General features: G+C 68.5%; 57 protein-coding genes, 1 tRNA gene and 1 pseudogene (1 of these 59 only partly in view). 35 read left to right on the top strand and 24 right to left on the bottom strand.

Going from position 1 to position 54,969, the window contains the following annotated elements:
• Together ABZZ22_RS10455 and ABZZ22_RS10450 are read left to right on the top strand one after the other, a co-directional pair.
• A protein-coding gene (locus tag ABZZ22_RS10455; protein ID WP_354930328.1) for a M20 family metallopeptidase crosses the window boundary here: on the top strand, positions 1-1,208 show its 3' portion. It extends 112 nt beyond the left edge of the window; only the last 1,208 of its 1,320 coding nucleotides appear in the window; its start codon lies off the left edge, out of view; its stop codon occupies positions 1,206-1,208.
• Between the two features lie 107 nt (positions 1,209-1,315).
• Positions 1,316-3,151 carry a bifunctional metallophosphatase/5'-nucleotidase gene (locus ABZZ22_RS10450; protein ID WP_354930325.1) on the top strand — a complete coding sequence of 612 codons (1,836 nt, stop codon included), beginning with the start codon at positions 1,316-1,318 and terminating at the stop codon, positions 3,149-3,151.
• A 62-nt stretch (positions 3,152-3,213) separates the two neighbouring features.
• On the opposite strand, the gene ABZZ22_RS10445 is transcribed toward ABZZ22_RS10450, so the two are convergent.
• On the bottom strand, positions 3,214-3,930 hold the full coding sequence (locus tag ABZZ22_RS10445) for a TetR/AcrR family transcriptional regulator (protein WP_354930322.1): 717 nt from the start codon (positions 3,928-3,930) through the stop codon (positions 3,214-3,216).
• A 170-nt stretch (positions 3,931-4,100) separates the two neighbouring features.
• Here ABZZ22_RS10445 and ABZZ22_RS10440 point away from each other — a divergent pair, with 170 nt between their 5' ends.
• Both ABZZ22_RS10440 and ABZZ22_RS10435 read left to right on the top strand, forming a co-directional pair.
• The gene (locus ABZZ22_RS10440) at positions 4,101-4,970 is read left to right on the top strand and encodes a helix-turn-helix transcriptional regulator (protein ID WP_354930319.1); all 870 of its coding nucleotides are present in this window, start codon (positions 4,101-4,103) and stop codon (positions 4,968-4,970) included.
• Between the two features lie 31 nt (positions 4,971-5,001).
• Positions 5,002-5,074 (top strand) — tRNA-Lys (locus tag ABZZ22_RS10435).
• A 58-nt stretch (positions 5,075-5,132) separates the two neighbouring features.
• Here the strand turns inward: ABZZ22_RS10435 and ABZZ22_RS10430 are convergent.
• The 3 genes from ABZZ22_RS10430 to ABZZ22_RS10420 form a co-directional block, all read right to left on the bottom strand.
• Positions 5,133-5,600, bottom strand: a complete 468-nt coding sequence (locus ABZZ22_RS10430) for a MarR family winged helix-turn-helix transcriptional regulator (RefSeq protein WP_354930316.1) — start codon at positions 5,598-5,600, stop codon at positions 5,133-5,135.
• A 10-nt stretch (positions 5,601-5,610) separates the two neighbouring features.
• Positions 5,611-6,672 carry an alkene reductase gene (locus ABZZ22_RS10425; RefSeq protein ID WP_354930313.1) on the bottom strand — a complete coding sequence of 354 codons (1,062 nt, stop codon included), beginning with the start codon at positions 6,670-6,672 and terminating at the stop codon, positions 5,611-5,613.
• Positions 6,673-6,738: 66 nt separating this feature from the next.
• Positions 6,739-7,644, bottom strand: a complete 906-nt coding sequence (locus tag ABZZ22_RS10420) for an NADP-dependent oxidoreductase (protein ID WP_354930310.1) — start codon at positions 7,642-7,644, stop codon at positions 6,739-6,741.
• A gap of 451 nt (positions 7,645-8,095) precedes the next feature.
• On the opposite strand from ABZZ22_RS10420, the gene ABZZ22_RS10415 reads away from it, so the two are divergent.
• Positions 8,096-8,299: a cold-shock protein gene (locus tag ABZZ22_RS10415; RefSeq protein ID WP_045548871.1), complete on the top strand. Its 204-nt coding sequence runs from the start codon at positions 8,096-8,098 to the stop codon at positions 8,297-8,299.
• A 230-nt stretch (positions 8,300-8,529) separates the two neighbouring features.
• Positions 8,530-8,676, top strand: coding sequence for a hypothetical protein (locus ABZZ22_RS10410; protein ID WP_354930306.1), 147 nt, complete (start codon positions 8,530-8,532; stop codon positions 8,674-8,676).
• Between the two features lie 11 nt (positions 8,677-8,687).
• Here the strand turns inward: ABZZ22_RS10410 and ABZZ22_RS10405 are convergent, their stop codons facing one another.
• Positions 8,688-9,821, bottom strand: coding sequence for a hypothetical protein (locus ABZZ22_RS10405; protein WP_354930303.1), 1,134 nt, complete (start codon positions 9,819-9,821; stop codon positions 8,688-8,690).
• A 63-nt stretch (positions 9,822-9,884) separates the two neighbouring features.
• Here ABZZ22_RS10405 and ABZZ22_RS10400 point away from each other — a divergent pair, with 63 nt between their 5' ends.
• The 5 genes from ABZZ22_RS10400 (at position 9,885) to pstB (ending at position 14,931) form a co-directional block, all read left to right on the top strand.
• Complete coding sequence (locus ABZZ22_RS10400; RefSeq protein WP_354930300.1) at positions 9,885-10,751, top strand: NUDIX hydrolase; 867 nt, start codon at positions 9,885-9,887, stop codon at positions 10,749-10,751.
• Between the two features lie 176 nt (positions 10,752-10,927).
• The gene (gene pstS / locus ABZZ22_RS10395; RefSeq protein ID WP_354930297.1) at positions 10,928-12,025 is read left to right on the top strand and encodes a phosphate ABC transporter substrate-binding protein PstS; all 1,098 of its coding nucleotides are present in this window, start codon (positions 10,928-10,930) and stop codon (positions 12,023-12,025) included.
• A gap of 99 nt (positions 12,026-12,124) precedes the next feature.
• Positions 12,125-13,081 (top strand): phosphate ABC transporter permease subunit PstC, encoded by a 957-nt coding sequence (gene pstC, locus ABZZ22_RS10390; protein ID WP_354930294.1) that lies wholly within the window; start codon positions 12,125-12,127, stop codon positions 13,079-13,081.
• Positions 13,078-14,148 carry a phosphate ABC transporter permease PstA gene (pstA, locus tag ABZZ22_RS10385; protein ID WP_354930291.1) on the top strand — a complete coding sequence of 357 codons (1,071 nt, stop codon included), beginning with the start codon at positions 13,078-13,080 and terminating at the stop codon, positions 14,146-14,148. The genes pstC and pstA overlap by 4 nt, the downstream gene beginning before the upstream one ends.
• Before the next feature lie 9 nt (positions 14,149-14,157).
• The gene (gene pstB, locus ABZZ22_RS10380; protein ID WP_354930288.1) at positions 14,158-14,931 is read left to right on the top strand and encodes a phosphate ABC transporter ATP-binding protein PstB; all 774 of its coding nucleotides are present in this window, start codon (positions 14,158-14,160) and stop codon (positions 14,929-14,931) included.
• Positions 14,932-15,030: 99 nt separating this feature from the next.
• On the opposite strand, the gene ABZZ22_RS10375 is transcribed toward pstB, so the two are convergent.
• The 3 genes from ABZZ22_RS10375 to ABZZ22_RS10365 form a co-directional block, all read right to left on the bottom strand.
• Complete coding sequence (locus ABZZ22_RS10375) at positions 15,031-16,032, bottom strand: inorganic phosphate transporter (protein WP_354930285.1); 1,002 nt, start codon at positions 16,030-16,032, stop codon at positions 15,031-15,033.
• Between the two features lie 4 nt (positions 16,033-16,036).
• Positions 16,037-16,654, bottom strand: a complete 618-nt coding sequence (locus ABZZ22_RS10370; RefSeq protein ID WP_354930282.1) for a DUF47 family protein — start codon at positions 16,652-16,654, stop codon at positions 16,037-16,039.
• Between the two features lie 81 nt (positions 16,655-16,735).
• Positions 16,736-18,934, bottom strand: coding sequence for an RNA degradosome polyphosphate kinase (locus ABZZ22_RS10365; protein WP_354930279.1), 2,199 nt, complete (start codon positions 18,932-18,934; stop codon positions 16,736-16,738).
• Between the two features lie 171 nt (positions 18,935-19,105).
• On the opposite strand from ABZZ22_RS10365, the gene ABZZ22_RS10360 reads away from it, so the two are divergent.
• Complete coding sequence (locus ABZZ22_RS10360; protein WP_354930276.1) at positions 19,106-20,152, top strand: alpha/beta hydrolase; 1,047 nt, start codon at positions 19,106-19,108, stop codon at positions 20,150-20,152.
• 14 nt (positions 20,153-20,166) lie between these two features.
• Here ABZZ22_RS10360 and ABZZ22_RS10355 read toward each other — a convergent pair whose 3' ends face one another.
• Complete coding sequence (locus ABZZ22_RS10355; protein WP_354930273.1) at positions 20,167-22,842, bottom strand: hypothetical protein; 2,676 nt, start codon at positions 22,840-22,842, stop codon at positions 20,167-20,169.
• Positions 22,843-22,947: 105 nt separating this feature from the next.
• Positions 22,948-23,307, bottom strand: coding sequence for a DsrE family protein (locus ABZZ22_RS10350; RefSeq protein ID WP_354930270.1), 360 nt, complete (start codon positions 23,305-23,307; stop codon positions 22,948-22,950).
• Between the two features lie 60 nt (positions 23,308-23,367).
• Here ABZZ22_RS10350 and ABZZ22_RS10345 point away from each other — a divergent pair, with 60 nt between their 5' ends.
• From ABZZ22_RS10345 to ABZZ22_RS10335, 3 genes are read left to right on the top strand one after another with little or no spacing between them, the layout of a single operon-like run.
• A complete protein-coding gene (locus tag ABZZ22_RS10345) occupies positions 23,368-23,865 on the top strand; it encodes an FABP family protein (protein ID WP_354930267.1) in 498 nt (165 codons plus the stop codon).
• A gap of 24 nt (positions 23,866-23,889) precedes the next feature.
• Positions 23,890-24,321, top strand: a complete 432-nt coding sequence (locus ABZZ22_RS10340) for a Fur family transcriptional regulator (protein WP_183550471.1) — start codon at positions 23,890-23,892, stop codon at positions 24,319-24,321.
• Entirely contained in the window at positions 24,321-25,373 is a 1,053-nt protein-coding gene (locus ABZZ22_RS10335; RefSeq protein WP_354930263.1) for a folate-binding protein, read from the top strand. The genes ABZZ22_RS10340 and ABZZ22_RS10335 overlap by 1 nt, the downstream gene beginning before the upstream one ends.
• Positions 25,374-25,711: 338 nt before the next feature.
• Here ABZZ22_RS10335 and ABZZ22_RS10330 read toward each other — a convergent pair whose 3' ends face one another.
• From ABZZ22_RS10330 to ABZZ22_RS10315, 4 genes and pseudogenes are all read right to left on the bottom strand, one after another.
• Positions 25,712-26,029: an ADP-ribosylglycohydrolase family protein gene (locus ABZZ22_RS10330; RefSeq protein WP_354930261.1), complete on the bottom strand. Its 318-nt coding sequence runs from the start codon at positions 26,027-26,029 to the stop codon at positions 25,712-25,714.
• A gap of 127 nt (positions 26,030-26,156) precedes the next feature.
• Positions 26,157-26,705: pseudogene (locus ABZZ22_RS10325) on the bottom strand (ADP-ribosylglycohydrolase family protein); the annotation flags it as partial.
• Positions 26,706-26,716: 11 nt separating this feature from the next.
• Entirely contained in the window at positions 26,717-27,571 is an 855-nt protein-coding gene (gene mshD / locus ABZZ22_RS10320; RefSeq protein WP_354930258.1) for a mycothiol synthase, read from the bottom strand.
• 9 nt (positions 27,572-27,580) lie between these two features.
• Positions 27,581-28,327, bottom strand: a complete 747-nt coding sequence (locus tag ABZZ22_RS10315) for a response regulator transcription factor (protein ID WP_354930255.1) — start codon at positions 28,325-28,327, stop codon at positions 27,581-27,583.
• Positions 28,328-28,446: 119 nt separating this feature from the next.
• On the opposite strand from ABZZ22_RS10315, the gene ABZZ22_RS10310 reads away from it, so the two are divergent.
• The 6 genes from ABZZ22_RS10310 to ABZZ22_RS10285 all read left to right on the top strand — a co-directional run bounded on the left by ABZZ22_RS10310 (position 28,447) and on the right by ABZZ22_RS10285 (position 32,055).
• Entirely contained in the window at positions 28,447-28,722 is a 276-nt protein-coding gene (locus ABZZ22_RS10310) for a MoaD/ThiS family protein (protein WP_354930252.1), read from the top strand.
• A 43-nt stretch (positions 28,723-28,765) separates the two neighbouring features.
• On the top strand, positions 28,766-29,227 hold the full coding sequence (locus ABZZ22_RS10305) for a thioredoxin family protein (RefSeq protein ID WP_354930249.1): 462 nt from the start codon (positions 28,766-28,768) through the stop codon (positions 29,225-29,227).
• Between the two features lie 239 nt (positions 29,228-29,466).
• Positions 29,467-29,928 carry a DUF4395 domain-containing protein gene (locus ABZZ22_RS10300; RefSeq protein ID WP_354930246.1) on the top strand — a complete coding sequence of 154 codons (462 nt, stop codon included), beginning with the start codon at positions 29,467-29,469 and terminating at the stop codon, positions 29,926-29,928.
• Between the two features lie 36 nt (positions 29,929-29,964).
• On the top strand, positions 29,965-30,813 hold the full coding sequence (locus ABZZ22_RS10295) for a sulfurtransferase (RefSeq protein WP_354930243.1): 849 nt from the start codon (positions 29,965-29,967) through the stop codon (positions 30,811-30,813).
• Complete coding sequence (locus tag ABZZ22_RS10290; protein ID WP_354930240.1) at positions 30,813-31,112, top strand: DUF1416 domain-containing protein; 300 nt, start codon at positions 30,813-30,815, stop codon at positions 31,110-31,112. The genes ABZZ22_RS10295 and ABZZ22_RS10290 overlap by 1 nt, the downstream gene beginning before the upstream one ends.
• A 118-nt stretch (positions 31,113-31,230) precedes the next feature.
• Entirely contained in the window at positions 31,231-32,055 is an 825-nt protein-coding gene (locus tag ABZZ22_RS10285) for a 3-keto-5-aminohexanoate cleavage protein (RefSeq protein WP_354930237.1), read from the top strand.
• A 20-nt stretch (positions 32,056-32,075) separates the two neighbouring features.
• On the opposite strand, the gene ABZZ22_RS10280 is transcribed toward ABZZ22_RS10285, so the two are convergent.
• The gene (locus tag ABZZ22_RS10280) at positions 32,076-32,654 is read right to left on the bottom strand and encodes a TetR family transcriptional regulator (protein WP_354930234.1); all 579 of its coding nucleotides are present in this window, start codon (positions 32,652-32,654) and stop codon (positions 32,076-32,078) included.
• A 113-nt stretch (positions 32,655-32,767) separates the two neighbouring features.
• Here ABZZ22_RS10280 and ABZZ22_RS10275 point away from each other — a divergent pair, with 113 nt between their 5' ends.
• On the top strand, positions 32,768-33,919 hold the full coding sequence (locus tag ABZZ22_RS10275; RefSeq protein WP_354930231.1) for an FAD-dependent oxidoreductase: 1,152 nt from the start codon (positions 32,768-32,770) through the stop codon (positions 33,917-33,919).
• A gap of 81 nt (positions 33,920-34,000) precedes the next feature.
• Here ABZZ22_RS10275 and cysC read toward each other — a convergent pair whose 3' ends face one another.
• A complete protein-coding gene (gene cysC / locus ABZZ22_RS10270) occupies positions 34,001-35,200 on the bottom strand; it encodes an adenylyl-sulfate kinase (protein ID WP_354930228.1) in 1,200 nt (399 codons plus the stop codon).
• Between the two features lie 47 nt (positions 35,201-35,247).
• The gene (locus ABZZ22_RS10265) at positions 35,248-35,910 is read right to left on the bottom strand and encodes a TetR family transcriptional regulator (RefSeq protein ID WP_354930225.1); all 663 of its coding nucleotides are present in this window, start codon (positions 35,908-35,910) and stop codon (positions 35,248-35,250) included.
• Positions 35,911-35,999: 89 nt separating this feature from the next.
• On the opposite strand from ABZZ22_RS10265, the gene ABZZ22_RS10260 reads away from it, so the two are divergent.
• Positions 36,000-37,106, top strand: a complete 1,107-nt coding sequence (locus tag ABZZ22_RS10260; RefSeq protein WP_354930222.1) for a serine hydrolase domain-containing protein — start codon at positions 36,000-36,002, stop codon at positions 37,104-37,106.
• A 59-nt stretch (positions 37,107-37,165) separates the two neighbouring features.
• Here ABZZ22_RS10260 and ABZZ22_RS10255 read toward each other — a convergent pair whose 3' ends face one another.
• The 4 genes from ABZZ22_RS10255 to ABZZ22_RS10240 form a co-directional block, all read right to left on the bottom strand.
• A complete protein-coding gene (locus ABZZ22_RS10255; protein ID WP_354930219.1) occupies positions 37,166-38,416 on the bottom strand; it encodes a GTP-binding protein in 1,251 nt (416 codons plus the stop codon).
• Positions 38,416-39,330, bottom strand: coding sequence for a sulfate adenylyltransferase subunit CysD (gene cysD / locus ABZZ22_RS10250; RefSeq protein WP_278472664.1), 915 nt, complete (start codon positions 39,328-39,330; stop codon positions 38,416-38,418). Before cysD ends, ABZZ22_RS10255 begins: the two co-directional genes overlap by 1 nt.
• A 168-nt stretch (positions 39,331-39,498) precedes the next feature.
• Positions 39,499-40,350 carry a HipA N-terminal domain-containing protein gene (locus ABZZ22_RS10245; RefSeq protein WP_354930215.1) on the bottom strand — a complete coding sequence of 284 codons (852 nt, stop codon included), beginning with the start codon at positions 40,348-40,350 and terminating at the stop codon, positions 39,499-39,501.
• Entirely contained in the window at positions 40,350-40,637 is a 288-nt protein-coding gene (locus tag ABZZ22_RS10240) for a helix-turn-helix domain-containing protein (RefSeq protein WP_354930212.1), read from the bottom strand. Before ABZZ22_RS10240 ends, ABZZ22_RS10245 begins: the two co-directional genes overlap by 1 nt.
• Before the next feature lie 90 nt (positions 40,638-40,727).
• Between ABZZ22_RS10240 and ABZZ22_RS10235 the strand changes: the two genes are divergently transcribed.
• Positions 40,728-41,894: a nucleotide sugar dehydrogenase gene (locus ABZZ22_RS10235; protein ID WP_354930209.1), complete on the top strand. Its 1,167-nt coding sequence runs from the start codon at positions 40,728-40,730 to the stop codon at positions 41,892-41,894.
• Positions 41,895-42,033: 139 nt separating this feature from the next.
• Complete coding sequence (locus ABZZ22_RS10230) at positions 42,034-42,405, top strand: phosphomannose isomerase type II C-terminal cupin domain (RefSeq protein WP_354930206.1); 372 nt, start codon at positions 42,034-42,036, stop codon at positions 42,403-42,405.
• 7 nt (positions 42,406-42,412) lie between these two features.
• Here ABZZ22_RS10230 and rfbA read toward each other — a convergent pair whose 3' ends face one another.
• On the bottom strand, positions 42,413-43,297 hold the full coding sequence (gene rfbA / locus ABZZ22_RS10225) for a glucose-1-phosphate thymidylyltransferase RfbA (RefSeq protein ID WP_354930203.1): 885 nt from the start codon (positions 43,295-43,297) through the stop codon (positions 42,413-42,415).
• Positions 43,298-43,391: 94 nt separating this feature from the next.
• On the opposite strand from rfbA, the gene rfbB reads away from it, so the two are divergent.
• Together rfbB and ABZZ22_RS10215 are read left to right on the top strand one after the other, a co-directional pair.
• Positions 43,392-44,390, top strand: a complete 999-nt coding sequence (rfbB, locus tag ABZZ22_RS10220; RefSeq protein WP_278472650.1) for a dTDP-glucose 4,6-dehydratase — start codon at positions 43,392-43,394, stop codon at positions 44,388-44,390.
• Between the two features lie 56 nt (positions 44,391-44,446).
• Entirely contained in the window at positions 44,447-45,790 is a 1,344-nt protein-coding gene (locus ABZZ22_RS10215; protein ID WP_354930408.1) for a bifunctional dTDP-4-dehydrorhamnose 3,5-epimerase family protein/NAD(P)-dependent oxidoreductase, read from the top strand.
• 84 nt (positions 45,791-45,874) lie between these two features.
• Here the strand turns inward: ABZZ22_RS10215 and ABZZ22_RS10210 are convergent, their stop codons facing one another.
• Complete coding sequence (locus ABZZ22_RS10210) at positions 45,875-46,810, bottom strand: sulfite exporter TauE/SafE family protein (RefSeq protein ID WP_354930199.1); 936 nt, start codon at positions 46,808-46,810, stop codon at positions 45,875-45,877.
• Between the two features lie 28 nt (positions 46,811-46,838).
• On the opposite strand from ABZZ22_RS10210, the gene ABZZ22_RS10205 reads away from it, so the two are divergent.
• The 3 genes from ABZZ22_RS10205 (at position 46,839) to ABZZ22_RS10195 (ending at position 48,883) form a co-directional block, all read left to right on the top strand.
• Positions 46,839-47,795, top strand: a complete 957-nt coding sequence (locus ABZZ22_RS10205) for an asparaginase (RefSeq protein WP_354930196.1) — start codon at positions 46,839-46,841, stop codon at positions 47,793-47,795.
• A 151-nt stretch (positions 47,796-47,946) separates the two neighbouring features.
• A complete protein-coding gene (locus ABZZ22_RS10200; RefSeq protein WP_354930193.1) occupies positions 47,947-48,384 on the top strand; it encodes a helix-turn-helix transcriptional regulator in 438 nt (145 codons plus the stop codon).
• Positions 48,362-48,883 carry a hypothetical protein gene (locus ABZZ22_RS10195; protein WP_354930189.1) on the top strand — a complete coding sequence of 174 codons (522 nt, stop codon included), beginning with the start codon at positions 48,362-48,364 and terminating at the stop codon, positions 48,881-48,883. The genes ABZZ22_RS10200 and ABZZ22_RS10195 overlap by 23 nt, the downstream gene beginning before the upstream one ends.
• Before the next feature lie 67 nt (positions 48,884-48,950).
• Here the strand turns inward: ABZZ22_RS10195 and galE are convergent, their stop codons facing one another.
• A complete protein-coding gene (galE, locus tag ABZZ22_RS10190) occupies positions 48,951-49,928 on the bottom strand; it encodes a UDP-glucose 4-epimerase GalE (protein WP_354930186.1) in 978 nt (325 codons plus the stop codon).
• Between the two features lie 60 nt (positions 49,929-49,988).
• Here galE and ABZZ22_RS10185 point away from each other — a divergent pair, with 60 nt between their 5' ends.
• From ABZZ22_RS10185 to ABZZ22_RS10165, 5 genes are all read left to right on the top strand, one after another.
• Positions 49,989-50,657, top strand: a complete 669-nt coding sequence (locus tag ABZZ22_RS10185; RefSeq protein WP_354930183.1) for a dihydrofolate reductase family protein — start codon at positions 49,989-49,991, stop codon at positions 50,655-50,657.
• 211 nt (positions 50,658-50,868) lie between these two features.
• On the top strand, positions 50,869-51,702 hold the full coding sequence (locus ABZZ22_RS10180; protein WP_354930180.1) for a sugar ABC transporter permease: 834 nt from the start codon (positions 50,869-50,871) through the stop codon (positions 51,700-51,702).
• A gap of 79 nt (positions 51,703-51,781) precedes the next feature.
• A complete protein-coding gene (locus ABZZ22_RS10175) occupies positions 51,782-52,648 on the top strand; it encodes a carbohydrate ABC transporter permease (protein ID WP_354930177.1) in 867 nt (288 codons plus the stop codon).
• A gap of 42 nt (positions 52,649-52,690) precedes the next feature.
• Positions 52,691-54,067 (top strand): ABC transporter substrate-binding protein, encoded by a 1,377-nt coding sequence (locus ABZZ22_RS10170; RefSeq protein ID WP_354930175.1) that lies wholly within the window; start codon positions 52,691-52,693, stop codon positions 54,065-54,067.
• A 47-nt stretch (positions 54,068-54,114) separates the two neighbouring features.
• Positions 54,115-54,873 carry an enoyl-CoA hydratase-related protein gene (locus ABZZ22_RS10165; protein WP_354930172.1) on the top strand — a complete coding sequence of 253 codons (759 nt, stop codon included), beginning with the start codon at positions 54,115-54,117 and terminating at the stop codon, positions 54,871-54,873.
• Positions 54,874-54,969 lie beyond the last annotated feature (96 nt).

The raw sequence follows: 54,969 nt of genomic DNA, 5'->3' as shown, positions 1-54,969 counted from the left end.
GGGGGATCCTGGACGCGATCCGCGACAAGCTCGTGGATCTCGGCCCTGAGCTGGTCGCGGTCTCCCACGACCTCGCCGACCACCCGGAGACCGGGTTCGAGGAGCATCGGAGCGCGGCCGGTCTCGCCGAGTTCGTCGAGGCCCACGGCATCGAGGTGGCGCGCGGTGCCTATGGCCTCTCGACCGCCCTCTACGCCTCGGCCGGAGACACCTTGGACGGTCCGACGGTCGCGGTGCTCTCCGAGTACGACGCGCTCCCCGGCATCGGCCACGGCTGCGGCCACAACCTGATCGCCACGGTCGGGGTGGGCGCGTTCTTGGCCATCGCGAGCGTGATCGACCGCCTCGGGGGCCGCGTCATCTGGCTCGGCACCCCGGCCGAGGAGGGCGGCGGCGGCAAGGAGCTGATGGCGCAGAAGGGTGCCTTCGACGGCGTCGACGCCGCGATCATGGTCCACCCGTTCACCTACGACAACTCCGAGCCGGTCTTCCTTGGCCGCAGGCAGCTGCGGGTGACGTACGTCGGGGTGCCGGCGCACGCCTCGATCCAGCCGTTCATGGGGCGCAACGCCCTGGACGCGGCCAACCTGCTCTACACCGGCGTCGCGCTCAACCGGCAGCAGATGCCGCCGACCGACCGGGTGCACGCGATCATCACCGAGGGCGGTCTGCGTCCCAATGTGATCCCGGAGCACGCCTCGATCCAGTTCTACGTCCGCTCCGCCTACCCCGAGACGCTCAAGATCCTCTCCCAGCGGCTGGAGGAGATGGCGATGGGTGCGGCGCTGATGACCGGGTGCGGCGTCGAGCTCAGCTGGGACGAGTCACCGGTCTACCTGCCCATCCGCAACAACACCGGGCTCGCGGAGGCCTGGAACCGCCGCTACCAGGAGCGCAACCACACCGTCCTGGCGCCCGGTGTGGTCCCGGATCTCCTCGCCGGCTCCACCGACTTCGGCAACGTCTCCTTCCGGGTTCCCGGACTGCACGCGATGGTCAAGATCGCCGAGCCCGACGTGTCCCTGCACAGCCGGGAGTTCGCCGCTGCTGCGGTCACGCCATACGCCGACGAGGTGCTCGTCGATGCCGCCTACGGCCTCGCCGGGGTGGCTGCCGACTACCTCTCCGACGCGAAGCTGCGGGAGACGGTCCGCGAGGAGTTCGAGGAGGCCGGGGGAGCGGTCGACGTTACCGAATTTTTCGAGTAGTTAACGGTAGATGACGATTCGGCAGCGGTAACGCGGTTACCTCTTCACAATCGAAACCCGAAGGGGCATTGTTCCCTTCGTCGATCTTTGAGATGGGGAGCCCCGCAATGCCGCGTAACATCCGAAAGCTTCGCCCCGCTGTGGCGGTCGCTGCCGTCGCTCTCGCAGCGGCCGCAGTCGCCACTCCGCTCGCAACATCCGCCTCGGCCAAGCCGGGAAAGCACCTGGTCGATGTCCAGCTGCTCTCGTTCAACGACTTCCACGGCAATCTCGAGGCGCCGTCGGGTTCGAGCGGCCGGCTGGTCACCGGCCATCACATCGACCCGGCCACAGGCAAGCCCGTCGACGACACCGTCAACGTGGGTGGCGTGGAATACCTCGCCTCCCACCTGGCCGAGGCCCGCAAGGGCCATGACCGTTCCCTGACTGTCGCCGCGGGTGACCTGATCGGGGCCTCGCCGCTGCTCTCGGCCGCCTTCCACGACGAGCCGTCCATCGAGGCGCTCAACCAGCTCGGCCTGGACGTGACCGCGGTCGGCAACCACGAGTTCGACGAGGGCTACCAGGAGCTGCAGCGCATCGCCGACGGTGGCTGCATCGACGACGGAGACGGCGAGGACAACCAGAACTCCTGTGCCGCCCACGACTACGAGGGCGCCGACTTCGACATCCTCGCCTCCAACGTGATCGAGGACGCGAGCGGAGAGACGATCCTGCCGTCGTACGCGATCAAGGAGGTCGACGGCGCCAAGATCGGCTTCATCGGCATGACCCTGGAGGCCACCCCCGACATCGTCACCGCCGAGGGAGTCAAGGGCCTCACCTTCAAGGACGAGGTCGAGACCGCCAACGCGCTCGTGCCCGTGCTGAAGAAGAAGGGTGTCAAGGCGATCGTCACCCTGATCCACGAGGGCGGCAACCTGCCGAAGGAGAAGTGGACCGACCCGGCCACCGGCAAGGTCTACGACGTCAACGCCAGCTACGACTACACCTGTGCGGGCGGCGGTGAGCTGGTCGCCGGTTCGCCCATCCTGCCGATCGCGCAGAACCTCGACCCCGAGATCGACATGGTGGTCACCGGTCACACTCACAACCCCTATGTCTGCGACGTGCCCGACCCCGAGGGCAAGTCCCGCATGATCACCTCGGCCTCATCCTTCGGGCGGCTCTACACCGAGACCAACCTGAAGTACAACCTCAAGTCGCGCGACATCGTCCGCTCCTCGGTCAAGGGCTCGAACATGCTCGTCACCCGCGATGTCGCGAGGGCTCCGGAGCAGACCACGCTGATCAACACCTACAAGGAGCTGGTCGAGCCGATCGCCTCCCGGGTGCTCGGCTCGATCACCTCCGACGTCAAGCGTGACCAGAGCCCCGCCGGTGAGTCCGCGCTCGGTGACCTGATCGCCGACGCCCAGCTGGCCGACCAGTCGACGGTCCACAACGGGCAGACGCCGGTGATCGCGTTCATGAACCCGGGTGGCATCCGGGCCGACCTGACCGCGGCCAACTCGCCCTACGGTGAGCCAGTCGGCGATGTCACCTACGACGAGGCGTTCACGGTCCAGCCGTTCAACAACTACCTGGTCTCGCTGACCATGACCGGCCAGGACATCTACGACCTGCTCACCCAGCAGGTCACCGGCGCCAACGCCGACCGGCACAAGATCCTGCAAATCTCGAAGGGCTTCTCCTACGAGATCAGCCCCTCGGGCCCGGTCGACGGGTCCGTCACGCTGAACGGTGAGCCGATCGACAAGGCCGCGTCCTACCGGGTCGTGACCAACAACTTCCTGCAGGGCGGCGGCGACGCCTTCGAGGCCTTCACCAGGGGCACCGACCCCTACTACGGCGGTCTCGACATCGACGCCTTCGCCAGCTACCTGGAGGCCGGCTCGCCCTACACCCCGGGCGCGCTCGACCGCATCACCGGGACCCACTGAACGAAGTTCGCACGCAGCGGGGCGTCGACCGGCGTTGAGCCTGTCGACGCCCCGCTGCGCTGTCAGCGGCCATGGTCCAGGCGTTGGACGCCCGCGGATCGCACCTGGTCGATGACAGCAGCCGCGGAGAGCGACGCCGGAGCGATGCGGCTGTCAGGGATCCCGCAGGCGCGAAGGCAGGTCGAGGCGATGACTGCGGCGGTCGCATCATCGATCGGCACACCGCTGCCTCGAAGGCTGGTGGTGGCTTCGACCAGATGCAGGAGCATCTCGCCGAGGTGGCTCGGGTCGGCCGCTGCGGCGACGCCGGGCGCTGCGGCCCGGCTGGCAATCCGGCCGTAGGCGCCGGCGAGCTCGGCGCGAATACGTCGAAAGGCGTCGAACGCCTCGCTGCTGGTCACATCGGGGTGGGTGGCCAGCGTGCCGATGTTGTCCGGCGCCTCAGCGAGTGTGTGGATGTCGACGAGGGCCAGCAGGTAGAGGGCGGTCTCGGGGGACTCCGCCGCGGTCAGCTTCTCGATCCGCTCGACCCTGTCGACGGTGGGCCGGACGGATCGCTCCAGAAGCTCGGCAAGGATCTCGTCCTTGCCTGAGAAGTGGTAGTAGAGCGACGCCTGCCTGATTCCGACCCTCTCGGCGATCTCCCGGGTGGAGGTGGCCGAGAAGCCTTTGGCGACGAACAGCTGCGCAGCGGCATGAAGGACCTGCTCGCGTGGTGGGGCTGTCGTGCTCGATGGGACGAGGCGTGGTCGTCTGGGTTGGGTTCGTCCGATGGTCATCCGAGGCCCTGCCTTCCTGTCGACGCCGACCCCGACTCAGTTAAGCATTATATGACGGCCATGGCAATCATGATGTGCATCTGGACGCGCAGTATGCACATCGGGCACGATGGTCCCGTCCAGCCGCCGCTCCTGCCGAAGCGGCCCCGCCCGCTAAGGAGGCCCCTGCCGTGTCCCGTCCCAACCGCCGAGCCCGCGAAGCGCTCACCGAGGCGCTCCGAGATGCCCGTCGCGCCGCCGGACTGACCGGAATCGACCTCGCGGATGCTCTGGGGTCGGGCTGGTCCCAGCCGAAGGTGTCGAAGATCGAGTCGGGCCGCCAGTCGATCTCCGAGGACGAGGTCCGCGCCTGGGCGGCCGCGGTTGGCGCCGACAGGGAGATGCTGCTCGCGCTGCGTGCCCGTGCCGACCTCGAGCAGGCCGCGTTCCGAGACGCCCCGCCGACCGGCGGTGGCGCCGAGCAGCGCCAGGAGGCGTACGCGGCGACCGAGGTCGCCACGAAGGTCCTGACCAGCTTCGCGCCGCACAGCGTCCCCGAGCTGCTGCAGACCCCTGACTATGCGCGTGCCCTGCTGGCTCTGGCGGGCGGTGCTCGTGAGCGGGACGCCGAGCCCGAGGAGACCTCGGGTGTGATCGCGGCGCGGCTGCGCCGCTCGGCGATCCTCTACGAGGCCGGAAGATCGATCACCATCCTGGTCGGCGAGGCGGCCCTCCATCACCTGGTCGGCTCGCCGGACATCATGCGCGCCCAGATCGATCACATCGCCAGGCTGGCGACGACCACCAAGGCCACCATCGGGATCGTTCCCTTCGAGAGCTTCCCGGTTCTGGTGCAGCACGGCTGGGACCAGCGCGACCGGATCGTCACCCTCGAGACCAGTGCCGGCGATCTCGAGATCGCCGACCCTGTCGAGGTCACCCGCTACGAGCGCTGGGCCCAGCTGCTGCTCGAGCATGCGCTGACGGGCGCGGCCGCCGCCGAGCGGTGCTCCCGCATCGCCAGCGAGCGGATGCACCCCTCGCCGGGCGTCCCAGAATAGGAGAAGACCGTTGCTCCGGTAGACTCCCGACGGGCCGTTAGCTCAGTTGGTAGAGCAGTGGACTTTTAATCCATGGGTCGTCGGTTCGAGACCGACACGGCCTACATCGGGCTCGAGCCCCGAGCCGCACATGCGACTCGGGGCTCGGCCCTGTGATGAGGGTCAGCCGGACTCTTCTTGCGGCAGCGGGCGACTGGTGATCGAGTCGGTGATCGCGCCAGCAGTCTCGACGAACGCCGCTGCCTGATCCTCGGTCAGACTGCTCGCGGAGACTCCCTCCAGGCTCTGCCACAGGGCGGCGATGGGTTCGCGCATGGCACGGCCCTTGTCCGTGAGATGGACGACCATCACCCGCCGGTCGTGCTCGGCCGGCTCGCGGACCAGCAGGCCCGCTTCCTGCATGCGCCGCAGGGACTTGGAGACGGTGGAGTGATCGAGGCCAACGCTCTCGAGAAGCTCGGACTGAGTCTGGCCCTCGCGGTCCAGCAGCTGCATCAGGAGCAGCTCTTGGCCGGGGTGCAGGTCCATCTTGCGCAGCAGGGCGCCGGCGTAGGCGCGGTGGGCACGAGCGAGCTGGAAGATCGCGTAGCTCATCGGCCCGCCTGCGGCGGTGGTGGGAATCTCGGGCATGGTCTCCGCTTCAGCCGGTGTGGGTGGGGTAGTCGGTGTATCCGACCGCTCCGCCACCGTAGAAGGTCGCCGGGTCGGGACTGTTCAACTCTGCCCCGACGCGCAGCCGCTCGACCAGGTCGGGGTTGGCAAGCGCCAGTGCACCCACGGATACCAGGTCGGCCGTGCCGTTGTCGACGTCCTTGGCACGGGCCGAGATGTCGGCGCCGGGCCGGTTGAGGATCAAAGTGCCCGGCCACTGTGCGCGAAGCGTGTCGAGCAGCTCTTCGTCGCCCACATGCATCAGATGCAGGTAAGCCAGCCCCAGCGGGCGCAGTGCCTCGACGAGCGCCGGATACAGCTCGTGGGTATCGGACTCGGCGATGTCGTTGTACGGGTTTCCCGGCGAGATACGGATGCCGGTGCGCGCGGGGCCGATCTCGTCGGCCACCGCGCCGACAACCTCCACGGCGAACCGGATACGGGCCTCGATCGAGCCGCCGTAACGGTCTGTGCGCTGGTTGGCGTTGCCGGAGAGGAACTGGTGGATCAGGTAGCCGTTGGCGCCGTGGATCTCCACCCCGTCCGCGCCCGCGGCGACAGCCGAGGCGGCCGCGCGCCGGAAGTCCTCGACGGTCTCGGTGACCTCCTGAGTCGAGAGCGCACGGGGCTCGGGCATCTTCTGAGGGCCGGACGCGGTGAACATCACGCCGTCCGGGCGGATCGCCGAGGGGGCGACAGGCTGACGGTGGTGCGGAGTGTTGTCGGGATGGGAGATCCGGCCGACGTGCATCAGCTGGATGAACACACGGCTGCCTGCCGCGTGCACCGCGTCGGTGACCTTGCGCCATCCGGCGATCTGCGCGTCGTTGTAGATGCCGGGGGTGAGCAGGTAGCCCTGGCCGTCGGCGGAGGGCTGGGTGCCCTCGGTGATGATCAGCGCCTTGGAGGCGCGCTGTGCGTAGTACTCGGCATTCAGCTCCGTCGGCACGCCCTCCGGGGTGGAGCGGTCACGGGTCATGGGTGCCATGACCAGACGGTGTGGCAAAGCGGTGCCGCCGAGGGTGATCGGGGCCCACAGGGATTCCAGCATGAGATTCTCCTTCGGTACGCGGTGGCCCGAACGGCCACCACAACAGGTGGGGTTGGGACGGGGCGCTCAGTCGACGGCGAGGACGAGCTTGCCGCGCACGTGTCCGGCGTCGCTGGCCCGCTGGGCCTCGGCCGCCTTGGCCAACGGGTACGACGTGACGGTGGTGGTCAGCTTTCCGGCCGCGGCGTCCTGAGCCACCGCGGCGAGGCGCTCGGCGGGGTGGCCTCCGCCGCCGGGGGAGAAGGTGACGCCCAGCTGGCCCGCACTGAAGTCGGCGATGGTGACGATGCGCTCGGTGCCGCCGCGCAAGGTGATGGAGTCGGGTAGGGCGCCCTTGCCGGCCAGGTCGAAGACCGCGTCCACACCATCGGGAGCCAGGGTCCGCACCCGCTCGACCAGGCCCTCGCCATAGGTGGTCGGGGTCGCGCCGAGCGAGGTCAGGTAGTCCTGGTTCGAGGGGCCGGCGGTGGCGATCACGCGCGCACCGCGAGCCGTGGCGAGCTGCACGGCCACGGTGCCGACCGCTCCGGAGGCGCCGTGCATCAGCACGGTCTCCCCGGCGGTCACGTCCAGCTGGTCCAGGACCCGTTCGGCGGTCTCGGTGGCGACCGGCAGTGCGGCCGCGTCCTGCCAGGAGAGATCTGCGGGCTTGCGGGCCACAGCGGTGGCCAGGGCGTACTCGGCGTACGAGCCGGTGTCTGCCCAGCCGAGCACCTCGTCGCCGACCTGTACGTCGCTCACGCCCTCACCGAGCGCGTCGACCACACCCGCGAGCTCCCCGCCGGGGATGGCGGGAAACGTCGTCGGGAAGATGGCCTCGAGCGCCCCGGTGCGCTTCTTGCCGTCCAGCGCGTTCAGCCCGGCGGCCTTGACGCGCACTCGGACCTGGCCGGGGCCGGGCTGCGGGACTTCGACGTCCGCCTCGTGCAGCACATCCGGGCCACCGAACTCGTCGAGAATGATTGCTTTCATGAAGACTCCACTTCGGGTCGCGTCGCTCTGGCAAATAATGTGGTCAGCCACCTAACCATCGTAGCGGGAATCATGTGGCTAGCCAAGTATTGCGTCGACGGGCAGACCCGGCTGGGCTCTCGCTGTCCGCAGACTCCCTCGGAGGCGGTGGGCGAACGTCCCGCTGAGCGGCCGTTTCACGGCTCTGTCGCGCAAGCTTCACCGCTTCGCGCGTAAAACGATCCGCCAAGGGGGGTTCGCAGCGGCCCGCGAGTTGCTAATGTCACTCCCGCAACAGGAGCAAGTTCCAGAAGGTCTGACGCCTGCGGAGTTTGTGAGCCAACGGCGTTTCTGCTCTGTGCCCGCCCGGACCCAGGTTCGGGAACACAGGTCGGAGCGACGTGTCACCCGCCCCTGATGCGGGGCTACCGAACCTGGTGGCCTCTCGCCCCGACTAAGGAGTAACGAGCAGATGGCTCAGGGCACCGTTAAGTGGTTCAACGCCGAGAAGGGTTTCGGCTTCATCGCGCAGGAGGACGGCGGCGACGACGTCTTCGTGCACTACTCTGCGATCCAGACCAACGGCTACAAGTCGCTGGACGAGAACCAGAAGGTCGAGTTCGACGTCACGCAGGGCCCGAAGGGCCCGCAGGCGGAGAACGTTCGTCCTCTCTGATTCGCTCGCTGAATATCAAGACGATCTCGGGTTCGGCGTAAGCCGACACTGATCATCTGCACCGAGGCCCCAGCCGTCTGGCTGGGGCCTCGTGGTCTGATTGGAGCGCTCTCAGACTTCTGTGTCACGCTTGATGTGACAACTTTTGATGGTTCTTGGCGGATCAGCACGCAGATCCACCGAGACTGGGCGATGATGTGAAGACCAGGTCTTAGGGTGAGGAGGCGGGCGTGGCTGACCAGTTCGATGTGACGCTGGAAGATCCCGAGCTGCTCCTCGAGGTCGAGCTCACCACCAACCTCATCGTCGCCGCCAGCGAGTCCGAGGATCACCTCTCCCAGGAGGAGATCGACCGCATCCTCGGGATCATCCTCTAGCTGGAGTCCTTTCAGCAGGTCGCGAAGAGCAGTGGTCCGTTCGCCAGGTCGGAGAGCACGGCAGTGCCGTCCTTCGGCTGCAGCTGCATGGTGACGACCGCATCCTCGGCCGCGACCTTTCCGAGGTCGAACCGCTCGTCGAAGGTGCCGCCCTGGCCCGGGGCCGGGCCGACTGCGAGCTTGGCGCGGGTGTCGGCGTTGGTGCGCGCCTGGTCGTCGTTCTCGAAGGCCATCGCGACGCGTACGTTCCCGCTCGGCTCGGCCGCCATGGCGAAGCCCGCGATCGGGTTGATGTCGCCGGCTGCGTCGACCAGGCCGTCGGCCTGGTCCTGGTCGGCGGCCGAGGCGCCGCTGAGCCCGATCTCGCTGCAGGTGAAGTCCCCGTCGTAGACGAACGCCGAGAGCGGGTCGCCGAGCCGGCCGGCTGCCTCCGTCATCGGCTCGTTCAGATCGCCGTCGCCGAGGTTCTCGACCTGGTCGCCGAGGTAGCGCCGACCGTCCGAGGCCACGATGAGGTCTCGCTTGGGCAGGAAGGCGATGTAGGTGAGCTGCGGGGAGATCGTCGAGTCGATCCCGGAGTCGGTGAAGTTGGCGAACGGGACCAGAGTGCCGTCCCAGACGCCGCCGTCGGCAGGATCGTCCTCAGGGGCGGTGAACCCCATCGAGGTGAGCTTGTCGACGAGGTGGTCGGCGTCCATGTCCTCGAGGTGCGCGAGCATGAGCGCGCCCTCGGTCGACTGGGTGTAGAGCTCCCAGTCGAGGGTCGCCGGTGACCAGCCGAAGTGCTGCTGCAGCAGCCCCGAGGCATCGGGCAGCACCGAGGTCGAGGTGAGGTCTTTCGTATAGGCCTCGTCGATCATCTCGTGGACCTCCGCCGGTGAGGAGCTCGCATCGAGGTCGGTGCCGACGCTCTCGCGGATGCCGGCCCAGTCGGTGAACGAGACCCGGGTCGCCTCGCTGGGGGCCAGCCGCAGCGCCTCGTCGAGGTCGCCGCCACGGGTCACCCACGTCCGGGCCAGGAAGATCACCAGCGCCGCGACGAGGACGCCCACCGCGATGGTCAACAGGGGGTGGGCGCGTACGACTCGGGTCGACCGACCGGCCCACGTCCGAGGGCGATCGAGAAGCTGAGGGTTGCGGAGCATCCCGACGAACCTTAGACGAGCCGATCGCCCAACTGATACACCCAGCCGACATACCCTGTGCCCATGCCCGAGATCCCGGCCGCCGGCGTAGTGGTTTTTCGCGAGCACGACGACCTGCCCGAGGTGGCGTTGGTCCACAGACCCAAGTACGACGACTGGTCCTTCCCCAAGGGCAAGGTCGACCCCGGTGAGACGGTGCCGGTGGCCGCGATCCGCGAGGTGCGCGAGGAGACCGGTCTGAGGGTCGCACTCGGCCGCCCGCTCCGGCCGCAGCGCTATCCCGTCGAGGCGGGACAGAAGGTGGTCCACTACTGGGTCGGCCGCGCCGCTGCCGGCACCGACGACGACGTCGACGGCTACCAGATCAACGACGAGATCGACGAGGTCGAGTGGCTCTCGGTGGAGAAGGCGCGCGAGCGGCTCACCTATCCGCACGACCGGGCCACGCTGCAGGAGGCAGTGGACGTACGCCACCTCACCACGCCCCTCGTCGTCCTCCGGCACGGGTCGGCGGTCGGCCGTTCGGCCTGGCCCCGCGCAGACCGGGAGCGGCCGCTCGACGACACCGGGCGGGCCCAGGCGGTCGCCCTGGCCGGCCTGCTGATGGCCTACGACGTCGGCCGGGTGATCACCTCGCCGAGCGTCCGCTGCGTGCAGTCCGTGGCGCCGTACGCCGGGATGGCCGGCATCTCGCCCGAGCAGCTGAGACTGCTGAGCGAGGAGGGCGCGGAGGAAGGTAGCGTGTCGGCCCTGGCCGCGGAGACCCTGCGTGACCTGGCCGTCCCGACGGTGATCTGCACGCACCGACCGGTGCTGCCGTGGCTCTTCGGCGGCCTGGGCGCACGGGACCCGAAGCTGGCGAAGGGTGAGCTGATGGTCCTGCACGTGCGGGCGGGCGAAGTGTGTGCGGCGGAGGCCTTTCAGGCCTGAAAGCGGCTCGGGGCCTGCCTGTTCATCTTCTGTGCCCGCAACCGACGCCGATTTGCCATCGACTTTGTGTCCCACGTTCAGCCTGTGTTCACCTACGCCGAGTTTCCCGTCCACCTCGGCTGCTTACGGTCATCGCGACAACTCCGAATCGACTGCATCATCATCAGGAGACTTGCGTGAACACCACCTCGCTGCGCCGGGCACTTGTCCCGGGCATCACGGCCGCGGCCCTCGCTCTTTCGATCAGCGCCTGCGGCGCCGCCAACGAGCAGAACAGCGGCAGCGAAGGCGAAGGCACCCTCTCGGGCACCATCAAGGGTGGCGGTTCCTCTGCTCAGGAAAAGGCCCAGGCGGCATGGGTCGCCGGCATCCAGGACGCGAACCCCGACCTCAGCGTCGTCTACGAGCCCGTGGGATCCGGCTCGGGTCGTGAGGGCTTCGCGACCGGCGGCTACCTCTTCGGTGGCACCGACGCCGCTCTCAACGACGACGAGGGCGAGCTGACCAAGGCCAAGGAGCAGTGCGGCGGTGACCCGATCCAGGTCCCGGCGTACGTCTCGCCGATCGCCGTCGTCTTCAACGTCGAGGGCGTCGACGAGCTCAACCTCGACGCCAAGACCCTCGCCGGCATCTTCTCCGGCAAGATCACCAAGTGGAACGACCCGGCGATCGCCGCGACCAACCCGGACGCCGAGCTTCCGGACAGCGCGATCACCCCGGTCCACCGCGCCGACGACTCTGGCACCCAGGAGAACTTCACCGAGTACCTCGCGGCCGCCGGTGGCTGGGCCGAGGAGCCCGACGGTGAGTGGCCCGCCTCCATCGAGGGCGGCGAGGGCGGCGACGGCACCTCCGGTGTCGTGACCGCCATGCAGGGTGCTGGCTACATCGGCTTCGTGGACGCCTCGGCGGCGACCGAGAACGATCTCGCCACCGTCAAGGTCAAGGTCGGCGAGGACTTCGTCGAGCCGACCCCCGAGGCCGCTGCCAAGATCCTGGCTGCCTCGAAGTCGGTCGGCACCAGCGACAGCGACATGGCCGTCGAGGTCGCCCGCGACACCACCGAGGCCGGTGTCTACCCGGTCGTGCTGGTCACCTACCTGCTCGCCTGCCCGACCTACGAGAACGCCGAGGACGCGGCCAACATCAAGGGCTACCTGGAGTACATCCTCTCCGAGGAGGGCCAGGAGGCCGCCGCCGAGGAGGCCGGCTCCGCGCCGCTGGACCGCGAGACCGCGGACAAGGCTCTGGAGCTCGTCGGCGCGATCAAGTAGTGCCGACCAGTCTGACGTGATCGCCGTTCGGGCGGTGGCTGCGGCCGCCGCCCGTACGGCTGTCTTGAGAACCGAAACAAGAAAGTCGAGGAATGCCTTGTGACTGTCGCCGCTGACCCCGGCGCCGACCCTGGCGTTGACACGAAGTCGGAGCTGTCCGGCCGTGGCTCGGTGGGTGATGTCGTCTTCCGAGGCATCGCCGTCACTGCCGCCACTCTCATCCTGGTGGCGCTGGCAGCCGTCTTCATCTTCCTGGGGATCGAGGGCATCCCGGGCTTCAGTGTGGACGAGCAGCACTACACCGGCCAGGGCTCGTTCCTGGGCCTGGTCGTGCCGTTGCTGTTCGCCACCATGTACGCCGCTGTGCTGGCGTTGATCGTCGCGGTCCCCTTCAGCGTGGCGATCGCGCTCTTCATCAGCCACTACGCCCCGCGGCGGATCGCCACCCCCGTGGCGTACGTCATCGACCTGCTCGCCGCGGTCCCGTCGGTCGTCTTCGGCCTGTGGGGTGCGGTGGTGCTCGGTCCGTACCTGGTGCCGGCCCACACCTGGCTCTCCAAGAACCTGGCCTGGCTGCCGTTCTTCGACGGCCAACCCTCCGGCAACGGCCGTACGCTGTTCACCGCCTCGATCGTGCTGGCCGTGATGGTCCTGCCGATCATCACCTCGATCTGCCGCGAGGTCTTCGCGCAGACGCCGCGACTGCACGAGGAGGCGGCGCTGGCGCTGGGCGCGACCCGCTGGGAGATGATCCGCTACGCGGTCTTCCCCTACGCCCGCTCCGGGATGGTCTCCGCGGTCATGCTCGGCCTCGGCCGGGCCCTCGGTGAGACCATGGCGATCGCGATGATCGTCTCGCCGAAGGTGATCATCTCGCTGTTCATCATCGGCACCAACAACCCGCAGACCATCGCGGCATACATCGCCCAGGGCTACAAGGAGAGCACGCCCGACCGGCTCTCCGTGCTGATCGCGACCGGCCTCGTGCTGTTCGCGTTCACCTTCCTGGTCAACGCGCTCGCCCGCTGGATCGTCGCCCGAGGGAGGGCCAAGTGAGCAAGTCCAACCCTTCTGTGGCTGACGTTCCCCGCGACGAGGCCCCGCTGTCGCACGCAACGCTCCCGCGAGGCGCCCAGTGGCTGGTCGGCGTCGCGGCGCTCGCTCTCGGCGGCCTCGCCCTGGTGCTCGGCGTGGGCATCGTCGGAGCCGCTGTCATCGGCGTGCTCGCGTTCCTCATCGGCTACCCCCTGTGGGCGCTGCTGGTGGAGAACAAGCGCTCGGCGACCGACAAGCTCGTCACCGGTCTGGTGTGGACGGCCTTCGCGGTCGCGGTCATCCCGCTGATCTGGCTCATCTACACGGTCGTCTCCCGCGGCGCCGCAACCATCAGCCCGGAGTTCCTCACCTTCTCGATGCGTTCGGTCACCGGCGACGACCAGGGCGGGCTCTACCACGCACTGATCGGCACCCTGATCGTCACCGGCATCGCGGCGGTGATCTCGATCCCGATCGGCATCATGACCGCGATCTACCTGATCGAGTACGGCAAGGGCAACCGCCTCGCCAAGGGGATCACCTTCCTGGTCGACGTCATGACGGGTATCCCGTCCATCGTCGCGGGCCTGTTCGCGTTCGCGCTCTTCACCCTGATCATGGGGCCGGGCACGCGCTTCGGCTTCGGCGGCGGCGTCGCGCTCTCGCTGCTGATGATCCCGACGGTGGTCCGCTCGACCGAGGAGATGCTCAAGCTGGTCCCCGACGACCTGCGCGAGGCTGCGTACGCCCTCGGGGTGCCGAAGTGGCGCACCATCACCAAGATGGTGCTCCCGACCGCCATCGGCGGCATCGTCACCGGTGTGGTCCTCTCGATCTCGCGAGTGATCGGTGAGACGGCGCCGCTGCTGGTCGCCTCGGGCTTCAACCCGAACCTGAACACCAACGCCTTCGACAACAGCCCGATGATGACCGTGCCGGTCTTCATCTACACCCAGCTGTCCGAGGCCACTGCGAAGGGCGTCGAGTACGCCTGGGGTGGGGCACTGGTGCTCTTCATCCTCGTCATGGTCCTCAACCTCATCGCCCGTATCGTCGGCACGATCTTCGCCCCCAAGACCGGGCGCTAGGAGTAACACATGTCCATTCAAGTCAAGGACACCAGCATCTTCTACGGCGACTTCAAGGCCGTCGAGGACGTCACCATGTCCGTCAAGCCGAAGTCTGTGACCGCCTTCATCGGGCCGTCCGGCTGCGGCAAGTCGACCTTCCTGCGCACGCTGAACCGGATGCACGAGGTCATCCCCGGCGCCTACGTCGAGGGGAAGATCACGATCGCCGGCCAGGACATCTACGGGCCGAACGTCGACCCGGTGGCCGTACGCCGCAAGGTCGGCATGGTCTTCCAGCGGCCGAACCCGTTCCCGACGATGTCGATCTACGACAACGTGCTCGCCGGCAACAAGCTCAATTCCAAGCGGATGAAGAAGTCCGAGGCGGACACGATCGTGGAGAGCGCGCTGCGTGGCGCCAACCTGTGGAACGAGGTCAAGGACCGCCTCGGCAAGCCCGGCATGGGGCTCTCCGGTGGTCAGCAGCAGCGGCTCTGCATCGCCCGTGCGATCGCCGTTCAGCCGGAGGTGCTGCTCATGGACGAGCCGTGCTCGGCGCTCGACCCGATCTCCACCGCTGCGATCGAGGACCTCATCCACGAGCTGAAGTCCGACTACACGATCGTGATCGTCACCCACAACATGCAGCAGGCCGCCCGGGTCTCCGACGACACCGGCTTCTTCAACCTGAAGGCCGCCGGCCAGCCGGGTCACCTGGTGGAGTTCAACCCCACCAAGCAGATGTTCACCAACCCGGACAACCCGGACACCGAGGCGTACATCTCGGGCCGGTTCGGCTAGAGCTTCTGAAAATGCAGCCGAGTCGGCGCATCCTGACCCGTGTCTCGCGAAGCGAAGCGAGCGAGAGGGTCAGGATGCGCCGACTCGGCGTTACCGCTTCTACGGCAACTGAAAAACGAAGTGGCAGAGCAGGTAGGTCAGCGCAGCGACGCCGCCGGCGGCGGGGAAGGTGAAGATCCAGGCCATGACGATGGACTTCGCCACGCCCCAGCGGACCGCGGAGAACCGCTTGGTCGCGCCGACACCCATGATCGACGAGGTGATCGTGTGGGTGGTCGAGATCGGGGCCTCCCAGATGTACGCCGTGGTGTAGAGCACCGAGGCGGCGACCGACTCGGCGGCGAAGCCGCGCGAGGGGTCCAGGTGGATGATCCGGCGGCCGAGGGTGCGCATGATGCGCCAGCCGCCGGACATGGTGCCGAGGGAGATCGCGGTGGCGGCGGCAGCGATCACCCAGAACGGAAGGTCGTCGCCCTGTGAGAGGAAGCCACCGGTGACCAGGGCGAGGAAGATGACGCCCATGGTCTTCTGCGCGTCCTGGAGACCGTGACCGAGCGCCATCGCAGCGGCCGAGATCGTCTGGGCAATCCGGAAGCCCTTCTGCGCCTTGTGGGGATTGGCGCGCCGGAAGATCCACATGATCGCGAGCATCACACCGAAGCCGAGGCCGAAGGCCACCAACGGCGAGATGAACATCGGGATGACGACCTTCTCCAGCACCGTGATCCAGTTGACGAACGCGCCGGCGGCGATCGCCGAGCCGGCCAGACCGCCGATCAGGGCGTGCGACGAGGACGAGGGAAGACCGAAGTACCAGGTGATCATGTTCCACGCGATGGCGCCGAGCAGGCCGGCCATCACGACGGTCAGACCCTGCGCTCCTGATGGTGGGGTGATCGTGTCGGAGACGGTGTGGGCGACCTTCTGGCCCAGAAAGGCGCCGACGAAGTTCATCACCGCTGCGAGCAGGAGGGCGATGCGCGGCGTGAGCGCGCGGGTGGACACGGAGGTCGCGATGGCGTTGGCGGCGTCGTGAAAGCCGTTGGTGTAGTCGAAGACGAGCGCGACGACCACCACCGCGATGACGATGGCAAGTTCCACGGTGTCAGGATTCCTTGACGGCGATCTGCTCGACGGTGTTCGCGACCTTCTCGAAGGCGTCGATCGCGTCCTCGAGGGACTCGACGATGTCCTTCAGCTTGAGGACCTCCATCGCGTCGTACTCACCGGAGAAGAGCTTGGCGAGGATGCGACGGTGGTTCTTGTCGCCCTGGTTCTCGAGACGGTTGATCTCGATCCAGTACTCCGCGAGCTCCTTCATCGAGCGAAGCTTGGGCATCGCGGAGGCGGTCAGCTCGGCGCAGCGCTGGAGCACGGTGACCTGGTCGGAGAGCTCCGGTGGCAGGATGTTGACGCCGTAGACGAAGATCTGGTCGACGACCTCGTCCATCGAGTCCATCACATCGTCGAGACCGGAGCCGAGGGCATAGATGTCCTCGCGGTCGAACGGCGTGACGAAGGTCGAGTTGACCTTCTTGACGATCTCGTGGGTCGTCTCGTCAGCGGCATGCTCCGCGTCGCGCATGCGTCGCGCGACGTCCTCGCGATCGGCTGTGTCGCTGAGCATCTCGGCGAGCAGCGAGACACCGCCGACAAGGTGGTTGGCGGACTCGGCAAACAGGTCGTAGAACGACGTGTCGACCGGGCGGATTCGGAAACGCACGGGGGGCTCCTGGCTGGATGAGGCAGACCTGCGGGCTCATGTTAGGCGAGTCCGCTTGACACGACGAAAGTCAGGGCGTGTTCAGCCTGTCGAAGCGCGCCTGCGCTGGCGCTGACGTGTGATCAACATCGCCTGGAGATGGTTGGGAGCGTGGTTGCGGGACCACGTCCCGTCGGGCCCGAGGACCCAGGCATCCGTGGTCGACTCGAAGGCCATGTCGAACAGCGAGCCGACCTCCGCCACGAGCTCCGGTGTGGGAAGACGTACGAGGGCCTCGACCCGTCGGTCGAGGTTGCGGTGCATCATGTCGGCCGAGCCGATCCAGGCGCTCGGTCCGTCGTCGCCGTCGTCGGGAGCGCCGTTCTCGAACCAGAAGATCCGCGAGTGCTCGAGGAACCGGCCCAGGATCGAGCGCACCTCAATGGTCTCGCTGAGCCCCTCCACACCCGGACGGAGCGCGCAGATGCCACGCACCAGCAGCTGGACGGGAACGCCCGCCTGGGAAGCCAGGTAGAGCGCGTCGATGATGGCCTCGTCGACCACGGAGTTGGCCTTCAGCCGGATCCGGGCAGGCCGCCCCGCAAGATGGTGGGCGATCTCGGCGTGGATCTGCTCGATCAGGCCGAGACGTACGTTGCCGGGGGCGACCAGGAGCTGCCCGTACGTCGCCTCGCGGCTCCAGCCGGAGAGGTTGTTGAACAGGTGGGCGACGTCCTCGCCGATGGCCTCGTCGGTGGTGATCAGTCCCATGTCCTCGTAGAGCCTCGAGGTCTTGGGGTTGTAGTTGCCTGTGCCGATGTGGGTATAGCGGCGGATGGTGCCGTCGGGCTCCTCGCGGACCACCATCGCCAGCTTGCAGTGGGTCTTCAGGCCGACCAGGCCGTAGACCACGTGGCAGCCGGCCTGCTCGAGCTTGCGTGCCCAGCGGATGTTGGCCACCTCGTCGAAGCGCGCCTTGATCTCGACCAGCACCAGCACCTGCTTGCCGGCCTCGGCGGCGTCGATCAGGGCATCGATGATGGGGGAGTCGCCCGAGGTGCGGTAGAGGGTCTGCTTGATCGCCAGCACGCGCGGGTCGGCCGCCGCCTGCTCGAGGAAGCGCTGCACGCTGGTCGCGAACGAGTCATAGGGATGCTGGAGGAGTACGTCGCCGCGGCGCGCTGCCTTGAAGACGTCGACCGGCGCGGCGCTCTCGACGGGCGCCAGGGCCGGGTGGGTGCTCGGCAGGAAGGCCGGATACTTCAGCTGACCGCGGTCGATGTCGGCGATCCCGTGCAGCCCGCGCAGGTCGAGCGGGCCGGGCAGCCGGAAGACCTCCTTGTCGGAGATGCCGAGCTCGGAGACCAGCAGGTCGAGCGTCGAGTCGGTCATCGACTCCTGCACCTCGAGGCGTACGGGCGGACCGAAGCGCCGCCGCAGCAGCTCCTTCTCCAGTGCGGTGAGGAGGTTCTCGGTGTCGTCCTCCTCGACCTCGAGGTCCTCGTTGCGGGTGACCCGGAAGGTGTGGACCTCGATGATCTCCATGCCCGGAAAGAGCTTCTGCAGCCGCTCGGCCATGACCTCCTCCAGCGGCACGAAGCGATCGTTGCCGAGCGGCACGAACCGGGCGAAGATCGGCGGCACCTTCACCCGGGCGAAGTGCTTCTTCTTCGACTTCGGGTCGCGCAGGCGGACGGCGAGGTTGAGCGAGAGGCCGGAGATATAGGGGAACGGGTGGGCCGGGTCCACGGCGAGCGGCGTCAGGACCGGATAGACCCGTTCCTTGAACAGCTTCTTGCAGGCCTTGACCTCCTCGGGGGTCAGGTCCTCCCAGTGCAGCAGCTGGATGCCCTCGTCGAGCAGCGCCGGCTTCACCTGACCGCGGAACACCTCGGCATGGCGCTCGGAGAGCTCCCGGGTCTTCTTCCAGATCAGCTCGAGGACCTCACGCGGCATCAGCCCGGAGGCGGCTTTGACCGCCACCCCTGCCGCGATCCTTCTCTTGAGCCCGGCCACGCGGACCATGAAGAACTCGTCGAGGTTGGAGGTGAAGATCGCCAGGAAGCGTACGCGCTCCAGCAGAGGCAGGGTCTCGTCCTCCGCCAGCTCCAGGACTCGCTCGTTGAACCGCAGCCACGAGAGCTCTCGGTCGAGGAACCGGTCCTCGTACTTCTCGACCTCGGCCAGCGCCTCGTGGTCGGGGATGTATTCGGGCTCGACATCGAACGGCTGGTCGGGAACCGCAGTCAGGCTCACGGTGTCCTCGGCCGACCGGGTGGGGGCCTGCGGGTCGAGACTCATGGGTCCAGTCTTTCATCCGAGCGTGGTGTGGAACCGTCGAATCCACGGTACGTCCCGCTCCTGGGCACCTGTCGATGGATCGGCCGGGTCGAGCCCCGCAGAGATGTCGCGGTGGGTCGCCTGATGAACTACCTGTTACACGACGTCCCGGTAACGGGGTAGTTTGGGCGCATGTCGATTCTCGCGCGTGCGTCGTCCCTGATCGATCCGTTGCTGGTGCCGGTGAAGAAGTCTGCCTTCGCGGCGGCTATGAACCTGCCGCCCGCCGTGCAGCGGCGGATCGTGGGCAAGCCGGTGACGTACGACGGACAGACGCTCGCGGTGGATACGCAGATCATGCTCGCGCTGATGAAGGTGTCGGGGGAGCCGGACCCGTCGACGCTGCCGATCCCGAAGGGGCGGGTGGCGCTGCTGCGGCAGTCGCAGCTCGGCGGCGGTCGCCAGGAGATCGGGTCGGTGCGTGAGCTCTGGGTCGCGGGATTCAAGGCGCGGCTCTACACGCCCGAGGGCGTCTCGGGCAACGCTCCGCTGCTGGTCTTCCTGCACGGCGGCGGCTTCATCTTCGGTGACCTCGACTCCCACGACGCCCCCTGCCGGCTGCTGGCCAGCGAGTCGGGGGTCAAGGTGCTCTCGGTCGACTACCGGCTGGCTCCGGAGTCGCCGTTCCCGGCGGCGTACGACGACTCGATCGCGGCGTTTCGATGGGCCGTCGAGCACGCGGCCGAGCTCGGTGCGGACCCGGCCCGGATCGGGGTCGGCGGTGACTCGGCCGGCGGCAACCTGGCGGCCGGCGTCGCGCTCGCGGTCGGCGAGGACTGCGCCTTCCAGCTGCTCATCTACCCGGTCACCCAGTCGGAGGCGAACACCCGCAGCCGCGAGGAGCTCAGCGAGGGCTTCTACCTGACCGCCGACTTCATCGCGGCGGCCACCGACAACTACCTGCCCGAGGGCACCGACCACCGCGACCCGCGCCACGCTCCGCTGTACGCGGAGATCCCGGCGAGCGGGCTCGCCCCTGCGTACGTCGCGACCGCGGGCTTCGACCCGCTGCGCGACGAGGGTGAGGCGTACGCGGCCAAGCTCGAGGAGGCCGGGGTGAAGGTCGCCCACAAGCGCTTCGCCGACCAGATCCACGGGTTCCTGAACGTGGTCGGCGCCGGGCGTACGTCACGCGCCGCTGTCCTCGAGATCGCGCGGGTCTTGAAGGACAACCTGTGACGAACTGAGGGCGCTCAGCCGGCCATGTCGGGGCGCCAGCGGAGCACCTCGCGCTGGAACGCCTCGGGGTCGACCATCGACTTGTCGACCTGGACCGCACCGGCCTCGTCGGTGGCGAACTCGACGACCCACTCGTCGGTGGTCGGCTGACCCTTGATGGTGATGTCGGTGTGGGTGTCGTAGAGGTCGTAGGTGTGGGTCTGCTCGTCCTTGCGGACGTCGAGCACACCCTCCTCGGTGACCGTGACGGTGCTCTCGGTCATGAGCGAGCCGTCCTCGGGCCTGAAGGTGCGGACGGTGAGCTTCTTGGTGCCGACCTTCTCGCCCTTCTGGTCGGCGTCGGACGCGTCGTCGGCGGGCGCCGACACGACACTGTCGGCACCAGGGATCTTGGCTCCGGGGAACTTGCCGGACTCGGCGAGCTTTACCGCGGCCAGCCAGCCGCTGGAGCGCTGGGGGAGGGCGTCGCTCGGGGTGTCCGGCAGATCAGTCGGATCCGCGAACGGGTCCTTGGAGGATGCCTGGTTCTTGTCACCCTGCGTCTTTCCGGGCTGCCGCTCCGGCAGGGTCACGGGCGCGGTCGGGGGGCCGGCTTCGGGGCCGGCGGATGAGGAGACCGGCGCGGGAGCGGTCTCGGAGGGCTCGGCCGCCGGGGCAGCCTCGGCCGCTGGCGCAGGCTCGGCCGTCGGGGCCGGCTGGGCAGTCGGGAGGGGCTCGACGACGAGCGGCTCGTCCGGCGCGTCCGGGATGGGGAGCTTCGCCTCGGGCGGCGACGGCGTCGCGGCGAGGGTGAGCTCGAGAGCCTGCATCGCACGCTTGTTGGTGCTGCCGCCCTTGACCGCGAGCATGACGGCCTCGCGCAGGTCGGCGAGCTGCTTGGCGAGCTGGGCGCTGCGGCGCTCGGCGATCTGCCGGTCCACGATGGCCTTCTCGACCAGCTGGGTGTTGTGCAGGATCGAGGCTTCGACCGCCTGACGGTCGATCGCCTTCTGGCCGGCCACCTCCTCGGCCTCGACCCGAAGGCGTACGGCCTCGGCGGCCTGCTCCTGGACGTCGGCGAGACGGGTCATCATCTCCGTCATCCGGCGCTCGGCCTCTTCCCGCTCGCGGGCTTGACCGGTGACGACCTCGGTCATCGCCTCGTGGGCGGCGCGCAGCGCGGACTCCGCCGCACGGCGACCCTCGTTGGCCTCGGTCGCGGCACGCTCGGCGGCGCGGCGGCCCTCCATGGCCTGCACGGCCAGGTCGGCGTGCTCGGAGGCGCGCTGGTCGGCGGCCATCCGGGCCAGGTTGGCGGACTCGGCCGCCTGCTCGGCCTGCGAGGCGAGCTCGGTGAGCTGCCGGTAGCGCTCCTCGTTCTCGTTGGCCTCGTGAGCCGCGGCAGCGGCGAACTCGGCGTATTGCTTCGCGCTCTTCTCAGCCTCGAGGCGGGCGTCGTTGGCGGCGTCGGCGGCCTTGAAGGCACGCAGCGCGGCCTCCTCAGCCTCGGTGCGGGCAGCGAGCGCCTCGGCGGCCACGGCGTACTGGTCGGCGGCAGCGGCCTCTGCCGCAGCCCGGGTCATCGCGTGGTCCTCGGCGTTGGCGTCGGCGGACTTGCGCTCCTCGAAGGCCTCCTTCGCCGCCTCCTCGGCCTCGGCGCGGGCGGTCGCGGCCTCCTCGGCCGCGGCGTAGGCGGCCTCGGCCGCAGCCTCGGCTTCCTTGCGAGCCTGCTCGGCCAGCTCGGCCTGGGTCGCCATCGCGACCGCGGCCTCCTCGGCCACGATGCGGGCAGCCGCGGCCTTCTCGGCCTCGGTGGCGCGTTCGTTGGCGGCCTGCTCTGCGGCCTGGCGCGCGGTGAACGCGGCCAGTGCCTCGTCGGCCCGCCCGGCAGCGGCCGCGTCGGCCTCCTCGCGCATCCGCGCGAGCTCCTCGGAACGGGTGTCTGCCTCGGTGCGAGCGGTGTAGGCGGCCTCGGCCGCGGCCTCCGCCTCGCTCCGGGCCTGGTAGGCGGCACGGGACTCGTCGGCGGCCTTGCGGGCGGCTCTCTCGGCCGCCGCGAGCGCGTCGCGAAGCTCGTCCATCTCCTCGAGGCGGTCCTCGGCGGCTGCTTCGGCAACGCTGCGCGCGGCGTAGGCGGCCTGGGCCAGTTCGGCGTGCTCCGCGGCCTTCGTGTTGGCCTCGGCGGCAGCGGCGGCCGCTGCGGTCGCCTCCTCGGCCTTGATCCGCGCGGACTCCTCGGCCTCGGTGCGGGCGCGGGCCTGCTCCTCGGCGACACGGGACGCTTCGAGAAGGCGCCGTTCGGCCTCCTCCAGCTCCTTGCCCCTCGCCACCGCGGCCTCCTCGGCCTCGGCACGCTGCTTGGTGCGGGTGTTGGCGAGCTTCTCGGCCTCGACCCGGGCGAGGGCGTACTCCTCCGCGGCCCTCTCGGCGGCCTCACGCGCCTGGTGGGCGTCGGCCGCCAGCTCAGCGTGGAGCTTGGCGGTCTCGTCGGCCTTGGCTCGGGCGGTGGCGTGCTTGGCAGCGGACTCCTCGGCCACCAGCCGCTCCGCCGCCTGCTCGGCGGCCGCCTGCTCGGCGGAGATGCGGAGCGACTCGGCTGCGGCAGCGGCGCGGGCCAGCTCCGCAGCACGCGCCGTCAGGTCCTCGTCGTCACCCGGCTGGGCGGCCGAATCACGGCTCCACCACTTGCCACTGGGGGTCTGCGTGCTCACGAGGGTGAATGCTAACGGCGATCCAAGCGGTCTGTGGAGTCTCCGAGAGGATTAACATCCCCGCGACCTGGAACTACATTCATGTAATTCTCGAAGGTGCCGAACTCAGTAGACGATCGCCTGTACGCCGTCGCGCAGGATCTCCTCGGCGAAGACGAACGCGCCCTTGATGGAGACGCCGTCGATCAGGTCCTCCTCGGAGAGGTCACGGCGGGAGGCGCACTGGCTGCACACGGTCACCTCACCGCTCTCCATGACCAGCCCGATCAGCTCCTGCAGCGGCGCGGCGTTCTCGAGCTTGAACTCCTCCGCCCGCCCGGGCACGGCGAACCACGTCGCCTCACCGGTGAGCCACAGTGACACCTTCGCGCCGGCGGTCGCGGCCGCTGAGGCGACCGTGAAGGCCTGGTTCGTACGCTCGGGCGCCTCCGCGCCCACGGTCACCTTCACCACGAGTTCTTGCATGCCGTGCACATTAGCGCTTGCGTTTCGGGTCGTAGCCGATCTACGGCCTAAACTCGGCGTGTGGCTTTCGAACTTCCGGAGAACCTTCACCCCGACGCCGGTCCCTGCGCGTGGATGCTCGGCACCTGGCAGGGCAACGGACACGGTGACTATCCGACGATCGACAAGTTCGAGTTCGGGCAGGAGCTGATCTTCACCCACGACGGGCGGCCGTTCTTCCACTACTTCGCGCGCTCGTGGATCATCGACCCGGAGACCGGGGAGAAGGTTCGCGACGCGGCGCTGGAGACCGGCTTCGTCCGATTCCGCCCCCAGGGCGAGGTCGAGTGGGTGATGACCCACAACACCGGCATCATCGAGGTCTGGTACGGCAAGGCCGAGGGTGGCAAGCTCGAACTCACCACCGACGCGGTCGGTCGCACCGAGACCGCGAAGGAATACACCGCGGGCAAGCGTCTCTACGGCAACGTCGAGGGCGACCTGCTCTACGCCTTCGACATGGCTGCGACGGGCCAGGCCCTGCAGCCGCACCTGTGGGCGCGGCTCAAGCGGGCCTAGAGATAGGCCCAGGAAGTAGTCACGATGACCGAGGCCGCTGAGGACTGGCGTGAGGCCCTTCGTGCGAAGGGCTATCGCCTCACGCCCCAGCGCGAGCTGGTCCTCGGCGCCGTCGAGCAGCTTCGGCACGCCACCCCCGAGGAGGTGCTCGCGGTCGTGCGCGAGTCGTCCTCGGCGATCAACCTCTCCACCGTCTACCGCAACCTCGAGGTCCTCGAGGAGCTCGGGCTGGTGAGGCACGCCCATCTGGGCGAGCGGGCATCGACCTACCACTCGGTCTCCGGCCGCCCGCATTTTCATGCGGTTTGCAGGAAGTGTCAGAAGGTCACCAGTGTTGACCCATCAGTGGCCGACGGAATCTGCGAGCGGCTGCGTGAGGAGTACGCCTTCGAGGCAGATGTCGCTCATCTGACCGTCTTCGGAGCGTGTGTCGACTGTTCTTCTGAGGAGCCATGATGACAACCCCCAGCCCGCTGCTTTCCCTGCCCGGTGCCGTTGCCGGCGATGGTGCCGACGCACCCGTCGCCGCCCACTACGGCTCGTTCAACGTGGAGCAGCGGACCTTGGCCTCCGGCGAGGGGTTTGTCGATCTCTCCCACCGTGACGTGGTCCGGATAGCCGGGCCCGACCGGCTGACCTGGCTGCACTCGCTGACCTCGCAGGCGTTCGAGGGGCTGGCTCCCGGCGTCTGGACCTCGGCCCTGGTCCTGTCGCCGCAGGGCCACGTCGAGCACTTCTTCTCCGGTGTCGACGACGGCACCTCGTTCTTGGCGTGGACCGAGCCGGGCCGTGGTGATGCCCTGGCGGCGTACCTGGAGCGGATGAAGTTCTGGTCCGACGTCACCGTGACGCCGGAGCCGTCGCAGGTGGTGGTCTGGCGGGTCTCGACAAGCTCGACCACCGGGACAAGCTCGACCACCGGGACAAGCTCGACCACCGGGACAAGCTCGACCACCGGGACAAGCTCGACCACCGGAAAGTACTCGTTCGTCCCGCGCGAGTCCCTGGAGACGTACGCCGCTGCCGCGGGTCCCGCCTGCGGATTCTGGGCCTTCGAGGCCCTCCGGATCGAGCGCGGTGAGCCTCGGTTCGGGGTGGACACCGACACCCGCACGATCCCCAACGAGGTCGGCTGGGTGCCGGGTTCGGAAGAGACCGCCGGCTCGGAGTACGCCGTCCATCTCGACAAGGGCTGCTACCGCGGCCAGGAGACCGTCGCCCGCGTCCACACGCTCGGCCGGCCGCCGCGGCGCCTGGTGCTGCTCCACCTCGACGGCTCCGAGAACCGACTGCCCGCCGCCGGATCGGAGCTGGTCCTCGGTGAGAAGACGGTCGGCTTCGTGGGGTCATCGGCTCGTCACCACGAGCTCGGCCCGATCGCGTTGGGGCTGGTCAAGCGAAACGTAGCTGTCGACGCGCAGCTCGTCGTGGACGGGATGCCGGTCGCGCAGGAGATCCTGGTCGACCCCGAGATCGGCCTTCACATCCGCCCGCTGCGGCAGGGCTGACACCCGGCAGCGGGGTGAGGTCTGTGGGCGACGAACGAATGTTCGTTCGCCCGGCTCGGTCGCCTCGTCGGCACTTGTGAAGGGTTCGGGGAAACCCAGATGGGCGTAGGCGGATCTGGGAGGCTCCGGTCATGTCTGAGACTGGATTTGGCGTCGCTGTGGATCCCGGTGCAACAGCGAGTCCTTCCGGAGATCCCTGGTGGCTTGTTCGCCGTCTGGGTCGCTCGTTCGGAGCAATTGCTGAACTACCTGCCCGGGCTGGGGACGGCGCTGCTGATCACCGGGGTTCTCAGCGTGATGGCGTTGATGCTGGTCCTTGGCGCGGCCGGGCTGAGCGCTCAAGAACGAGTGAGCCCTGCGGCCACTGCGTCGAGGGCGAGCGTCGTCAGGAAGTCCCCGGGGATGCCGGGGTAGCCGTGGCTGAGCTTGCGCCACTCGGCCGGGATGGCGGAAGCGCCCCAACGTGCGCCGAGGAGGCCGCCGGCGATGGCGGCGACGGTGTCGGTGTCGTTGCCGATCCGGATGGCGGTGTTCAGCGCCTCGACGTAGTGGCTGCCCGGGTCGGCCTCGGGCACCGATGTCTGGGCGATCGAGGACCATGCGGCCTGCAGCGCGGTGACCACCCAGCCGTTGGGGTTGAAGGTCGCCGGCGGCACGGTCTCGGCCTCGTCGAGCTTCTCGGCCCAGAAGTCGGCCTCGGCGGGGGGAGAGGAGGGAGAGGCCGGAGCGTACGTCGAGCTCGCCGTGCATCACCGCGTGCTCGATCGCCAGCGACCAGAGGGCGCAACCAGACTGGGCGTGCTCGTCCCAGTGGGTCAGTGCGCTCACCGCCGCGGCGGCCTCGGTGACCGCCGGACGATCACCGAGATAGCGCAGCGCGACCGGCGCGGTACGCATCAGGGAGCCGTTGCCGCCCGTGTGGCGGGTCATCTCGTGCAGCTTCTCCGAGACGAAGCGCAGCCGCTCGGCGGTGGGGGATTCGCCGGCGGTGTTGAGCACCCTGGCCGTCTGGTTGCCGATGTCCTTGGGCTCCGACTCCGACCACGTCCGGAAGTTGCGGCCGACCGCGGTCAGACCCTCCTCGGTACGCAGGTCCGAGCCGCTCGCGGCGGCGTCGAGGATGCACCACGCCATGGTCGTGTCGTCGGTCCACTCGCCCGGCGCGAAGGGGCCGAGCCCGCCGCCGAGCATCTGCGCCTTCTCGTCCGCACCGAGCGGGGGCCGGTCGAACTCGTAGTGAGCCCCGAGCGCATCCGCGACCGCGGTCCCGATGATGGCCCCGACGGCCCGGTCGCTCTGAGACTCTGTGAGATGGGATTGGGTCAGCTTCACGCGATCAGAGACTATCGGCGGGTGTACTGCACGTGTGTGTCCGCCGCGGCGCGGGTGAAGCCGAGCCCCTCGTAGAGACGAACGGCCGGAGTGTTGTCGCCCTCGACGTAGAGATGGATCTCGCTGGCGCCGGCGGCAGCGAGATGGTTCAAGCCGAGAAGCGTCACCAGCTTGCCGAGGCCCCGGCCCTGGGCGGCGGGATCGACACCGACGACATAGACCTCGCCGTCGGTCTCGCTGTGGCGCTTGGTCCAGTGGAACGCGAGCAATCGTCCCCCGGTGGTCGAGCTTGTCGAGACCTCCCACGCGGTGATCAGCCCGGTGGCGTCGAACCACGGCTCGGCCATCCGCTCGCTGAGATCCGCGGCGGTCATACCGCCCTGTTCGGGGTGGTGTGCGAAGGCAGCGGAGTTGACCCGGAGCAGCTCGGCCTCGTCCCCGGGCTCGAAGCCGCGTACGACTACCCCCTCCGGCAGCGAGGGAGCGGGCGGCAGACCGGCGACCGGGCGTCTCATCACCCACAGCTCGCGGGTGCGCTCCCAGCCCTGCTTCGCGGCCAGAGCGGCCGCAGCCGGGTTGTCGCCGTGCGACCAAGCCGTCGTCCCGGCTGGGAGCGAAGGTGCGCGGAGCTGCAGCTGGCGCCCCAGGCCGACCCCGCGATGCTGGGTGAGCACGACGAGCGACAGCTCTCCGGCGGTCGAGCCTGTCGAGACCAGCAGCCCGAACCCGCGTACGTCACCCCAGATCGTGACGTCCTCCGGACGGTTGCGCAGCGTCAGGAGCGTGGCCTCGTCGAGCGGCGCCACCCCGTCGTACGCCTCGGTCGCCTTCGCGATGGCCAGGACCTGCTCGACGGTGAGTGCCATAGGAGAAGCCTAGGCGTCAGCACCCAGCCCGCGAGAGGGGGCCAGCCGAGCGCTGTCGGCGCTGGCCTCGTTCTTCTTCGAGGGCAGCACGAAGCGGTAGCCCACGTTGCGGACGGTGCCGATGAGGGTCTCGTTCTCGGGGCCGAGCTTGGCGCGCAGGCGACGTACGTGGACGTCGACGGTGCGGGTGCCGCCGAAGTAGTCGTAGCCCCACACCTCCTGCAGCAGCTGCTGGCGGGAGAAGACCCGGCCCGGGTGCTGGGCGAGGAACTTCAGGAGCTCGAACTCCTTGAAGGTCAGGTCGAGCGGGCGGCCACCGATCTTGGCGGTGTAGGTGGCTTCGTCGACGACGACCTCGCCGGAGCGGATGACGTGGGCCTCGGGGTCGGAGGCGTCGCGGGCCGCCGAGCTGCGGCCGATCGCGAGCTTGATCCGCGCCTCGAGCTCGGCCGGGCCGCAGGTGTGCAGCACGACGTCGTCCATGCCCCAGTCGTGGGAGACGACCGCGAGGCCGCCCTCGGTGGCGATCAGCAGAACGGGGATGTCGGTGCCGGTCGTGCGGATCAGCCGACACAGGTCGCGGGCCTGGGCGAGCTCCTGCCGTCCGTCCACCAGCAGCAGGTCGGAGTCGGGAGCCTCGAGAAGCGCGCTACCTTCAGCAGGGAGGATCTTCACCTGATGGCCGAGGAGTGCGAGCCCGGGAAGGACGTCTGTCGAAGGCTGGAGCGAACTGGTCAGCAACAGAAGCGAGCTCATCGGGGGTGCCTCTCAGTCAGAGAAAGAGCACCGAAACGCAACATTGAGCCTCGGTGAGGTGATCGTTAGACCATATTAACGAAACCTTGAGGTGACATAGGAAGGTTGTCCACGAGAAAGTGACGAACGTTATAGAGGTCCGCTACTGGGCGGCAGCCAAGTCAGCGGCCGGGACTCCGTCCGACCAGATCGAGGTCGACGGCCCGTTGTCGCTGGCAGAAGTCGTACGCCGCGCCGCGGCGCTGCACGCCGACACCCGTCTTCCCGAGGTGCTGAAGGTCTGCTCGGCACTCATCGGTGACCGGCCGGTCGGGTCCCAGGATCCGGACGCGGTCGAGGTCGAACCGGGGGAGACCGTCGAGTTCCTCCCGCCCTTCGCTGGGGGATCGGAATGAGCTCGGTGGAAATAATCCGCGCCGGGCCGGGGTTGTGCCCCTCGTGAGCACCGGAGCCTGGATCGCCGTCATCGCGGTTGCCGTCGCCCTCGCCTTCGGCCTGTTCCGAATGCTCAGTGACGGCCGATTTCGAGGCACGAAGGAGCTCCATGTGACTCACGAGGATCACGCACCCGAGCCGCACGCGTGGGACGCGGTCACCGATGCGCTGGGCGAGGCCGAGCTCGGTGCGCGCGCGACCCTCGTGCAGTTCTCCAGCGCCTTCTGCGCGCCCTGCCGGGCGACACGGCGGATCCTGAGCGAGGTGGCCGAGGTCGTGCCGGGGGTGGTGCACCTCGAGATCGACGCCGAGCATCACCTCGCTCTGGTGCACCGCCTCGACATCCTGCGGACGCCGACGACTCTGGTGATCGACGGCGGCGGATACGAGATCGCACGGGCCTCGGGGGCTCCGCGCAAGGAGCAGGTCCTGAGCGCGATCCCGACCGTCGATCTCGAATCCTGATACGACTGTCCGTATGTCAAGACATTCGTTTCCTGCTGGTTCGACAGCGCGTTACTGTCTTCCCATGTTCTCGACCATGCTGACCAAGCGCCGCGCAGTGGATCACTGCCGCGTCCGCTCGGCGCTGTGTCGTTCCTGCCGCTGAATCCCTGAGATTTGTCGACCGAGTCGACCCGGGGATCGCTCTCGCCTGTCAGGCTCGTTCTGACGACCCCCTTCTCTCTCGCAGGAGCACACCCATGTCCGAGACCTCAAGCCAGACGGCGACGCAGACCGGAATCGACCCGCGTGGCCCGCAGTTCGCTGCGGCGCTGACCGTCGTCGTACTCATCCTGGCTCTGCTGCTGCCGCAGCCCTGGGCGCTCGTGGTGACCGTCATCCAGACGGTGCTCTTCGCGATCGGGACGGGGCTCGGCGTTCAGCGGACCCCGCACGCTTGGTTGTTCAAGAAGTTCGTACGCCCCCGCCTCGGTGCGCCGGAGGAGCTCGAGGACCCGGCACCGCCCCGGTTCGCCCAGGGTGTCGGCCTCGCCTTCGTGGCCGTCGCGCTCGTGGCGTACGTCCTCGGCGCCACGCTCGTGGCGCAGATCGCCCTCGGTCTCGCGCTTGTCGCGGCCGTGCTCAACGCCGTCTTCCGGTTCTGCCTCGGCTGCGAGATCTACCTGCTGATCAGGCGGCTGGGTTCAATCCCTTCGGCCTGATCCCCTGAACGCAAGAAACAAACGAAAGGTACCTAGATGACCCGCGAGAACTCCCTCGTCTCCGCCCAGTGGGTGGAGGAGCACCTCGACGACCCGAAGGTCGTGCTGATCGAGGTCGACGAAGACACGACCGCCTACGACAAGGGCCACATCAAGGGCGCGATCAAGCTCGACTGGACCACCGACCTGCAGGACCAGGTCCGCCGTGACTTCGTCAACAAGGACCAGTTCTCCGCTCTGCTCTCCGAGCGTGGCGTCGCCAACGACGACACCGTGGTGCTCTACGGCGGCAACAACAACTGGTTCGCCGCGTACGCCTTCTGGTACTTCAAGCTCTACGGCCACACCGACGTCAAGCTCCTCGACGGCGGCCGCAAGAAGTGGGAGCTGGACTCCCGCGAGCTGACCGACGAGACCGTGACCCGCGAGGCGACCAGCTACACCGCCAAGGACCAGGACCTCTCGATCCGCGCCTTCCGTGACGAGACCGTCGAGGCCATCGGCGTCAAGAACCTGGTCGACGTGCGCTCGCCCGACGAGTTCGCGGGCCGCCTCCTGGCCCCCGCCCACCTCCCGCAGGAGCAGGCCCAGCGCGCCGGTCACATCCCGACCGCGGCCAACGTCCCGTGGTCCAAGGCGGCCAACGACGACGGCACCTTCCGCTCCGACGAGGAGCTCAAGGAGATCTACTCCGAGGCCGGCGTCGACTGGGGCAAGGACACCATCGCCTACTGCCGCATCGGCGAGCGCTCCTCGCACACCTGGTTCGTGCTCAAGGAGCTCCTCGGCCAGGAGAACGTGAAGAACTACGACGGCTCGTGGACCGAGTACGGCTCCCTCGTCGGCGTTCCGGTCGTGACCGGCGACGAGCCGGGTGTCGCCTGATGTGCGGCGCGACTGAGGGCGGACTCTCGCTCGCCGGCGTAGATGTCGCCAAGGAAGCAGTCATCCAGGGGCAGGTGACCCGAGGCGGCGAGCCGGTTCACGGTGCGTACGTCCGGCTGCTCGACCGCACCGGTGAGTTCACCGCCGAGGTGCCGACCTCGGCCACCGGCCACTTCCGGTTCTTCGCCGGCGACGGCGAGTGGACCCTGCGTACGCTCGCGCCGAAGGCGGAGCCCGTGGACAAGAAGGTGCATGCCGCGGTCGGAAACGTCGCCGAGGTGACGATCCCGATCGACTGACGAACCCTGACGTGGGAGCCCCGGTGTCACTGGTTGACGCCGGGGCTTCCACGTCCTTTTTGCCATCTTCGGGTGGAGATATTGCGGCGAAAGCGTTGAATGGCGCTAGATTGTCCAGGTGACTGGACTGCTTGTGACCGTGGCGCCGACCGGGGCGGAAACCGCGAAGGAAGACTGCCCGCAGCTGCCGACGACCCTCGAGGAGCTGGTGGCGACGGCCGTCGAGTGCGAGGAGGCCGGGGCGCGGATGATCCACGTCCACATCCGCGACGACGACCATGCGCCGACGCTCGACCTCGGGCGGCTCACCGACACGGTCGACGCGCTGCACGAGAAGACCGACCTGATCGTGCAGCTCTCGACCGGTGGCTCGGTCCACGACCCGCTGGACAAGCGCCTGAAGGTGCTCGACGCGGGGCCGGACTCGTGCTCGCTCACGATGGGCACCACCAACTTCGGCGACGACGTCTTCTCCAACCCGTGGCCGTTCATCACCGAGCTCTACCAGCTCACCCAGGACCGCGGCGTGGTGCCGGAGTTCGAACTCTTCGACCTCGGGCACGTCGCCGCGCTGCAGCGGCTGCTGGGGAAGTACGGGCTGCCCGCGGGCGGCAAGGTCCACGTCGACTTCGTCATGGGAGTGCCCGGTGGCATGCCCGGCACCTCGGCGGCGCTGGTCGCCGCCGTCGCCGCGCTGCCGGCGGAGGTGACCTCGTGGTCGGCGACCGGCATCGGCCGCTCGACGCTCCCGGTCATGCTCACCTCGCTGGCCATGGGCGGCCACCTGCGGGTCGGGATGGAGGACGTACTCACTCTCGCCAAGGGCGTTCCTGTCGACGCCAACCGGCAGCTCGTCGAGCGCGCCGTCGAGGCCGCTGCGGTCGCTCAGCGCGCTCCCCTGAGCACCGACGATGCCTGGGCCCTCCTCGGCCTCAAGCGGTAACCAACCCGCCGAGTCGGCTGCTAGGAGCGGGGCAGTTGAGCCGACTCGGCGGTGAGGTAGCGGTCGACCGTCGGGGCTACCCAGGCGACGATCTCGTCGGGGTCCATCTCGACGATGGGCGGAAGCTGGAGTACGTAGCGGCCCAGCGCGATGCCGAGGAGCTGGGTGGCCACGAGGGCTGCCCGGCGTCCCGCCTCGGACGGTTCGGGGCACAGAGGAGCGACCGCGGCGGCTACCTGGGTGGCGAAGATGCTCCGCATCTGCTCCGTGGCCTGAGGGTCGGAGGCGGCTCTGCGTAGCAGGGCCATCAAGGTGCCCTCGGAGTCCCAGGTGCGTACGAAGTGGGCGGTCAGCACGCGGCCCACTTCGCCGTCCGGGATCGTGGTGAGGTCGGGTAGGGCCAGGTCGATCGAGGCGGCGACCTTGAAGAGCTCCTCCTTGTTGCCGAAGTAGCGCATCACCATCGAGGGATCGATCTGTGCCTCCGAGGCGATCGCCCGGATGGTGGTGCGGTCGTAGCCCTGCCGCGCGAAATGCTCGCGCGCGACCGCGAGGATGCGATCGCGGGTCTCGGCGCCGGATCGGCGCGTATCGGTCATGCCAACAAGTGTAGGCCAACAGTCGTTGACGTCAATGACAGTGCGACGCTACGTTGGTCAACACCTGTTGGCCAACGCGTGTTGACCAACTACCTCAGAGCAAGGAGCGCACCATGACCACCATCACCACCGAGGTCCTCGTCGTCGGTGCCGGCCCCACCGGACTGGCTGTGGCGGCCAGGCTGGCCGCCTCCGGCATCGATGTCACCGTCATCGACAACCAGGCATCCGGTGACAACACCTCCCGGGCGGCGGTCGTCCACGCTCGCACGCTGGAGGTCCTCGCCGACCTCGGCGTATCCGAGCGTCTGGTCGCAGAGGGCATCGAGGCGCCACGCTTCACCATCCGCGACCGCGACAAGATCCTCGTGCCGATCCGCTTCGACGATCTGCCGAGCGATTTCCCCTACGCCCTCATGGTCTCCCAGGCGGTCACCGAGCGCATCCTGCTGGAGCGCCTCATCGAGCTCGGCGGTCACGTACGCCGGCCGCTCGCCCTCGTCGACCTCGTCCAGGACGACACCGGCGCCACCGCCACCACCGAGGACGGCACCGAGATCCGGGCGCGCTACGTCGTCGGCGCCGACGGCATGCACTCCACCGTGCGCGACCAGACCGGGATCGGCTTCCCGGGAGGTAAGTACGCCGAGTCGTTCAGCCTCGCCGACGTACGCATCGAGGGTGACCTGCCGCACGACGAGGTCATCCTCTACTTCTCGCCGGAGGGCACCCTGGTCTCCGCACCGCTGCCCGGCGGCTCGTTCCGGTTCGTCGCCCCGGTGACAGAGGCGCCGGCCGAGCCCGATGTCGACTACGTCCAGGGTCTCCTCGACCGCCGCGGCGGCACCAAGAGTCAGGTCAAGGTGACCGAGGTCGTGTGGGGATCCCGGTTCCGGGTCCACCACCGTGTCGCCGGCGCCTACCGTGCCGGACGGGTGCTGATCGCAGGCGACGCCGCCCACGTGCACAGCCCGGCCGGTGGCCAGGGCATGAACACCGGCCTCCAGGACGCGGTCGTTCTCGGTGACGCACTCGTCGCGACCATCGCCCGCGGCGAAGAGGCCGCGCTCGACGACTACGCCGCCCGGCGCCGCCCGGTCGCTCAGGAGGTCATCGAGCTCTCCGACCGCCTGACCCGGTTCGGCATCGCACAGGGAACTCGGCGGAGCGTACGGAATCTGGTGCTGTCCGCGCTCGCGAGGCTCCCGCGCTTTCGCCGGATGCTCGCCTGGCGCCTGTCGGGGCTGGTCTATCGCGACCGCTGATCGTGAGAAGTGGTCGATATCGGTGGGCCCGAACCGCTGGACCGAGCCCACAATGACCACTTCTTCGTGGTCGAACAGCGGTTAGAGCGACAGATACCCGGCCTCGCGCAGCGCCTCGATGACGTCGTTCAGCGCGTCCTCGATGGATCGGCCGGTGGTGTCGACACGTACGTCGGCGTCGGCCGGCTCCTCGTAGGGCGAGGAGATCCCGGTGAACTCGGGGATCTCGCCGGCCCGGGCCTTGGCGTAGAGGCCCTTGCGGTCGCGCCGCTCGCACTCCTCCAGCGGCGTGGCCACGTGCACGAGGAAGAAGGCGCCGCCGGCGTCCTCGACATAGCGGCGTACGTCCTGGCGGGTCGAGTCGAAGGGTGCGATGGGGGAGCAGACGGCCAGGCCGCCGTGACGGGAGATCTCGGCGGCCACCCAGCCGATCCGGCGGATGTTGGTCTCCCGATCCTCCTTGGAGAAGGTCAGGCCGGCCGACAGGTTGCGGCGTACGACGTCGCCGTCCAGCGAGGTGACGGTCCGGGCGCCCTGCTCGAGGATCCGGTCCATCAGCGCGCGGGCGAGGGTGGACTTGCCGGAGCCGGACAGGCCGGTGAAGAAGATGACCAGCCCCTGGTCCTCGGGCGCCGGCTGGTCGGAGGCGATGACCGCGGCGATCGCCTCGGTGTAGTCGGCCGCCTCGGACGAGGTGCCCGAGGCGAGCGCGTGGATCGGGTCACCCCCGGCGTACGCCTCCACGACCGCAACACCGAGGGCGTGGTCGGCCTCGGGATCGTCGTGCGAAGCAAGCGGGACCGCGACGACGGCCGCGTCGGGCAGGTCCTCCGCGGCCAGCAACGAGGCGCGCAGCAGGCCGACGGGGGACAGCGACGGCGTGCCGTGCCCGACCAGAGCGAGCAGTAGCACCGGCCCGATGGCCGCAACCTCCGCGATCTCGGCGGTGGTGAGGGCGTCGGTGACCGGCACGACCGTCCGCCCGGCGTACGTCTCACGGGTCCGTGACGGGGTGAGGTAGAGCCGACGGAACGGGCCGTAGGCGGGAGAGGAGAGGCCGGTGACCTCGCCGGCGGGCCAGGTGACCCTCGCGATCGGCAGTCCCTCGGGGTCGACGATCTCGACGGTGCCGGCCTCGGTCGCGGAGGCCTCCACCGCGGACGGGAGGACGAGGCTCAGCGCCGAGCCGGGCGCGTTGAGCGGCCCGGGCAGGGCTCCGGAGACGACGAGCTCGACGTCGTCGAGCTCACGGGGCGTTGGGGCGTACTGCGGAACTGGCACGGGCCAACTTTCCCATGCGGCGGATCGGGACCGTGCCACGGGCGGGGTCAGGGGCGGTGCTGCAGCTGCGCGAAGCCGGCGATCAGCGCATCCACGGCGAACTCGAGCCGGTAGGTCAGCGGGCGCCCGATGCTGGCCTGTGCGGCGGCGGCGAGGTGGGGGTAGTCCTCGGCCGAGATGGCTCCCAGCCGATCGGTGGGATCGCCGCGTACGAACGTCGCCTCGTCGGTGCCGGTGGAGAGGGCGGCATGGACGAAGGCCAGCCGGCCGACGGCGTAGACCATGTCCAGGGCGCGCTCGGGCGCGAACCCGGCGGCAGAGATCGACCCGACCAGAGACTCGACGACCTGCAGGTTGCCGGAGGTGACCGCCGGGCGGGTCAGGACCAGGGGCACCAGCTGCGGGTGCGCGGTCAGGCTGGCGTGGAAGGCGAGGCCGTATCCGCGCAGTGCGGCCTGCCAGTCGTCGCCGGGCGGCTGCGCGGCGGTCGCCTCGGTGACGAGCTCGCCGACGACCGCGTCCAGTAGGGCGTCCTTGCTGGGGAAGTGATGGTAGAGCGCCATCGCCTCGACGCCGAGCTCGGTGCCCAGGCGACGCATCGACAGCGCGCCGAGTCCCTCGCGGTCGGCGAGCCGGATGGCCGACCGCAAGATGGCGTGCGCGCTCAGGCCGGCGTGCTGCCCACGCCCTCGGGTCGGGCGAGCCGTCATCTCGTGGTCCTCCGGTTTCCTTGGGTCCGCTTGCTTTACGGCGTACATTATCCTCTATCTTACACCGCAAAACATGAAGGGCACTGATCATGGAAACCACACAGCTCGAGTCCGCGCTCGAGGACCTGCATCGCGCGGGCATGCCCGGCGCCTTCGCCGAAGTACGCGACGGCGACGAGGTCTGGCGGCATGCCGTTGGCGTCGCCGACCTGACCTCCCGCCGACCGGTGAACGCCGATCTGCGTCACCGGGTCGGGAGCATCACGAAGAGCTTCACGTCCGTGGCGGTGCTGCAGTACGCCGAACGCGGAGCGATCGAGCTCGATCGGCCGATCGGCGACTACCTCCCTGGACTGGTCTCCGGTGACCGTGGCCAGGAGATCACCGTGCGGATGCTGATCAATCACACCAGCGGCCTGCGTGAGTACCTCCCGTACGCCTACCCGTCGCTCGCCGCCTTCCCCGACGTCGCGCGCACCACGCCGGACAGCCTGGAGGACAACCGGCGCCGGACGTTCGACCCGCACGAGCTGATCAAGCTCGGCGTCGAGGCGCCACCCACCGGGAGGCCGGGCAGCACGCCGGGCGTCTACTCCAACACCAACTACCTGCTGCTCGGCCAGCTCCTCGAGGAGGTCGGCGGGCTAGCGGCCGAGCAGCTGATCACCCGCGACGTGATCGTCCCGGCCGGTCTGGAGCACACCCGCTTCCCCAGCGGGCTGTCGGTGTCGGGGCCGCACTCGCGGCTCTATGAGTCCTGGTTCGGCATGTTCGAGCCGCCACGGGACTTCAGCGTCTTCGACATGTCCTGGGTGGGCGTCTCGGCCTCGCTCGTCTCCACCGTCGCCGACCTCAACCGGTTCTTCGCGCGCCTGCTGGCCGGCGAGGTGATCGGCCTCCTGATGCTGGCGGAGATGCAGCGTACGGTGCCGGTGATCGCCTTCGACGGGACGCTGATCGACTACGGCCTGGGCCTCCACCGCCGGGAGGTCCCCGGCGTCGGCACCTTCTGGGGACACGACGGCTCGGTGTGGGGCGGTGGTGCGTTGTCGCTGACCAGCGCCGACGGGCGCCGGCAGGTCTCGCTCGCGGTCAACCGGCAGCGGTGGAACACGCTCGGCGCGGACGGCCGGCCGCAGCCGCACCCGATCGACCACGCCCTCGAGGCGTTCGTCCAGCTCGCGCTGTCTCCCTGAGAGACGCCGAAGGCGGCGGTCCCGTCAGGGAGCCGCCGCCTTCGTGCGTACGTGCCGGATCAGTCGTTGATCATGCCCGCGCCGACGGTGACGCCGGTCCCCTCGTCGATGAGGATGAAGGAGCCGGTGGTGCGGTTCTTCGAGTAGGGGTCGCACAGCAGCGGCTTGGTGGTGCGCAGCTGGACGCGGCCGATCTCGTTGAGGCCGAGCTCCTTGGTCTCCAGGTCACGGTGGAGCGAGTTGACGTCCAGGCGGTACTGGATGTCCTTGATCAGCGCTCGTCCCGAGTTGGAGGTGTGCTTGATGGCCAGCTTCTGCCGCGGACGCAGCGGAGCGTTGGTCATCCAGCAGATCATCGCGTCGATGTCCTGGCTGGGCTCGGGAGCGTTCTTGACCCGCGAGATCATGTCGCCGCGGCTCACGTCGACGTCGTCCTCGAGGCGTACGGTCACCGACATCGGCGGGAACGCCTCGGAGATCTCCTTGTCGAACAGGTCGATCCCGGCGATCTTGCTGGTCATGCCGGACGGAAGCACCATGACCTCGTCACCCGGCTTGAGCACGCCACCGGCGACCTGACCCGCGTAGCCGCGGTAGTCGTGGTGGTCGTCGGACTTCGGCCGGATGACGTACTGCACCGGAAGGCGCACGTCGACCAGGTCGCGGTCGGAGGCGACGTGGACGTGCTCGAGGTGGTGGATCAGCGTCGGGCCGGAGTACCAGTCCATGCTGGTGGACCGGGTCACCACGTTGTCGCCCTGGAGCGCCGAGATCGGGATGACCTCGAGGTCCGGGATGTTGAGCTTGGTCGCGAACGCGGTGAACTCGGCCGAGATCTTGTTGTAGACCTCCTGGGAGTAGTCCACGAGGTCCATCTTGTTGATGCACAGGACCAGGTGCGGCACGCGCAGCAGCGAGAGCAGGACGGCGTGACGACGCGACTGCTCGGTGAGGCCGTGACGGGCGTCGACGAGCACCAGGCCGAGGTCGGCGGTGGAGGCACCGGTGACCATGTTGCGCGTGTACTGCACGTGGCCGGGGGTGTCGGCGATGATGAACTTGCGGTTGGGCGTCGCGAAGTAGCGGTAGGCCACGTCGATGGTGATGCCCTGCTCCCGCTCGGAGCGCAGCCCGTCGGTCAGCAGCGAGAGGTCCACGTAGCCGTGGCCCTTGTCCAGTGAGGTCTTCTCGACCGACTCGAGCTGGTCGGTGAAGATCGACTTCGAGTCGAACAGCAGCCGCCCGATGAGCGTGGACTTGCCGTCGTCGACGGAGCCGGCGGTCGCGAACCGCAGCAGATCCATGGCCATCAGAAGTAGCCTTCCTTCTTGCGGTCCTCCATGGCTGCCTCGGAGAACCTGTCGTCACCGCGGGTCGCGCCACGCTCGGTGACCCGGGCGGCGGCGACCTCCTCGATGATCTCGGGGATGGTGGAAGCCGTCGACTCGACGCAACCGGTCAGCGTCATGTCGCCGCAGGTGCGGTAACGGACGGTGCGCTCGGTGACGACCTCGCCCTCGCGCAGCGGGTTGAGCGGAGTCTCGGTGAGCAGCATGCCGTCGCGCTCGAAGACGCGGCGCTGGTGCGCGAAGTAGACCTGGGGGATCTCGATGCCCTCGCGGCCGATGTAGTCCCAGATGTCCAGCTCGGTCCAGTTGGAGATCGGGAAGACGCGCATGTGCTCGCCCTCGTGGAGGCGGCCGTTGTAGAGAGACCAGAGCTCGGGGCGCTGCATCTTGGGGTCCCACTGGCCGAACTCGTCGCGGTGGGAGTAGACGCGCTCCTTGGCGCGCGCCTTCTCCTCGTCGCGGCGACCGCCACCGAAGGCGGCGGTGAAGCCGTTCTCCTCGATCGCGTTGAGCAGGGTCGGAGTCTGGAGGCGGTTGCGCGAGGTCTTGCCGTCGTCGACGACGATGCCGCGCTCGATGGCGTCATCGATGCTCGCGATCACCAGGCGTACGCCCAGGCGGCTGACCCAGCGGTCACGGGTCTCGGCGACCTCGGGGAAGTCGAGACCGTTGTCGATCTGGAGGACGGGGAACGGGATCTTGGCAGGGAAGAAAGCCTTCTCCGCAAGTCGCAGCATCACGATGCTGTCCTTGCCGCCCGAGAACATCAGGACAGGCTTCTCGAACTCGGCCGCGGCCTCGCGGAAGATGTGGATCGACTCGGCTTCCAGCTGGTCGAGCTGGCTGAGCCGGTAGTCGGCGTGTGTTGCAGTCATTACGGAACCAGAGGACCTCTCCGTCAGGTTGAGGCGCCCATGCTAGTGGCGGCTTCCACGGCACGGCGAAATGTCCCATCCCCGCGTGGGCGGGATTGCGAGTGTACGCAGCCCCTCGGCCCTCATCGGCAGCGCCATTCGCAAGGTGAGATACGACAGGCGAGTCGGCTAGCGTCGCGGCGCGACAACGGCCCGGTCCCCGGCCAGCAGGAAGGCGATCCGGCCGAGGTCACCGGCCGGCGGAAGCCTCAGCCCGAGGCGCAGGAACAGGTCGCGTACGCCGCCGGGGTCGACCTCCTCGCCCGGCCGACGTCCGAGCGCCTGTCGGATCGTCTCGGCATGGATGCGCTGGCCGCCGAGCCGGTCCCAGCGCTCCGAGACGAGGGCGGTCTGCGCGCCGAAGTTGATCAGCTCGGTGCGGGTGGCGGGGATCGCATCTGAGCGGGACCGGTCGAGGTCCGCGATCACCGCGGAGGCGTCTTCGGGGGTCGTCGGTCGCAGGATGTGCGTCGACGGATGCTCGTACGTCGGCCAGAGCCACTGCCCCGAAGCCCGTCGCAGCGCGAACTTGCCGTGGTGACCGCCGAGGGAGAACCGTGGCCGCGCTCGCTGGTCGAGCCAGGAGGTGGGCTGGTTGCGCAGCGCCGCGAGCCGGGTCGCGATGTCGGCCAGCGGCGCCTCGACGGGCTGCGGTGCTCGGCGCCAGGGCAGGTCGGGATCGGCGGTGAGTGAGACCGCGCCGGGGAGATCGTCGCCGTAGGAGGCGAGCAGCGTCATCGGCTCGGTGTCGGGGAGGCCTCGCTCGCGCGCCCATCGGCGGCGTACGTCCTCGCGGGCCGGGAGCAGGTTGTCGAGCCACGCGCGTGCCGCTCCCGGGGTCGCGGCCGGGCCGGTGCGCGGGAGGGAGAGCGAGATCGGCGTCGGGCCGGCGGTCTCGGCGTAGACGAAGTCGATCCAGTCACCGACCTGACGGAAGGTGCCCAGCCGGCGGCGGCCGGCAAAGGCGTACAGCTCCCTCATCACGGTCCGGTCAGACAGCGGCTCAGGACGGCGTCGAGATCGACGTCCTCGAGCGGTGGGGCGATCGCGGTGAGCTGGGCGGGGGCGAGGTAGACGTCCAGGGCCGCCAGGAGAGCGAGGGCCTTTCCGAGCTCGGCGCGCGGATGGCCGGCCTCGACGTCGACCACGAACCGCCGGCCGACCCCGGCGCGGTGCGCCAGGTCGCTCTGGGTGAGGCCGGCGCGGCGCCGGGCCGAGTGCACGGCCGACCCGAAGGCAGCCGGTGAGGTCAGGTATGGCGACGGCACGATGAACACTCTATTGGATGTTCCCGTACAGGAACATGGTCGAGCGATGGTGCTGTGACCCGCCCCGAACCGCTGCTTACAGTGGCCGATATGAAGATCACCGTTGTCGGCGTGGGATACGTCGGGATGTCGCTCGCGGTCCTGCTCGCGCAGAAGCACGAGGTCGTCGTCCTCGACATCTCCCAGGAGCGGGTCGACATGGTCAACGCGCGGAAGACACCGATCGAGGACGCCGAGATCACCAGCTTCTTGGCCACCAAGGAGCTCGGTCTGCGCGCGACCCTCGACAAGCAGGACGCCTACGCGGACGCCGCGTTCGTCGTCGTCGCCACTCCGACCAACTACGACGAGGCCTCGAACTACTTCGACACCTCCACCGTCGACAGTGTGATCGTGGACGCGGTGAGCTACGCGCCAGAGGCCGCGATCGTGGTGAAGTCGACGATCCCGGTCGGCTACATCGCGGCCAAGCGGGCCGAGCATCCCGAGACGACGCTCTTCTTCAGCCCCGAGTTTCTGCGCGAGGGCCAGGCGCTCCACGACAACCTGCACCCCTCCCGCATCGTCGTCGGCGACGACTCCGCGGCCGCGAAGGGGTTCGCCGAGCTGCTGCTCGAAGGCTCCCTGGAGCCGGACGTGCCGGTCCTGATGACCGGCGCGACGGAGGCCGAGGCGATCAAGCTGTTCGCCAACACCTACCTCGCGCTGCGGGTCGCCTACTTCAACGAGCTCGACACCTACGCGGCCACCCACGGTCTCAACACGCCCCAGATCATCGAGGGCGTCGGTCTGGACCCACGGATCGGGTCGCACTACAACAACCCCAGTTTCGGCTACGGCGGCTACTGCCTGCCGAAGGACACCAGGCAGCTGCAGGCCAACTACCAAGACGTCCCGCAGAACCTCATCTCGGCGATCGTGGAGGCCAACACCACGCGCAAGGACTTCGTCGCCAACGACGTCCTTCGCCGCGAGCCGAAGGTGGTCGGCGTCTACCGGCTGATCATGAAGTCGGGCTCGGACAACTTCCGGGAGTCCTCGATCCAGGGAGTGATGAAGCGGATCAAGGCCAAGGGCGTCGAGGTCATCATCTACGAGCCCGAGCTCGAGGAGCCGGAGTTCTTCCACTCGGAGATCATCAGGGATCTCGACGAGTTCAAGAGCCGGGCCGACGTGATCATCGCCAACCGGCGCACCGAGGTGCTCGCCGATGTCGCCGACAAGGTCTACACCCGCGACATCTACGGGCGGGACTGAGGTCCACCGGCGGACATCGGGCTGTCGCGGGCGACCTGCGAGTAACGGACCGGTGAACATCGGCGGGCAACGAACCGTGCGCCGATGCGTACAGTTATGGTCGCGTCTTCTGCTCAGTGTCTAGGAATGAGGCAACATCATGGCTGGTGACTCCGAGACCCGCCCCTGGGGTTCGTGGCAGGTCATCGACGTCGGTCCGGGGTACAAGGTCAAGCGGATCGAGGTGCTCCCCAAAAGCCGCCTCTCCTACCAGACCCACACCCACCGCTCCGAGCACTGGGTGGTCATCTACGGCAAGGCGACCTGCATCATCGACGGTGTGACCACCATCGCCGGCCCGGGCGAGTCGGTCGACGTCGCCGTCGGCCAGGCCCACCGGATCTGCAACGAGACCGACGAGCCGCTCTCGATCATCGAGGTCCAGCGCGGTGGCTACACCGGCGAGGACGACATCGTCCGGCTCGAGGACGACTTCGGCCGGGTCGAGCAGACGGTCGCGGCCGAAGCCTGAGGCCCGGCTAGGCGAGCAGCCCGAGCAGGTACTTCCCGTAGCCGCTCTTCAGTAGCGGCTGGGCGAGCTCGCAGAGCTCCTCGTCCGAGAGCCAGCCCTGGCGCCAGGCGACCTCTTCGGGGGCGCCGATCTTGGTGCCCTGGCGGTGCTCGATGGCGCGGATGAAGTTGGCGGCCTCGTTGAGGTCCTCGAGGGTGCCGGTGTCGAGCCAGGCCGTGCCTCGGGGCAGAACCTCGACCTGGAGGGTGCCGGCCTCGAGATAGATCCGGTTGAGGTCGGTGATCTCGAGCTCGCCGCGCGCGGACGGCTTGAGCTGGCGGGCGTGCTCGATGACCGAGCTGTCGTAGAAATAGAGGCCGGGGACGGCGTACGGGCTCTTCGGCTCGGCAGGCTTCTCCTCCAGGGAGATGGCCTTGTGGTTCTCGTCGAACTCGACGACGCCGTACGCCCTCGGGTCGGCGACGCGGTAGCCGAACACAGCGCCACCGGAGATCGTCTTGAACCGGGCGAGCTGGGTGCCGAGGCCGGGGCCGTAGAAGATGTTGTCGCCCAGGACGAGGCCGACACAGTTGTCGTCCTCGCTTGCGCTCGCATCGAGGAAGCCCACGTCGGCGCCGATCGTGAACGCCTGGGCGAGACCGTCGGGGGAGGGCTGCTCGGCGTAGCTGATGTTGACGCCGAGATGGCTGCCGTCACCCAGGAGCCGGTGGAACCCGGAGGCCTCGTGGGGCGTCGTGATCACCAGGATGTCGCGGATGCCTGCCAGCATCAGGGTGGTCAGTGGGTAGTAGATCATCGGCTTGTCGTAGATCGGCATCAGCTGCTTGCTGATCGCGAGCGTGATCGGGTGCAGACGTGAGCCGGTGCCGCCGGCAAGAATGATCCCCTTCATGGTTCGTTGATCCTACGGATGTTCACCCCACGTTCTAGGGAACCCGCCGGGGCGCGGCAACCATCAGGTGGTGAATTCTGCCTACGATGAACCGGTGAGACGGATTCTTGTGACTGGCGGCGCCGGGTTCATCGGCTCCAACTTCGTGCACCACCTCGTGGCCAACACCGATGCGTACGTGACGGTGCTCGACAAGCTGACCTATGCCTCCTCGGAGGCATCGCTGGCCGGGCTGCCGGAGGACCGGGTGAAGCTGGTGGTCGGCGACATCTCGGACGCCGCGGTCGTCGAGCCGCTGGTCGCGGAGTCGGACGCCGTGGTGCACTACGCGGCCGAGTCGCACAACGACAACTCGCTCTCCGACCCGGCGCCGTTCGTCCAGACCAACATCGTCGGCACGTTCGTCCTGCTCGAGGCCGTCCGCCGCCACGACGTGCGGTTCCACCACGTCTCCACCGACGAGGTCTACGGCGACCTTGACCTGGACGACCCGAAGCGGTTCACCGAGGACACCCCCTACCAGCCGTCTTCGCCCTACTCGGCCACCAAGGCCGGCTCCGACCACCTCGTCCGCGCCTGGGTGCGCTCCTTCGGCGTGCGTGCGACGATCTCCAACTGCTCCAACAACTACGGCCCGTGGCAGCACGTCGAGAAGTTCATCCCGCGCCAGATCACCGAGGTGATCGAGGGGCGCCGGCCGCGCGTCTACGGCGACGGGCTCAACGTGCGCGACTGGATCCACACCGAGGACCACTCCTCGGCGGTCTGGGCGATCCTGGAGAAGGGCCGGACCGGGGAGACCTACCTGATCGGTGCCGACGGCGAGAAGTCCAACGTTGACGTCGTCCGCGCGATCCTGCGTCACTTCGGCCGTCCCGAGGACGACATCGAGTGGGTCACCGACCGCGCCGGCCACGACCGTCGCTACGCCATCGAGTCCGGCAAGCTGCGCAGCGAGCTCGGCTGGGAGCCGAAGTACCAGGACTTCGACAAGGGCTTGGCCGCGACGATCGCCTGGTATCAGGAGAACGAGGCCTGGTGGTCGCCGCTGAAGCACGAGACCGAAACCAAGTACGCCGCGAAGGGGCAGTGACCGTGCCTGACGAGCGCGTGCCGGAGCTGACCGTCGAACAGGCCCCGATCCCGGGCATGCTGGTAGCCCGTCTGCCTCTGCACGGGGACTCCCGCGGCTGGTTCAAGGAGAACTGGCAGCGCGCGAAGATGGTGGAGCTGGGGCTCCCCGACTTCGGTCCGGTGCAGAACAACATGTCCTTCAACGCCTCCCGCGGTGCGACCCGTGGCATCCACACCGAGCCGTGGGACAAGTTCGTCTCCGTGGCGTGCGGACGGGTGTTCGCGGCGTGGGTCGACATGCGCGAAGGGGACTCCTTCGGAGCGACGTTCTCCATCGAGATCGGCCCCGACACCGCGGTCTTCGTGCCGCGCGGGGTCGGCAACTCCTACCAGGCGCTCGAGGACGGCACGGTCTACTCCTACCTGGTCAACGACCACTGGCGTCCCGGGTTCGCCTACCCGGCGCTCAACCTCGCCGACGAGACCGCCGCGATCGCCTGGCCGATCCCGCTGGACTCCGCCGAGCTCTCCGACAAGGACCGGGCCAACCCGCGCCTGGCCGAGATCACCCCGATGAAGCCGAAGAAGACGCTGATCATCGGCGCCAACGGCCAGCTCGGCCGGGCCCTGGCCGCGACCTTCCCCGAGGCGGACGCGGTCGACCTCGACGAGCTGGACATCTCGGACGAGAAGGCCGTCGCGGCGTGGCCGTGGCCGGACTACCAGCTCATCCTCAACGCCGCCGCCTACACCGCCGTCGACGTCGCCGAGACCGCCGACGGCCGGCGCACCGCCTGGGCCGCGAACGCGACGGCTCCGGCGCTCCTCGCCCGGGTCGCGACCGAGCACCGGCTGACCCTGGTGCACTACTCGACCGAGTACGTCTTCGACGGCACCGCCACCGAGCACACCGAGGACGAGCCGGTCTCACCCCTCGGCGTCTACGCCCAGTCCAAGGCTGCCGGTGACATCGCCGTCGCCGGCGCTCCCCGTCACTACATCCTGCGCACGTCCTGGGTCGTCGGCGACGGCAAGAACTTCGTACGCACCATGGCGGCTCTCGCCGAGAAGGGCGTCTCGCCCACCGTGGTGGACGACCAGATCGGCCGGCTCACCTTCACCGACACCCTTGCCGCGGCCACCGCTCACCTGCTGCGGTCCGAGGCTGCGTACGGGGTCTACAACTGCACCAACGCCGGCGAACCGTGCTCGTGGCGCGACATCGCCGCTGAGGTGTTCTCGCTGTCGGGGCGCGACGTGGGTGACGTGGGCGCGACCTCGACGGAGGCCTACTTCGCGGGCAAGGAGGGGGTCGCGCCGCGACCGCTCAATTCGGTGATGTCCCTCGACAAGCTCACCGCCACCGGCTTCGAGCCCGAGGACCACCTCGAAGCCCTGCGCCGCTACCTGAAGGCCTGAACCCCGCTGGTCGACACGCTCGGCCGCGGGCGGCCTCGCGGTGGTTCCTGAGCCTGTCGAAGGGCTCGACCAGCGGGGCGCGGCCTACTTGTCCGAGCGGTCGGGCAGCCGCCAGGCAGCGGCGTTGTTGTCGAAGGCGGCCAGGCCGCGCGACTGGCGGATGAAGCCCCACAGCAGTGGACCGAGGAGCAGCATCCCGCCGCCCAGGAACAGCAGGAACGTCGCGTCGGCTCCGAGCATCTTGGCGCCGGAGAGCGTCAGCATGATGACGATGCCGCGGCGGATGACCGACTGGGAGACCCAGCGCGCCATCCGGGAGCCGAGGAAGGTGCCGGGGGTGCCGCCGAGGATGAGCGGGATCAGCACCGCCCACTCGACGCCGTGGTTGATCACCTGCCCGATCGCGGCGGCCAGGACGAGCGGCACCGCCTGGACCAGGTCGGTGCCGACCAGCTTGACCGCGGAGAGCGTCGGGTAGACCAGCAGCAGCGCGATCATGATGACCGAGCCGGAGCCGACCGAGGTGATGCCGACGAGGAGGCCGCCGAGCGCGCCGATGACGATCGTGAGCAGCGGCTTCAGGGTGGGATCACCCTCGGGGGCCTCGTTGCCGCCGGTGACCAGGCGAAGCTGGAGGTACATCCGGAACATGTAGGACGCGGCCGCGAACAGCAGCGCCCCGCCGAGGATGAGCTTGAGGAAGTGGTCGGTGTCGCCCGGCGCCAGCTTGTGCACGAACGTGCCCAGGAAGGCGAAGGGCACCGAGCCGATGACCAGGTACGTCGCCAGCCGGAGGTTGGGGGAGCCGTGGCGCCAGTGCACCGTGGCACCGACCGACTTGTTGACCGAGGCGGCGACGAGGTCGTTGGCCACGGCGGTCGTCGGGGGCACTCCGAGGAAGATCAGCGCCGGCGTCATCAGGGCGCCACCGCCCATGCCGGTCAGTCCGACGACGATGCCGATGCCGAAGCTGACCACGAGCACGCTGAGTGCTTCTTGGGTGAGGAGGTCGGCGAGCACGGGGCAACTCTCACATAGTCTCGCCCCCATGCCAGCACCCGTGCCGTTCGCCGAGATCATCCGCTCCGACTTCGTCGAAGGACACCATTACGGGTCCGCCGTCGCCCTGGCTGCCGACGGCACCGTGGGGTGGTCGCTCGGTGACGTCGACTCACCGATCCTGCCCCGCTCCTCGAACAAGCCGGTCCAGGCTCTCGCGATGGCGATCCTCGGCCTCGACCTGCCGCCCGATCTGCTCGCCCTCGCCTGCGCCTCCCACTCGGGGGAGGCGATCCACCAAGAAGGCGTACGCCGCATCCTCGCCACCGTCGGCCTGGACGAGTCCGCGCTCGGCAACATCGAGGACCACCCGTTCGGGGTGGAAGCCCGCGAGGAGGCGCTGCGTCGCAATCAGCCGAAGTCCCGGCTGGCGATGAACTGCTCCGGCAAGCACGCCGCGATGCTCGCCACCTGTGTCACGGCCGGCTGGCCGCTCGAGGGCTATCTGGATCCCGAGCACCCTCTTCAGGTGGGGATCCAGGAGGTGCTCGAGGCGTGCACCGGCGAGGCTGCGTACGTCACCGTCGACGGCTGCGGGGCGCCGGCTCTGTCCACGTCGCTGACCGGGCTGGCGCGGGCGTTCTCGACCCTCGCCGCGGCGGTCGACGGCCCGGCTGCGCGGGTCGCCGCGGCGATGCGCGCACACCCCGAGTACGTCTCGGGCACGACCCGCGACGAGGTGGCGCTGCACCGGGCCGTACCTGGTCTGATCGGCAAGCTGGGTGCCGAGGCGGTCTATGCGGTCGCGCTGCCCGACGGCCGCGCCTGGGCCTTGAAGACTGACGACGGCGGTGACCGGGCGCGGCCGGTCGTGATGGCCGCGGCGCTGCTTCGGGACGGGGTCGGCGACCTCGAGGGGGTCGACGCCGACGCGGTGCGGGCGACGGGTGATGCGCCGATCCTCGGGGGCGGGCGCAGGGTGGGGGAGATCCGGGCGCTGCTGTGAGTTGCTCGCAGATTGCTAGCGGATTGCTAGCGGGTTTCGAACGCCGCTCCACGCGTGTTTTCGCTGGTTGATAACGCAACTAGTAGGTGATGTGTGTCACTTCAGTTGCCGAGGACTTGTGTTTGCTAGCAATTGTTAGCACACTGGGGGCATGGTCAAGAGCAAGGTCACGAGTGCGGTCGGCACGCTCGGCGAGTATCTGAAGGAACAGAGGATCTCGGCCGAGATGTCTCTGCGTCAGCTTGCCGACCAAGCAGGCGTGTCCAACCCCTACCTCAGCCAGATCGAGCGCGGTCTGCGCAAGCCATCGGCTGAGGTCCTCCAGCAGATCGCCAAGGCGCTGCGGATCTCGGCGGAGCAGGTCTATGTCCGTGCCGGCATCCTCAGCCCTGACTCGAACGTCGCCGGGTCCGTGGAGCTCGCGGTGCTCGCCGACCCGACGCTGACCGAGCGGCAGAAGCACTCGCTGCTCGACGTCTATCACTCGTTCCTTGCTCTCAACGGTCGTGTCACCGACGATGCGCCGGCCGCCGATGAAGAAGCACCCCATCCTGAGGAGAACCCAGATGCCCACCCTGCCCAAGATTGAGACCACCAAGCCCCTCAACGCCGTCGCCGGCGTCGCCGACCTCGCCTACGAGACCGTCAAGGGTTACGCGACCGACATCCAGAAGCGGGTCGACGGCTACCGCTCCGAGGCGACCACCAAGCTGACCGACGCCCGCACCAAGGCGACCGAGAAGGCCACCGCCGCCAAGACCACCGTGACCGGCTTCAACCCGAAGACGCTCCCGGCCCTGGCGAAGGAGCAGTACACCGTCCTTCCCGAGAAGCTGAAGGTGACCGTCAAGTCGAAGCTCGACGAGACCACCGACAACGCCACCGGCACCTACGACAAGCTCGCCACCCGCGGTGAGACCTTCGTCGCGAAGCTCAAGAAGAACGAGATCGTCGCCGAGAGCCCCGCGGCCCCCGCCCCGGCCGCCGCGGCGACCCCCGAGGCGCCGGCCAAGCCGGCCCCCACCAAGAAGGCCCCGGCGAAGAAGGCTCCCGCCAAGAAGGCCGGCACCACGAACGCCAAGGCCTGATCCAGGTCGAACAGCGAAGGCGGCCCGCTCGAAAGAGCGGGCCGCCTTCAATTTCGCCGGGAGCCGGTCAGCTGGGGTAGTCGGCGCCTGCGGCCTGGCGGGCCTCCCAGGCGGTGGCGACCATGGAACGCAGGTCGTGGCGCATCTGCCAGTCCAGGTCCCGGCGGGCGAGGTCGCCGGTGGCGACGATGCGAGCGGGATCGCCGGGGCGGCGCGGGTTGATGACGGGCTCGAACTCGATGCCGGTCACCTCACGGATCGTGTCCATGATCTGCCGGACCGAGGAGCCTTCGCCCGAGCCGAGGTTGTAGACCGGCTCGAGGTCCTTGCCCTCGGCGAGCCGCTTGGCGGCGACCACGTGGGAGTGGGCGAGGTCGGCGACGTGCACGTAGTCGCGTACGCAGGTGCCGTCGGGGGTCGGGTAGTCGTCGCCGTTGATCTGCGGCGTCTTGCCCTTCGCCAGCGCGTCGAAGACCAGCGGGAAGAGGTTGTGGGGGCTGGTGTCGTAGAGGTCCTTGCTCCCGGAGCCCACCACGTTGAAGTAGCGCAGGCTCGTGTGCGTGAGCCCCTCGGCGCGCGCCACGTCGGCGATCAGCCACTCGCCGATCAGCTTCGACTCGCCGTAGGGGCTCTCCGGGTTGGTCGGCGTGGTCTCGGTGACCAGGTCGACGTCGGGGGTCCCGAAGGTCGCGGCCGAGGAGGAGAAGACGATCTGGTCGACGCCGGTGGCTGCCATCGCCTCGAGAAGGGTGGCGGTGCCGGTGACGTTCTGGGCGTAGGTGTGCAGCGGGCGCTGCACCGACACCCCGGCGTACTTGAAGCTGGCGAGGTGGATGACGCCCTCGACGCCGTTGTCACCGATCCCCTGCTCGACGGCGGACCGGTCGAGCAACGACGCCTCGACGAGCGTGACGCCGTCGGGCACGAACTTCGTGAACCCCGAGGAGAGATCGTCGAGGACCACCGGCTCCAGGCCTGCGTCGAGCAGCGCCTGTACGACGTGCGATCCGATGTAGCCCGCGCCTCCGGTAACCAACCAACTCATGCGAAGAAGATAGCGCGGGTCTCGACGAGCTCGACCACCGGCGGCTCTAACGTGGGCAGGGTGATCCTCCTGCACGGTGACGGTGACCCGACCACTCCCGAGGGCCTGCGCGCCATCTACGCGCCGCCCCGGCTGCCTTGGCTGCGCGCCAACATGGTCAGCTCCCTGGACGGCGCCGCGACCGGCTCCGACGGCCGGTCCGGCACGGTCAACAACACCGTCGACGTCGAGGTCTTCCACGCCCTGCGTGACCTCGCGGACGTGGTCCTGGTCGGGGCGGGGACCGCCGCCGCCGAGACCTACGAAGCCAAGGGAACGCCGATCGTCATCGTCTCCCGCAGCGGCCGGATCCCCGACGATCTTCGCGGCAGCGGGCCTGGCTCCGTCCGGCTCGCCACGGTGGCCGGAGCGCCGGGCCTGGCCGCGGCCCGCGCCGAGCTCGGCGACGAGAACCTCTACGTCACCGACACCCTCGAGGTCGACCTCTCGGCGCTCCTCGCCCGCCTGCACGACGAGGGGCTGCGGCATGTGCTCTGCGAGGGCGGGCCGTCGCTGCTCGGCACGCTGCTCGAGGCCGGCCTGGTCGACGAGCTCTGTCACACCATCACCCCGAAGCTCCTCGCCGGCGGCGGCCCACGCATCGTGACCGCGCCGCCCCTCGAGGTGCCGGTTTCCCTGGGGTCCCTCATCGAGCACGACGGCACCTTGCTCGGCCGCTGGCTCCTGTGACCGCGTCAGTCTTCACCCCTGGTAATTCCATGACGTCCATGGTCAGTTTCCGGTAACGAATTCTTGAGACCGAGAGTTTTACTCTTGACGGGGTCCGACCCAGCCGATTGACTCACCGATCGTGCCAGGTATGACGGCAGTCACAGCGAAACGACCGCGTCAGGCACTCTCGGGAAGACGTGTACGAGAGTGGCTGACCTTTCTGGCGTTCGTGCTGCCCAACGTCGCGCTGATCGCGGTCTTCATCTATCGGCCGCTCTTCCAGAACATCTACTACTCGACCCTCAACTGGACGTTGGGCTCGAAGTTCGCGACCCCGGTCGGGCTGGGCAACTATCGCGACTTCTTCGCCTCCGGTGAGGCGAGCAAGGTGCTGACCACGACGGGGATCTTCACCGTCGCGACCGTCGGCTTCACCCTCGCCCTCGGTCTCGGCGTCGCGCTGGCCCTCAACCGCAAGCTCCCGGGCGCGGGTTTCGCGCAGGCCACTGTCTTCGCGCCGTACATCCTCTCCGGCTACGGCGTAGGGCTCGCCTGGCTCTACATCTTCGATCCCAACATCGGCGCGCTCTCCGCGATCCTGCGCGATGTCGGCCTGAACAGCCCGGAGTGGATCAACTCGCCGCCGTGGACGCTGACGATGGTGATCATCGTCTACGTCTGGAAGAACCTCGGGTACGCCGCGGTCGTCTATCTCGCCGGGCTGCAGGCCGTCCCGGGCGAGCTGCTGGAGGCGGCCGATCTCGACGGCGCCGGCCCGGTGAGGCGGTTCTTCACGGTGACCCTGCCGCTGCTGTCGCCGACCACATTCTTCCTGATGGTCACCACGATCCTCAGCAGCCTGCAGGCCTTCGACCTCCTGATCGCGATGGACAAGCTCGGCCGCGGCGCTCGCACCCTGATCTTCGACGCCTACCTGACGGGCTTCAAGGAGCAGAGCCAGGCGGGCTACTCCGCGATGCTCTCGACGGTGCTCTTCGCGATCCTCGTCGTGCTCACGCTCGTCCAGCTGATCGTCGTCGAGAGGCGGGTCCACTACCGATGAGCGAGCGTCAGCGAGCGATCATGGAACCTTTCATCGGGCGGCGTCCGTATTCTGGCGCTTGCGCTACGGAGGCCGCCCGATGAACCACTCGATGAGCGCGGCTGCTCCTTCGCGCAGGGTGCGGCTGACGCCGCTGACCGTACGCGACTACCTGATCCTGCTGCTCGCAGTCCTCGTCGTCGTGCTGCCGCTCGGCTACATGTTCCTGGCGTCCTTCAAGGGCCCCGGCGATCTGGCGACGACAGACCTGGTCGTCTTCCCCGAGGTCTGGAAGCCGGAGAACTACTCCGAGGCCGCACAGAAGGTCTCCTTCGGGCGACTCTTCCTCAACTCCAGCATCGTCACGGTCGTCGGCGCCGGGCTGAAGGTGCTGCTGGCGATCCTGACGGCGTACGGCCTGGTCTTCTGCGAGTTTCCCGCCAAGAAGTACGTCTTCTGGGGCGTGCTCGCCACGATGATGGTGCCGCCGCAGGTCACCGCCCTCCCCAACTACGTCTTCATCAGCAGCCTCGGCGGCGAGAACACCTACTGGGGCATCATCCTGCCGGGCCTCGGCACCGGCTTCGGTACGTTCCTGCTGCGCCAGGCGTTCATGCAGCTGCCCTACGAGGTGATCGAGGCAGCGCACCTCGACGGCGCCGGCCACTGGCGGCGGCTGTGGCACTGCGTGGTGCCGATGTCGCTGCCGTCGATCGCGACCGTCGCTCTGGTCGCCGTGGTCTACGAGTGGAACGACTATCTGTGGCCGCTGATCATCATCACGGATCCCGAGATGATGACGCTGCCGCGCGGTCTCACGCTGCTGCAGAACAGCGAGTCCGCGGCCAGCTCGTTCGGGGTGCTGATGGCCGGCACCGTGATGGTGCTGCTGCCGATCCTCGCCGTCTTCGCCTTGCTCCAGCGCCACATCGTCAACGGCTTCACCCAAGGCGGCGTCAAAGGCTGACGTTCTCAGCCCACAGTTGGCACAACAGGGAAAGGATGCTTCATGAACACCTCGTCCAACCTGCATCGCTCGGGTCTGATCCTGGACCGACGACGGTTCCTCGGCCTCAGCGCCCTGGGCATCTCCGCGGCGGCGCTCTCCGCCTGCGGTGGCGGTCCGTCGACCACCGGCGGCGGCAACGGCCGCAGCACCGTCGAGCAGATCGACTTCAGCGGCGTGAAGCCGGCCAAGGAGATCACCTTCTGGACCTCCAACCCTGGTGACTCGATCAAGGTCAGCACCGAAATCGTCGACGCCTTCAACTCGTCGCAGTCCGACATCAGGGTCAAGCTGGTCACGGCCGGCGCCGACTACGAGGAGATCGCGCAGAAGTTCCAGACGGCGCAGACCGGCGGCGACCTGCCCGACATCATCAACCTGTCGGACGTGTGGTGGTTCCGCTACAAGATGAACGACCAGATCATCCCGCTCGACTCCCTCTTCGAGGCGCTCGAGTTCGACACCGACGACTACGTCGACTCGCTGCTGGGTGACTACCTCTACGACGACGCCCACTGGGCAGTGCCCTGGGCTCGCTCGACGCCGCTGTTCTACTACAACAAGGACCACTGGAAGAAGGCCGGGCTCTCGGACCAGGGACCGGCGACCTGGGAGGAGTTCGACGAGTGGAAGACCAAGCTCGCCTCCGCCAGCGGCGCGAAGTTCGCGTTCCAGCTTCCGGCCCTGGCGGGCTATGCCGGCTGGACCATGCAGAACAACCTGTGGGGCTGGGGCGGAGGATGGTCGAAGGAGGAGTCCTTCGACATCACCTGCAGCTCGGCCGAGGCGGTCGAGGCCATCTCCTTCCTCAAGGACTGGGTCTACAAGGACAAGGTCGCCGGGGTGGCCGGGGTCGACCAGATCCAGGACTTCGCGGCGGGCGTCGCCAGCGCCACCGTCGGCTCGACCGGTGACCTGATCACCGCGATCACCTCGGCGAAGTTCGACGTCGGCGTCGCTCCGCTGCCCGCCGGGCCGGTGGAGGCCGAGCGGATCAGCCCGACCGGCGGCTCGGGCGTCGGCATCCCGAAGGACATCAGCCCAGAGCGGCAGCTCGCGGCGGGGACGTTCATCAAGTTCCTCACCGAGCCCGAGCAGGCGATCAAGTTCTCCGAGGCGACCGGATACGTGCCGATCCGCAAGTCCGCAGACCCTGCGGCGATCGTGAAGAAGACCCCGCAGGCGCAGGTCGCGATCGATCAGCTCCCGAACACCCGCTCGCAGGACTACGCCCGCGTCTTCCTGCCCGGTGGCGACCTGGAGATGGCCAACCACATGGCCACGATCCTCACCGAGAACAAGGACGTCCAGACCGAGCTGGACAGCCTCAAGACGGCGCTGGAGAAGATCTACACCGACCAGGTCGAGCCTCTCGTCTGATGAGTGCCGAGCGTGGGTCACCTGCGGGTGCCCTACGCTCGGTTCCCGTGAGCGAGGACTTGGTAGTGGAGCGGCGCCCCGGCGTCGTACAGGTGACCTTCAACCGGCCGCAGAAGCACAACGCCTTCACGCACGAGATGTACGGCGAGCTGCACGCCCTGTGCGACGAGCTCGCCGCCGACGAGTCGGTGAAGGTGCTGGTCCTGACCGGCGCCGGCGGCCGGGCGTTCGCCGCCGGCAACGAGATCTCCGACTTCCTCTCCCGCGACGCGGTCGACTACGAGGACTGGATCCGCGCGCTGTTGGAGAAGCTGTTCGCCCTTCCGCAGGTCACCATCGCCGCGGTCGACGGGGTCTGCGTCGGCGGCGGTCTCGCGGTCGCGACCCACTGCGACCTGCGGGTCGCGACGCCGCACTCGCGCTTCGGCTACCCGATCGCGAAGACGCTCGGCAACGCGCTCGCGGCGTCCATCGTCTACCGCGCCGCCGCCGTCTTCGGTGAGCCGGTCGTGCGCGAGATGCTCCTCACCGCCCGGTTGGTCGGCGCCGATCGCGCTTACGCCACCGGTGCACTGACCGCGGTGACCGACTCGCTGGCCGACGAGGTCGACGCCCTGGTCGAGGGGATCCTGCCGCTCTCCGGGGTCACGGTCCGAGCGACCAAGAGCCAGCTCGCCGACTTCGCCGCCCGGGCCGAGGCCTCGCCGGAAGGCGATGAGGACCTGCTCCGCGAGGTCTACACCGGCGCCGACTTCAAGGAGGGCGTACGCGCGTTCCTGGCCAAGGAGAAGCCCGCCTTCCGCTAGGTGTGATGTCCAGGCACGTTGGTCGAAGTCCTGCGACGACACGATCTGACTTGTAGGTGGACGAAGGCCTCCCCGGTGTGGAGTGGAGCTGTCTAG

Source organism: Nocardioides sp. NPDC006273 (assembly GCF_040613495.1).
In the GTDB taxonomy this organism is placed as follows: Bacteria; Actinomycetota; Actinomycetes; order Propionibacteriales; family Nocardioidaceae; genus Nocardioides.
Note: the sequence above shows the minus strand (reverse complement) of the source record. Positions and strands in the feature narration are given on the sequence as shown.

Coding starts and splice junctions, on each gene's coding strand:
- ABZZ22_RS10365 (WP_354930279.1), bottom strand. CDS start 18,934: ATGAGTCTCGACCCGCAGGCCCCCACCCGGTCGGCCGAGGACACCGTG.
- ABZZ22_RS10175 (WP_354930177.1), top strand. CDS start 51,782: ATGAACCACTCGATGAGCGCGGCTGCTCCTTCGCGCAGGGTGCGGCTG.
- ABZZ22_RS10200 (WP_354930193.1), top strand. CDS start 47,947: ATGGTCAAGAGCAAGGTCACGAGTGCGGTCGGCACGCTCGGCGAGTAT.
- ABZZ22_RS10195 (WP_354930189.1), top strand. CDS start 48,362: ATGCCCACCCTGCCCAAGATTGAGACCACCAAGCCCCTCAACGCCGTC.
- pstB (WP_354930288.1), top strand. CDS start 14,158: ATGTCCATTCAAGTCAAGGACACCAGCATCTTCTACGGCGACTTCAAG.
- ABZZ22_RS10260 (WP_354930222.1), top strand. CDS start 36,000: ATGGAAACCACACAGCTCGAGTCCGCGCTCGAGGACCTGCATCGCGCG.
- cysD (WP_278472664.1), bottom strand. CDS start 39,330: ATGACTGCAACACACGCCGACTACCGGCTCAGCCAGCTCGACCAGCTG.
- ABZZ22_RS10265 (WP_354930225.1), bottom strand. CDS start 35,910: ATGACGGCTCGCCCGACCCGAGGGCGTGGGCAGCACGCCGGCCTGAGC.
- ABZZ22_RS10350 (WP_354930270.1), bottom strand. CDS start 23,307: ATGCAAGAACTCGTGGTGAAGGTGACCGTGGGCGCGGAGGCGCCCGAG.
- ABZZ22_RS10420 (WP_354930310.1), bottom strand. CDS start 7,644: ATGAAAGCAATCATTCTCGACGAGTTCGGTGGCCCGGATGTGCTGCAC.
- ABZZ22_RS10295 (WP_354930243.1), top strand. CDS start 29,965: ATGACCCGCGAGAACTCCCTCGTCTCCGCCCAGTGGGTGGAGGAGCAC.
- ABZZ22_RS10445 (WP_354930322.1), bottom strand. CDS start 3,930: ATGACCATCGGACGAACCCAACCCAGACGACCACGCCTCGTCCCATCG.
- ABZZ22_RS10205 (WP_354930196.1), top strand. CDS start 46,839: ATGCCAGCACCCGTGCCGTTCGCCGAGATCATCCGCTCCGACTTCGTC.
- mshD (WP_354930258.1), bottom strand. CDS start 27,571: ATGGCACTCACCGTCGAGCAGGTCCTGGCCATCGCGAAGGCGACCGAG.
- ABZZ22_RS10425 (WP_354930313.1), bottom strand. CDS start 6,672: ATGCTGGAATCCCTGTGGGCCCCGATCACCCTCGGCGGCACCGCTTTG.
- ABZZ22_RS10340 (WP_183550471.1), top strand. CDS start 23,890: ATGACCGAGGCCGCTGAGGACTGGCGTGAGGCCCTTCGTGCGAAGGGC.
- ABZZ22_RS10290 (WP_354930240.1), top strand. CDS start 30,813: ATGTGCGGCGCGACTGAGGGCGGACTCTCGCTCGCCGGCGTAGATGTC.
- ABZZ22_RS10450 (WP_354930325.1), top strand. CDS start 1,316: ATGCCGCGTAACATCCGAAAGCTTCGCCCCGCTGTGGCGGTCGCTGCC.
- ABZZ22_RS10235 (WP_354930209.1), top strand. CDS start 40,728: ATGAAGATCACCGTTGTCGGCGTGGGATACGTCGGGATGTCGCTCGCG.
- ABZZ22_RS10300 (WP_354930246.1), top strand. CDS start 29,467: ATGTCCGAGACCTCAAGCCAGACGGCGACGCAGACCGGAATCGACCCG.
- ABZZ22_RS10400 (WP_354930300.1), top strand. CDS start 9,885: ATGCCCGAGATCCCGGCCGCCGGCGTAGTGGTTTTTCGCGAGCACGAC.
- ABZZ22_RS10170 (WP_354930175.1), top strand. CDS start 52,691: ATGAACACCTCGTCCAACCTGCATCGCTCGGGTCTGATCCTGGACCGA.
- ABZZ22_RS10230 (WP_354930206.1), top strand. CDS start 42,034: ATGGCTGGTGACTCCGAGACCCGCCCCTGGGGTTCGTGGCAGGTCATC.
- ABZZ22_RS10405 (WP_354930303.1), bottom strand. CDS start 9,821: ATGCTCCGCAACCCTCAGCTTCTCGATCGCCCTCGGACGTGGGCCGGT.
- ABZZ22_RS10245 (WP_354930215.1), bottom strand. CDS start 40,350: ATGAGGGAGCTGTACGCCTTTGCCGGCCGCCGCCGGCTGGGCACCTTC.
- ABZZ22_RS10360 (WP_354930276.1), top strand. CDS start 19,106: ATGTCGATTCTCGCGCGTGCGTCGTCCCTGATCGATCCGTTGCTGGTG.
- ABZZ22_RS10430 (WP_354930316.1), bottom strand. CDS start 5,600: ATGCCCGAGATTCCCACCACCGCCGCAGGCGGGCCGATGAGCTACGCG.
- ABZZ22_RS10335 (WP_354930263.1), top strand. CDS start 24,321: ATGACAACCCCCAGCCCGCTGCTTTCCCTGCCCGGTGCCGTTGCCGGC.
- rfbA (WP_354930203.1), bottom strand. CDS start 43,297: ATGAAGGGGATCATTCTTGCCGGCGGCACCGGCTCACGTCTGCACCCG.
- ABZZ22_RS10280 (WP_354930234.1), bottom strand. CDS start 32,654: ATGACCGATACGCGCCGATCCGGCGCCGAGACCCGCGATCGCATCCTC.
- ABZZ22_RS10255 (WP_354930219.1), bottom strand. CDS start 38,416: ATGGCCATGGATCTGCTGCGGTTCGCGACCGCCGGCTCCGTCGACGAC.
- ABZZ22_RS10275 (WP_354930231.1), top strand. CDS start 32,768: ATGACCACCATCACCACCGAGGTCCTCGTCGTCGGTGCCGGCCCCACC.
- ABZZ22_RS10315 (WP_354930255.1), bottom strand. CDS start 28,327: ATGAGCTCGCTTCTGTTGCTGACCAGTTCGCTCCAGCCTTCGACAGAC.
- ABZZ22_RS10215 (WP_354930408.1), top strand. CDS start 44,447: ATGCTGGTAGCCCGTCTGCCTCTGCACGGGGACTCCCGCGGCTGGTTC.
- ABZZ22_RS10415 (WP_045548871.1), top strand. CDS start 8,096: ATGGCTCAGGGCACCGTTAAGTGGTTCAACGCCGAGAAGGGTTTCGGC.
- galE (WP_354930186.1), bottom strand. CDS start 49,928: ATGAGTTGGTTGGTTACCGGAGGCGCGGGCTACATCGGATCGCACGTC.